This window comes from Mesorhizobium sp. M0590 (assembly GCF_040320905.1).
GTDB lineage: Bacteria > Pseudomonadota > Alphaproteobacteria > Rhizobiales > Rhizobiaceae > Mesorhizobium.
Window position 1 is genome coordinate 693,694 of sequence record NZ_JAMYQN010000001.1, and the last position, 57,671, is coordinate 751,364.

Here is a 57,671-nt window from a genome sequence, read left to right on the forward strand (position 1 = left end):
GGGGAGAAGGCAAGAACCTACTGCAAACTCGAACCGAAATCCTCATTGTCGCGCGCCAGCGCCATTTCGGTGATGGCGATCAGGGTCTCGGCGCGTGTCTTCAGATCGGCCGCTTCGAGCAGCGCCTGTTTCTCGGCCGGCCCGTAGGGCGCCATCATCGACAGTGCGTTGACCAGCATGGCGTTTTCGGCGCGGCTGACGCTTTCCCAGTCGGCCTCCAGATCGTTAGCCTGCAGATAGGCGCGAAACGCTTTGAGCAGCGCCGGCCGGTCGATCTCGGCGTCTGCCTGCTCCTCGTCGAGATCGGCGAGAAAGGGTGCCAACCGGCACTGCCGGAACGGTGTTTTGACCGTGAGCTCCTGGACAATACGGAACCGGCACACGCCCTGCAGCGAAATCAGGTAACGGCCGTCGCCGCTCTCGGACAGCGCAATGATGCGCCCGGCGCAGCCGACATTGCAGAGCTCCGGCTCGCCGTCGGGACGCAGCGCACCGTCAAGGCTGGGCTGGATCATGCCGATCAGCCGCGGCCCGGCGATCGCCTCGTCGACCATCTGCAGATAGCGCGGCTCGAAGATGTTGAGCGGCATGCGGCCTCCCGGCAGCAGCAATGCGCCCTCAAGCGGAAAGATCGGCATGGTCGACGGTAAGTCCGCAGCGAGCCGGTAATGCGCGTTTCCCGCCTGCACCTCAATCCTCCGATCGCTTTGTCAGGAAGCGCACCAAATCCGTCTCCTCCCGGCCGGCACAAGGCGCAACACCGGAAACCTGAAATCGAACGCCGTCCGAAAACCTAATCTGGCGCAGCCGCGGCCCACCGCAAGCCCGCGCGACAAAACAGTCTGCGCCGGCTCAGGAAAACAGCAGCGACGACAGTTTGCGCCGTGCCGACAGCGTTGCTTCGTCGGTCATGCCCCATGCCTCGAAGAGCTGCAGCAACTGGGTTCTGGCGCCGTCGTCGTTCCACGAGCGGTCGGCCTTGATGATCGCCAGCAGATTGTCGGCCGCCGCCATGCGATCACCCTTGGCGTTCTGGATCATGGCAAGCTCGAACCGTGCCTGGTGATCCCCGGGATTTTCGGCCAGCCGCCGTTCCAGTTCCGCCGGATTGCCGAGCACTGCTGCTTGCGCGGCGAGCGCCATCTTGGCCCGCAGCGCGGCGAGCTGGGGCGCATCCTTCTTTGCTTCCGGCGCCCGCGCCAGCACCGCCTCGGCACCTTCGGCATCGCCGGCCTCGAACAGCAGGTCGCCCAAGCCAGCGATCGCCTCGATCGTCTCCGGCGCCTGTTCCAGGATGGCATCGTAAATGTCGGCCGCCGTCTGCACGTCCCCGGTGTCGCGCGCTTCGGCGGCCGCGGCCAGCGCCTCGGCAACTTGCGGCGCACCGCCGTTCTTGCCGCCGACCTTCTGGATGAATTGCGTGATCTGGCTCTCGGGAATGGCGCCCATGAAGCCGTCGACCGGCTGGCCGTCCTTGAAGGCAATGACCGCCGGTATCGACTGGATGCCAAGCTGGCCGGCGATCGATGGATGGTCGTCGATATTCATCTTGACCAGCTTGACCTTGCCACCGGCGGCTTTCACCGCCTTCTCCAGCAGCGGCGTCAATTGCTTGCAAGGGCCGCACCACGGCGCCCAGAAATCGACCAGCACCGGCTGGTGACGCGATTCCTGGATCACGTCGGCGGCAAATCCAGCGGTCGTTGTGTCCTTGATTACGTCGGCCGGCGCCTCCGCAAGCGCGACCTTCTCACGCGCGGCATCGGTGCCGCCATATTGCACGGTGGTGGCATACCGGCCGCCATTGCTGCCAAATGGGCCGCCAAAGGGGTTGCTATCACTCATCTCGTCGCCTTTCGGTCGCGCCGCCGGCCAAGGGACGGGCGCAACATCCTTCTTTAGAACCCGGTTTCAGTCACCCATGTGGCGATCATGCCGAGACTTTCAAGATAACAGCATCATGTCCGGTTGCCTCGACGAATTTGACCAGGTCCGCGGCAGCGATGGAAGTCGTCGCTTCGTTGGTCAGCGGGTGGGCATTGACCACCGCATGGCTCATCAGCACCTCGTCCAACACGACCTTGATCCTTCGCTCGGTGTCGTTGATCAGCCCGAACACCGTGACCGCGCCCGGGACGACGCCGAGAAGCTCCATCAGCATCTCCGGCCGGCCGAAGGACACGCGCCCGGCAGCGCCGATCAGATGGTGTATATGCTTGAGATCGACCACCGCCTCCTCGCCGACGCTGACCAGGAAGAAATTGTCCTTCTTGTCCTTGAGGAACAGGTTCTTGGTATGGCCGCCGGCAATCTCGCCGCGCAGCGCCTGCGAATCGGCGACCGTGAACAGCGGCGGATGCCGCCGCGTCGATACTTCGATCCCGAGTCCGGCGAGAAAGGCGAAAAGTTCGGCTTCGGTCTTCGGCATCGGTCTTTCTTCTGATGGCCCGCTTTCAACTGCTTGTTCGACTAACGCCGTTTACGGCCAATGATGCTGCCAAGACAAGCCCGTCGCGCAACGCGGGGGCGATTGCCTTGCGACGTCTCGCAGGAGGCTTGTTCGCATTGCCGACGAAGCAAAAAGCCTGCGAATTCCCTGTTGCAATCGCCGCGCTCTTCAGCCATATAGGCGCGGCTTGCGGCCCAAAAGCCGCGCGAGCGGGTGTAGCTCAGGGGTAGAGCACAACCTTGCCAAGGTTGGGGTCGAGCGTTCGAATCGCTTCACCCGCTCCAGTTTCCTTGAGGGGAACCAAGCGATTAAGAGGCGCCTTTCGGGGCGCCTTTTGCTTACGTGGCGAAAAGAGTGTCCCTGCCATGGGCGATGCGCGGAAAGCCGCACTGTGACCAGCAGGTGTCGCAGCTTTTCTATTCCGTTGTGCTAGCTTTTTTTCTGCGCCGAATAGTGTGCGACTGCGCGACGGCCATTTTCAACTCGGGCGTGATCTCCAACGGTGCATTCTCTGCCCCATGTTGGTTCTGTAGCCCCTGGACCTGGACGGTCGGAAATGGGAGTTCGATTCCCTGCTCCTTGAAGACCTGGCGGAGGCGTACATAGAATTTGCGTTTCATACCGAAGGCGCCTCCCGGCTTGGTTGTGGCCTTGACCCTCAATACGATGCCGTATTCGCCGAACTCCTGTACGCCCTGCATCTTGATCGGGTCGAGCACCCAGTGTTTGAACTCGGGATCTTCCGCCAGTTCGAGGCCGATCCGCTTGATCAGCTTGCGAGCGAAGTCGATATCAGTGTCATAACCAACGGTGATGTTGAATTTGTCGATAACCCAGTCACGGCTCTGGTTCTGGACTGCCCCGAGTTCACCGAAAGGTATCGTGAACAGCGGACCACGATGGTGGCGCAGCTTCACCGAGCGCAGCGAAAAGCTTTCCACAGTACCCTTGTAATTGCCCGATGAAATGTATTCGCCAACACGGAACGCATCATCGAGCAGAAAAAACACGCCTGAAATGACGTCCTTGACAATGGTTTGTGCCCCAAAGCCCACGGCGACGCCGACGACGCCAGCGCCGGCGATCAATGGGCCGATCTGGATACCCAGCGAGGCGAGCATCATAAGCACCGCCATCACGATGATCGATGCGAGCAGAATATTCTGGAGGATCGGCAAGAGCGTGTGCAGCCGCGCCTGCTGCGGATCGAGGATCGGGACGTCCTCGTCGCTGATCACAGGGTGCGGTGTTTCGATGCCCAGCTTTCGTTCGATCAAAGCTTTGATGATCGACCAGCCGAAGTCGGCGGCGAGGGCAATGACCACGACATTGATCAAGCCGCGCAATATGAACGTCGTCGTCGTATCGCTGTCCCGCATGGATTGCATGTCCAGACCCCAGACACGTGCGAGAAGGTAAGCCGCCGCCAGGATGAAAATCATTCGGATTCCGCGATCGATGACAGCGATCGTCACCGCCGGGATCGTGGGCCGGCCGACATCTTCCGAACCTGGCCGCAGAACGAAATTAACCCCGCGCTGCGTCACCACGATTGCCAAAGGCAGGAAGAATGCGGCGAAGGTGAACCAGAAGTATGTATAAAGGCCGGCGATACGCTGCAGGAACAGGACGACGAAATAAGCAGTCAATAGCCATGTCGCTTCCGTGTGACCGATGTGGCGCGCACCGTCTCGCTGCGTTCTTGGCCGACGCCAAATGGCGAGCAGCAGGAGCAACAGCAGCACGAAATCGGCGCCCAGTGACAGGACCATCATTCCGTCCTGATCGATGCCGAGACCTGGCAAGAGGATAAACGCGGCGCCGAAGAAGGCGAAGACGCCGACGATCCGGGGTAGCCAATAGGACCAATGGTCAGCCGCTTCGTTGGTGATCGGCAAAGCACGAACCTCGACGGCGTTCTCGACGTTCATGAAGGAAGGGACGAGCATCGCCATGACGTACATGCGCACACCCCATGTAACGACTGCCGCCATCAGAAATGTCAGTACAATCTCGCGGATAAGCATCGGCCAGTCGAACAACATGAACGCGCCGGCGCTGCCCAGTGCGAAAGAGACTATCAGCATGCTGGAATAAAGCAGGCGGCCACCAATCTTCTTGGCTCGCCCAACGGGCGTATCCTTCGGTTGCGCGATAATCCAAAGACGAAATGGACGGGTGAGCTTGAACGTTGCCCAAGTGAGTGCCAGGCCGGCAGCGATGAACATTGCAATCAGCACAAATACGCCGGCAGGCCCCTTGCTGGACATATCCTCCATCGTCTCTGCCCGAACGCGCGCGAACTGGCCTGGCAGCAAGGGCAAAGTTCGCACGATTCTTTCGATATGATGCCTGATTCCATCGAGCGTCGAGGATGCCATCGTATTCATCTGGCCTGGTGCGGCCACGGCGCCGGACGATGCGTCGGTCGGCGAAGCCCCTCTCTCGGCGGGCGCTCCCGTTGACCCGGCGTCCTGATTTCGCTGTTCGGCCACCCAGGCCTTCACTGACGGATCGTCGAGAAGCTCGAACAACTGTTTGACCCTTTCAGGCGGGACGGTCGCCGGCGCCTGCGCCTGCGCCTGACCAGCCAACAAAAGGGCGATCCCAAAGACGAGCGGCCTGGCAATCAGGGCAAACATCGCAGTCAGGTCTCCGAGACGCCGTGCCGGGCGCGCCAGGTTCCTGGCTCCCAATCGTCGAGTCATGAGTGGCATCGTGCTGTTAACCTTCCGGTCAGATTGGCGAGCAACGACATCTATGTCCGTTGTTGCCCTACCTTGAAGAAACCGATGTTGCGGTGCAAGACGTCATCGTTCCGAGCCAGACCGTTGCGCCGGGTACTTGGCGGTGTTTATTTAGCCGCGGGGGCAGGGCATTCCGACCTCGGCCCAGGCCTCCGGCCAGTTCTATGAACTGGGCATCGACGTTAAATCTCAGGAACTGATTTCCTGAGTTGACCAGGACAGACCTTTGGCGGTCGCTCGGTGGTCAACTGCTTCGCGCACCGCTGCGGACATTCGAAACCATGATGTTGCTTGAGATGCAATGCGCTTCCGGGTCGGCACTGCCATGCGGCAAATCAGGCCGGGAGCCGCCACATTCGCACACGACCTGTACCACGCAATTCCGTTTCCTCGAGCGGGTCGCAAGCAAAATTTGGTCCAAGCAGTTGATGAGTTGCATCCGAAATACGGATTTCATCGGGCTCCGCGGACGTTTGGATACGTGCGGCGAGATTAACGGTGTCGCCCCATAGGTCATAGGCAAACCGCCTTTTGCCTATGACGCCCGCCACGATTGGTCCTGAGTGAATTCCAATTCTGAGTCTTATCGGTTCTCCTGCGAAGCGTTCGAGCTTAACCGCCTTCCGCAGTTCAAGCGCATAGTGCGCAAGGGCTTCCGCATGATCGGATCGCGCGGCGGGCAGGCCAGCGACCACCATCACACAATCGCCGATTGTCTTGATCTTTTCGCAGCCGTATCGCTCCGAGAGCAGATCCGCCGCTTTGAAGAAGTAATTTAAAATAGCGAGCGTCGTCACGGCTCCGACGTTCCGCGCTCTTTCCGTAAAACCGACGATGTCGGCAAAAAGCACACTCACCTCTGCGTAGTTGTCTGCAATTTCTTCGTGCGCTTTTAGCCGCTCCGCGATAGACGCCGGAAGAATGTTGAGGAGCAGGGCTTCGGCGCGCTGGTATTCACGCGACAATCCCTCTTGGCTCGCCCTCAACGCCTCGTTCATCGATTGTAATTTCTCGTTGAGTTGACGCTCCCTCTCTTGCAGGAGCGTCATTTCATAAGCCTTCTGTTGAAGCCGCTGCCTATTGTCGCGTTCGGCATTGGCGTCAAGAAAGAGCAGCCACACGCAGGCATTGTCAGCAAAAAGATGGAGGTCCGCGACACGCCCGCTGGGAAGTTCGACCATGGCCATATCATATGGAAGCTCCGGGCAGGGCAACAAACCTTCCATGAATTCAAGCTGCTCGGCAACAGGCTTACCTATGCGAACTGACGAGAGTCCGTAATGTTTAACGTTACCGCCCTTCGCAGCTATGCAAAGCTGGGCGTCGATTTTCAGATATGCGACCGAGCGCTCGTTGTAGAAGAAATCGTAAATCCAGCTTCTAACTTCTCTTGGCAAGACATGCATGGTTTATTTGCTGACCATCGAAGCAAGTTGACGAAACGCATCATCAACATGTTCACCCGAAAGCGCACTTGTTAGATAGATTTGCCATCCAAGTTGCCTCAGTTCGTCAATTTCACTATCCGATATTGCCCACCGATCGGCCAGATCGGATTTGTTGAACAGCAATACAAACGGCATAGCGCCGAATTCAGCCTCGGCCCGCTCGCGCAACGTGAGCGCCACGGCAAGAGTAGCAGCGCGTGTTCCATCGACGACAAGCACGAGCCCACTCGCACCTCGCACATAGCTGACGCGGAATGAGCCGATATCGTCTTCGCCGGCCAAATCCCACAAAATCAGATCCACGGTTTTGTCCGGGAATGCGACACTCTTCTTGTCGATTTTCACTCCCACCGTGGTCAAGTAGGTTTCTGAAAAGATGCTTTGCACAAACCTGCGAACCAGACTCGTCTTTCCGACAGCGAACCCGCCCAACATGCAGATCTTCTTTTGCAATATCCTGGGCTCCGCCTAGTGGAAGTTTACCGTAACCGAAACTCTGCGGTTGGCGGAGTTCCCGGTTCGGCTATTTTCAATCTCCGCTGGCTCAAAGGTGCCCGCGCCGCGAACCAAGAGCAACTCCGGATCGACGCCGCGCTTCTTGAGAAGCGCACGAACTGTTTCCGCGCGCGCGGCGCTGATTGACAACTTGGCCGTTTCACGGCCCGTCTCGTCCGAATGGCCGGTCAACATGAACTGTGCTGTTACGCCTGCCTTGCGGGCGTCCTTGGCCAATTCCTTCAACTGATTCGCCAATTTGTCGAGAACCGGCAGTTGCTCCGGTCCCGGTACAGCCTTGCCAGAATCGAACAAAATGTCGACCGCTTGAATAGCCTCCCTCAAATGCGTGAGTTGCGGAGGGGTCAACTCACGCAGCTCGGAGATTTCTAGAGAGAGTCCGTCCGCGGACAGCTGTTGGGCGGCGACCCGCGCCCGATCTATCCAGGCGGCAGGAGCCTCACCCTGGGCAACGATGCGATCCTTGATGATCGAAAGCCGTACTGAATCCGGCGGAGTCAGCGACGCCATCAGCCGCTTCACCACGAACTTCGGATCAAGGCTTTGATAGAATTGCCACTGTGAATGAACGCGAGCAGGATCGACCCCTGTTCCGGACAGCAGAGCCTTCGGGTCGGCGGCCTGCGGGTCTCTCAGGCCGGAAATATAGAAATGTCCGCCCCTCGCCGTTTGTTGGCCGATGATGATTCCCGCTTGGGCCTCCAGTCGCGACACATAAGTCTGCCAGTGCTCCGCCGCGCGTGCTTCGGGGCTCACATCACGAACCTTGGAGATGTCGAATTCCGGTCCGCCTGCCGAAAGCTGTCGGGCCGCTGCGCGTGCGCGATCTATCCAGGTGTCGGGAGCCTCACCCTCGGCAACGATGCGATCATTGACGATCGAAAGTCGTACTGAATCCGGCGGAACCAGCGACACCATCAGCCGCTTCAGGACGAACTTCGGATCAAGGCTCTGATAGAATTGCCACTGCGAATGAACGCGGGCGGGATCTACCTCCGTTCCGGACAGCAGAGCCTGCGGGTCGGCGGCAAGCGGGTCTCTCAGGCCGGAAATATAGAAATGTCCGCCCCTCACCGTTTGTTGGGCGACGATGATTCCCGCTTGGGCCTCCAGTCGCGACACATAGGCCTGCCAGCGCTCCGCCGCGCGTGCTTCGGGGCTCACGTCACGAACCTTGGAGATATCGAATTCCGGTCCGCCTGCCGAAAGTTGTTGGGCCGCTGCGCGCGCCCGATCTATCCAGGTGTCGGGAGCCTCCCCCTCGGCAACGATGCGATCATTGACGATCGAAAGTCGTACTGAATCCGGCGGAACCAGCGACGCCGTTAGCCGCTTCAACACGAACTCCGGATCAAGACTCTGATAGAATTGCCACTGCGAATGAACGCGAGCAGGATCGACCTGCGTTCCGGCCAACAGAGCCTGCGGGTCGGCGGCAAGCGGGTCTCTCAGGCCGGCAATATAGAATTGGCCATCGCGCACCTTTTGTTCGGCAACGATGATGCCCGGCTGGGTCCCCAGTCGCGACACATAGGCCTGCCAGCGCTGCCCGGATTGCCAGGAAAGAAAGAACCAACCGCCTGCCGGAATCAAAACCAGCAGGACTGCAGCGACTACCAGCCACGGAAATCCCTGGTTTGATTCCTCCTGCTTCAGTTCAACGCAGGTCTGCAACTGCGTCTCTACGCCGGCCAACTGCGAACTGTCGCCGTCAAACTGCTCTAGAGCCTGTGAGCATTCATCATGGATGCGAAGCAATACATCGCGAATTATTTCATGTAATTCCTCCGGCGGATTTCCCCGGATCACCGCAACCAAGGTCGCAAACGGTCCAACTTCCGACCAGAGACGAAGCTCTCCGAAACGAATAGTGTCCAGGCCACTCTGTTCTTTCTCGTTAAATGAGTCTTTTACAAAATCTTGAATTGCACTAAGCATAGACGAAATGAGTTGAGGATCTTCGCTAGTTGCATTATCGGCAGTTACATGCGCTATCAAAAGCCCGGAATTGCGATTGATGAGAAACACATGCTCCACACGATAGACAAGAGAATGCTTAAGAACAACTTCTGAGAAACTTGCACCTGTTCTCCAAGCTTCAAATCTCCACTTGAGTCCATGCCAGGTAAATATATGTCTTAAAGTTTCATTCAGCGATTGAAAGGTCTGGTCGATCTTTTCGCCGATCGACTTGCGAATAGCCGGCAGAAACACCGGGTACAATATATCCGTCAGCGTACGCGGGCTCTTCTGGATGGACCGTTGCACGGCCCTCTCGACAGCTGGCGCAAGGGCCTCTCCGAGTTGCGCATGAGGCGCACGTGTGGCTGCACTGGGGAGAACGCTCCCCACTGCAGCCGCAAGCTGCTCGGGTTCGTCGAGCAGGTGCGTAACTCGTGAAAGCTCCGAAATTTCGCGGCCGACCAGCAACTGGCGCAGCGTTTCCATGCGAGGGTCGGCGGTTGGGATTCCGTCGAGACGCGCACGATAGTCCGGATCAACGTTCCGGGCAATTTCGATCAAAAGGCGAGCCAGAGCCTCGCGATCAATCTCTGTATCGTTCGAAGCTGCTCTTTGAGGGAGGCTGATTGGGTCGACAGTCGACGTCAAGTTCCGATCAACTCACTTTCCAGGTACGCTCCGAGTTGTTCTTGCTGCCGACGGGATCCTGATTTAGACATTTTGCAACCTCGACAAACAGGCCAGCCAAAAGATTTCGGTCGGTCTTGACATTGCCGAGATCGGAAAACATCTTCTCCATCAGCATCTGAATGCTTTCATTCTTTTGCTTGATTTCCTCACGCAGCAAATGATCATTTCGATTTATCCGGTCCGCAACTTCCCGCTCAAGCTCGCTCAACTGATCCGACAACGCGCGCACCTGCTTTTCGAGCGCCTGATTTTGCTCGCGAAGATTCCGGTCAATCTCCTTGTCGGCGTCGGCTCGCGCGTCTTTTTCGTTCCGCAATTGCGCCGCAAGCGAGTCGACCTGCTTCTTTGCATTTGACTCGTACATTTCAAGATTGCGCTTGGCCTCGGATTCGACATCCTTGAAGCGCTGCAAGACCCGTTCTTCAAGCTTGGAAAAGCGGCGGTCATAGTCCTGCATCTGGTTGCCGAACAGCAGATCACGTATCTTGTCGACACCTACAGCGTCGCCGGGGGCCCCGCTCTCGCGAGCCTGGCCCGCCATGAAGGTCAGCCCGCTTCCGTCTGCATTACTTATCAGATTTGCGTCCGCTTTATTTGCTGAAGAAGCGGTATTCGAAGATTCCTTGGCCATCTTTATGCCCCCTTCTTTGAACAATTGCCACAGTGCACCACTCAGAAACCAGCAAGCATGCCAGCAAAATACCCGGCTAGCAAGCCGGAATCTTCTTGGCTTAAGCCAATTCGTGCCTCCCTTTTACATCTCTTGGACTAGCAGCAAATGCACGAGTTCCGATTGATGTCGCTCTCGCATCTCTTTGTGATAGCAGCCATAACCGGCTAATCTAATCGATCATTGGACGCAATCTACTATCGAAATGAGTAATACAATGTCAGGCTATAGCTACTGGAGCGCAATTAAGTAGCGCAGATTCATTAGACGTGTCTAAAGTAGCTGGTCTGGCGGTGCACGTACCATCTCGCACCCGACTGTATACTGCGACGATCAGCTTCCGATGCGGGCCCAACGGTAGAAGGAAGGTCTTCTTTCGCACGGAGAATGGCTGTTCGAGAATGCACCTCGGAATCGAGGCGTTTCGGTCGATAGGAGGGGGGCGACGGTCCCAATAACTGCAGTCATTCACACCAAAGCTTCAGTGGGCGGCATTTGTTGCGCCCCCAATTGCAAAAGACGTCAGGTTGCCATAGCTATTGCACTCATACGGTGCCCGGGACCGCCGCCTGTGGTCATGGCGCCGACTCCGGGGATCGACATGAGTATGCGGCATGCTTGGCTTTGACGTGCATCTGCGACAGCTGGCGCCCAAGCTCGGCGGCACGGATGCGAATGCTGTGCCAGGCTTCCAACTTCGGTAGCACGACAGGAGCAAGCTCGCTCTGCAGCCAAATGGCGGCGTCGCGGCGGCTCGGAAGAGGTCGCAGGAGACTGTTTGGACGCAGCGTCCCTGAGGACCGTTTCCTTTGGCAGGAAATCGCCGGCTATGTTTCGGGACTCTTGTTCTACCTTCGAACCAACGCGCGGGTTACACGGCGTGGCGCATAATCCCTTGGTTTCAATCGTGGTTCCTGCGCACAACGCGGAGGTAACGCTGGCGCGCGCACTCGATTGCCTTCTCGATCAGGAAATAGTGGATTGGGAGGCGATCATCGTCGACGACGCCTCCACGGACCGCACCCCCGCGATCATCGCCGGTTATGTGGAGCACGATGCCCGGTTTCGGACGTTGAGCTCTTGCGCGTATAGCGCCGCCGGCGCGCGCAATATCGGGATGTCGACAGCGCGCGGCCACTGGCTCATGTTTCTGGATGCGGACGATTGGGTGGATGCCAGCTTCCTTGCCAAAATGCTGGCCGCACTGAAATCCGCTCCCGATGCAGTGGCTGCCTATTGCGGTTCCCGACGCGTGATGCCCGATGGCGAACTCACGGCGTCGAGCATCGCGATGGAGGTTGCGATCCAGCCCTTCGAAACATTCGCCCGCCGGTGTGCCGTCCGCACTCACGCGCTGCTGGTCGATCGGGAGATAATTGTCGAGTTGGGCGGTTTCGACGTGTCGCTGCGCACCTGCGAGGACTGGGATCTGTGGCAGCGCCTCGCACGTCTAGGCAAAAATTGGGTGATGGTCGACGAGCCGCTCGCTTTTTATCGGGTCAGCCCCAACTCGCTCAGCCGCAATTCGACGCAGGTGCTGGCAGATGCGGAAATCGTGATCGCCCGCGGCTTTTCCGCCGATCCCAGGGTCAAACACCCGGCATCGGCTCACGCCAATGGAGCGACCGACGCGAACGGCCACACCGCTTCAGAAGCACTCGCGTGGTTCGCGTTGTGGAACGCCGCATCGGATTGCGGCTGCGGCTCGCGCTCGATCAACCCGCAGTCCCTGCGCACGCTCCCGGCAGGACGTAAGTGGGCGCGTGAGATCGCCAAGGTGGCCGTCGATGGCCTTATGGTAGGAAGCCTGTCGGTGCCAGCGCAATTGGCTGCCAGGTGGGACAGGTTCGGCGGCTCCCTCACCGAGTTGATCATCGAACTCGGCAAGGTCTGGAATAATCCCGACGCGGCTCGCCGCGTGCAGTATCACTTTGAGCAAATGCTGCTCGATGTCGACGATCTTGCCGCGCCGCGCAGGCTGGCGCGGACACTTGGAATTCGTGTCGACGCGCGAAATCCGGCCTCGATCGAAGTACCGGAAGGAATCGATCAAATCTATGCCCATCTGATAATGGATGGCCAGATCGAGGCTCTCGTGCAGTTCGGCGTACTCGGGAGAGTGACAAGGCGTCATTGGATTGAATTGATCCTGAATTTCGTGCCCCCTGAGCGGCCTATGCACAGTGCCGCGCGACTTGCGAGGCGATCGCCTGTAGATGCACCGCAAAAGGGCGCCGGTGCCGACAAGTCAAACATGTTTGCAGCCGAGGCATTGTTGTCCATGGCGGGACGCCGGTCTGATCGGGACAGCCATTTCGGCAAACTCGCGGGATTGGCCGCGGAAGCGCAGGCGCTGGTTCGGTCGAGCGCCGAAACTAAAGAGCCTTTTACAGCGCCGCGCCGTGCACGGGCCGCGGATGGGCGCGACAATGATCGCACATCTTTTTGGAATCGCCATTTCGCGACCGAGGATCCCTGGAACTACGGTTCGCCCTATGAGCAGGAAAAATATGAGCGGCAGCTCGAAATTCTGCCTGCCGGTCCCATCGGACGGGCGCTTGAGCTGGCCTGCGCGGAGGGCCACTTCACGCGGCAGCTGGCGCCGCGCGTGGGCCATTTGACCGCAACTGACATCTCCGCCGTAGCCGTCGGACGGGCGCGCGCGCGATGCAGCGATCAGCCGAATGTTGAGTTCGGCGTACTGGATTTCTCTGCGGACACGCTGCCGGGCGAAATGGATCTGATTGTGTGTTCGGAAGTGCTCTACTACCTGGATGATCTCGCCGATGTGCGGCGCATCGCCAAAAAACTCATTGAGGCGTTGGCGCCTGGCGGCAGTTTCATCAGCGCACACGCATTCGTGCTACGAGACAATGTTGGAAGGACGGGCTTCGACTGGAACACATTCGGTGCACAAGCGATCTCAGAGACGCTGGCAGCGACCGACGGCCTCGTCCTCGAGCAATCGATCCAGACCGAGCTCTATCGCATAGACCGCTTCCGCCGCCTGTCACCAGGCGACGTGGCGACGGAACCGATGGTAGATCATATGCCAATCCGCGCACCCGTTGAAATCGGGGTAGCGCGAAATATCGTCTGGGGCGGGGCGCGGGCCTTGCGCCGCGACGTGGCACGTAGCGAGCGGCGGCAGCGTATCCCCGTCCTCATGTATCACAGCGTCGCCGATGATGGTCCGGCCGCGCTCGCCCGTTTTCGGCTCGCGCCCGCCGCATTCGCCAGCCAAATGGCATGGCTGCGCGCCAATGGCTTTCACGCGATTAGGTCCGAGCAGCTGGAATGGTTCATCGTCAACCGTCAGCCTTTCGTTGGCCGCCCAGTGCTCATCACGTTCGATGACGGCTTCCAGAACTTTGCCGACCATGCCTGGCCGGCCTTGCGCACGAACGATCTGACCGCGGAAGTGTTCCTGGTGACGGACCTGGTGGGTGAAAGTGCACAATGGGACGCCTACAGCGGCCCGCCGACGCAGCTTATGGACGCCGGGACGGTGCGACGCCTCGCCGGCGAAGGTGCGTTCTTCGGAAGCCATCTGGCGACGCATCGCGCGATCGATGGTCTGTCGAGCTCTGACTTGGCCGCCGAGCTCCTGCGCTCTCGTATGTTCATCGAACGATGGACCGGTCGGCCAACCACGGCGTTCGCGGCACCCTTCTCTGTCACCGACCGACGGCTTGGCAGGCTGGCCAAGGAGTGCGGCTATCGAATCGGCTTCGGCGGCAGACACGGGCCGGCGGACCTCGATTGCAATCCCATCGACCTTCCGCGCATCGAGATTCGCGGAGATCACTCGCTCGATGACTTTGTTGGCAAAGTCGAGGCCGTGCTCGCATGAACGGTGAACTTGTCAGTATCTAGATTTGTAACAAATTGGTTCCGCTTTTTATTCGGTGTCCCGCCCGCTTACCTCGTTCGCAAGTCTATTGGGCGACTTGGGATACGGCTGACATCAGCTCCTGCGGGCTTGGCGCCCCAAACATGTATCGCCCACCCTCTGGAACCTCCGTGAAGCTCCAGCGGACGATCCCCTGCCGGTCCAGCAGGAACTGACCGACCAATTGTCCGTGTCCCGTTGCTAGCATCTGCTCGTCGGCTTCGGTCAGCTCGTAATGGTCCCTCTTGTTAAGGATTTCGCTGGCCGCAAGAGGATCCATAGGACCGGGCAACTCGCCTGGTATGTCGACCCGCATATCCTTTGCCGCTGCCATCGAGACCTTGTATGGCCAGTTCGTCTCGTTTTGGGTGAATTCGAGATTGGGCAGTCCAAAAGCACGATGTGAAGCGCGTTCAGGATCGGAGGCCGCAAGCAGATTCGGCATCGGATGGTAGCGGAAATAGAGACGCGCCCGTTCGATCGGCGTGTTGACCACCGTCAGGCTCTCCACGCCCTTTTCGCGCAGCTCCGGATCAAGCCGCGCCTGGGCGGCGATATGGCGCCGGCAAAACGCGCAATGCAGACCTCGAAACAGGCCGACCAGCACCGGTTTTTGGCCGCGAAAATCGTCAAGCGCGATCTTGCCTTCCTGGGTAATGGCGTCGAGTACCACGTTTGGCGCACGGTCGCCCGGTTGAAGCGGCACCAAGTCACTACGCGCGGACATTTCCAACCTCCAACCCCGGCTAGTCGAGAAAAGGCAGCACCACAAGCGCTTCCGGGTCGAGCCCGTGCTGGGCGCATATACCCTGCGCCAGGGAAAAGTAGCGTTCGGCCTCGGCCAGATTGTCGAGGTCGAGATTAAGCGTTGCAAGACCATCATAACACGGAAACAGCAGTTGGGGTTCGCCCGTTTCGCGAGCTACGTCCAGTGCTTCGTGGAACAACCCAACCGCCAGGTCCGGACGGCCGTTGCACTGATGGATCTGCCCAAGCACGATCAACGGCACCGGCAGGTGCTCGCGCTGGTCGAGCGCCCGGTCGATCTCGATGGCCTTCTCGGCAGCAGGCACGCCCTCCGTTGGACAGCGATCCGTGAAAGTACAACAAGCGACCGCCAGATTGGCGAGGAGGCGCGCCTGGAAACCCAAATCACCAATACGGCGCGCCACTTCAAGACCGCGCCGACAGACCTCCATCGCCTTTGCGGGATCGATGGTCGTGTAAAGCACGCCGAGATTGGTGTAGCCGCGGCAGGCCGCGCCCAGCAGACCGGCGGCTTCGGCCAATTCAATGCTACGCTCAACCTGACGCACGGCCTCACGGTTTCGCCCAAGGCGAGCCAGCGCGACAGCCTTGGTATTGAGTGCCTCGGCGGTCACAAGAGTGGCATCACACCTTACCTCGGAGACATGCTCCGTTGTCAGTGTGCCTACGCAATCCAGCGCCGCGTCTGCCCATTTTGCCGCGAGAGCGTGATCTCCGCTACGGAACGCCTGTCGGCCACGTTCTTGCCACAGATGCGCCTGCTCGATCGGGGCATCCGCTCCATCGAGGAGCGCTGCCGCCTCAGCATAGCGGGGTTCTGCCTTGTCCCGCTTGCCGACATCCCAGAGTAGCCGACCGATCTTACGCAAAACTCGCGCCGAGGCGACGCGATTGGCCGACTCGCGGTATGCCTGCAACACCGTCTCGTAGTGGTGGTGCGCGATCTCGCGGCGGCCTGCCGGGCCGCTCAAATCGGCAATGCGCTCTGCAATTGCCAGTTTGAGCGGTGTTTGCCCGATCGCGCCCAACGCAGTCAGTGCTCGCTCGTAGAAACGAAGGGCGTCGTCGTTGGCATATATCATGCGAGCGCGATCGCCTGCCGCCTGCAGGTAATGCGCGCCCTTCTCCCGCTCGGCGCTCTGTGCAAAATGATGACCGAGCACGGTCAAATCCTCGAGCCGTTCCGGCTCGTCGCCGCACAGTTGCTCCAAGGCAGCACCGATCCGCCCGTGGATTTCGGTCCGGCGTTGCAGGAGCAGATTCTGGTAGATCACGTCCTGCAGCAATGTTTGCGTAAAGCGGTAGCTTTGAGACGAGACCGAGCCTGATCCAGCAACTTCCTCGATGATTTCCGCATCGCAAAGCAGTTCGCAGCCGGCTTCGAGCCGGCCGGGGTCGGCTGTCACGGTTTTCAGAAGTGTGGCATCGAAGCGCGGGCCGATTACCGCGGCCTCCTGGGCCAACCGGCGCACCTCTTGGGGCAGCCGGTCGACGCGGGCAAGCAACATTGCCTGGATAGTGGCGGGGATGCCGGTTGCGACTTCGCCTGCCACAGTCCGCCATCGCTGGCCCTCTCGCATCAGTACACCGCGATCGATAAGCCCGCGAACGATTTCCTCTACAAAAAGGGGGTTGCCGCCCGCGCGCTCGAGGATCTGGTCGAGAAGCCCTCCCGCGGAGCTTACCCAGCTCTCGCCGAAAAGCGCTGCCAGCAGGCTGCGTCCGTCATCATTGTTGAGTGGCGGAAGCCTGAGCGCTGTGTGACTGACCCGACTTGAGTCGAGCTGGTCGTTGTCCGGCGCCGGACGATGCGTGACCAGCAACATCAACCGCGTGCGTTCCAACCTGTCCATCACGAAACGTAGTGCCTCGAGCGACACGGCGTCGGCCCAGTGTAGGTCTTCGACGACAATCAATAGCGGCGACAACGCAAGCCGCCGTTCGATGATTGTGCGGACTGCGTAGAGAATTTGCCGCCGCAGCTGCTCGGGCTCGACATGCTGCAAGGTGGCATCGGGGTCGCCAAGGCCAAGCACATGGTAGAGCAAAGGCATCAGCCGCTTCGCCTCCTCGCCCTGCAGGCCGAGATCGGCAAGCAAGCCTGCGAGCTTCCCCCGCATTTCGTCCCCATTGTCGTTTTGCATCATCCCGGCAGCGCTGCGCACCACTGCGCCCAAGGCGCCAAAAGATTGTTCACCCAGCGGTGAGCACGTGGCCTGCCGCACGGCGACGTTGCGAAAACGCTCCTCGTCGCCGACGCGGGCGACGAACTCACTCACCAGCCGCGATTTCCCGATGCCGGCTTCTCCGACGAGGCGGACAAGTTGGGCCGAGCCGCCACACGCCTGGTCAAGGCTCGCCATCATTCTATTGAGCTCCGCACCACGACCTATTAGCGGCGCACTGAGGCCGAGCGCCTCGAGCCCGCGCGCTGCACGCGGCACCGCTAGCGGTGCGTCCAGTCGATGAACGAGCACGCTGCCAGCCTTGCCGCGAAACACGACATCACCCAGCGACTCGTAAGAGAAGGCATGCCGGGTCAGCCTGTGAGTGAGCTCGCCTACCAGCACCTCACCCGGTGCGGCCAGCGATTGCAGGCGTTGCGCCGTATTCACTGTGTCGCCGGTCACGGAATAGGATCTGGCGGTGCCGATGCCCAATCCGCCAGTAACGACCGGACCAGTGTTTATGCCGATGTGGAGTAACAGAGGCGAGCCGGAGTGGGGGGTGCTTTCGCCGAGCCGCGCCGTCCGGGCGATCATGTCGAGAGCGGCGCGAAGCGCACGTTCCGGATCGTCCTCATGCGCGACCGGCGCACCGAACAAAGCGAGCAGTGCATCGCCGATGAATTTGTCGACGAAACCACCAAAGTTTCGCACGGCCGCCGTCAATTCCTTGAACAGTTTGTTCTGCAGCGCTTGCATGACCTCGGGGTCGAGCTGCTCGCTGAGTGTCGTAAAGCCGCAAAGGTCGGCGAACAGGACCGTTACCGTCCGGCGATCGGCGTCAGAGACGGGATGCAGCCCTTCTTCGCTTTCGATGTTCGGAAGCAGCGACGGAGTTCGAGAAGGCGGCACAATGGTCCGGCTTGGTGCCGGAGCAGGCCGTTCGACGGCTCTTGCGGGCGCACCGACGCTTGCCCCACATTTCGGACAGAACTCGAAATCAGGTGCGCAGGTGTAGCCGCAACTGGCGCATGGCACGGGCTGGCGCCTGCCACACCTCGGACAGAAGGCGTAACCGCCCTCAATCTCGAAACCGCAGCCCGAGCAGTCCATCGAACAAGACCTCACTAGTGGCCGTGACGGCGTGATCTCGCCCGCACTTCACGGCCAGACTATTCACAAGGATGCACCGATAGTCGTCGACGGGCAAGCGGCAGCGAGCGATCCGTGTGGGTCCGGTGGCAGAGCGCTGCCCTGCGTGGCCGTCGTCTGCGAAAGTTCCCTCTTACCCTCCGTCTTCCTGCTATCATGAAGATGAGGAGGCCGTTGACCTCTTGATGCAACGGGCTGACTCGCAACGCTGTCACCGACGTCTCGCGCGCTTCCGGCCCGCAGCTACGGCCATCTGGGCCGTTTCGCCGAAGCCAGCGCGGCATGGCAGGAGGCGCTTCGCGTCAATCCCGACTATTCGTTGGAATACCGTCGCAAAGTCTTGCCCTACAAGAACCGGTCGATTTCGAACACGTGGTGGATGGGCTCCGCAAGGGGCGGTGCGGTGCAATGACAGGTGAGGCCTATGCGGCCGGATCAGACGCCAGAGGCTCCCCGATAGATCGCCGTCGCTTGCGGTTGCGCACTAGTCTCAGGTCGGCTTGATCTCTGCCTGGCCGATCTTGCGCCATCTGGCGTTTTCGCGAACCAGTTTCAGGTCGTCGGTCGTCTCGGCAAATGTCCGCAATCGGTATTGCCGGAGCAGGTTTGGGAAGAGCGCCACTTCCGGCAGGCCGGCAAGCTGCTCGCGGACTGAGATCTTTTCATCGATGACCCGCATGCCCCAGGCATTTTCCCGAACCTGCAGCTCCGCGGCCAGATCGCGCTCTTCCGGCGCGTTTTCGTCCAGCACGGCCAGAAGGATCGAGTGGAAAAGCGCTACGTAGCCAATCTGTCTCAGGCCGCCCACGACCCGCACGCGCGGCAATATGGCAAGGACGAGGAACGTCAGGAACAAGTTCGGCAGCAGCACGCCTTCCAGCAGCGCCCGCCTGAGATGTGGCCGCTCGAACGGGATGGAAAGACCTTGCGGCCTGTCAGGCTCGATCAGGTGCCCGTTCTCGAGAACGAGCTTGCGCACGCGCTCCTCGCGGATGCCCCAAAAATAGTCCGTGGCATTGGGCAGGAATCTGCCAAATGGGCTCGATGCGGCCTCTTGCCAGGCATGTTCGAGACGCTGGCGTCTTGCGGGTTCAATGAGCAGCCTGGAAAGAAGGCTGCCGTCATATTCCAGATGCCGCGCCATGGCAGCCGCGGCGGCCCGATCATCGGTGAAAACCGGCAGGGCCATGCCGGCACGATCCCAATTGGCGACCAGATCCTGGTTCATGGCAGTCAGCGCATCGGCGGCGGTTTCAAACACCTTGTCCTGGCTGGCAAGCAGTGTGCCCAGCCAGCGGCTGCCATCCGTTTCGTCGCCCACCGCTTCGAGCGCGCGCTTGTTGAGTGAGACGGGACCGGCCACGCAGGCGCTTTTGCGGCACAGTTTGTGGCGCCCCATGCCAAAGAGGTTGATCTTGTCGTCGCCGACGTCGAGCCATCCCGGCCCCTCCCGGCCAACTGTCTCCATGGTCATCGTCGTTCCCATGAAGCCGACGAAGGCCGACAGCCCGTTTTCGACCGCGCCGAGCCAGGCAAGCAGGAGGGCATCGAAGGTGATCCGGTCCATCAGAAGCAGGCAGTGCAGGCCGGACTGAATCACCGGTCTGTGCTCGAACTCGTCGAGGGCTTTGCCGATCTTCTCAGGCTGCATGATCATACCGAGGCGCTGATGCAGGATTTCGCGCAGGATCGAGCGGGCAGCGATCGCCGGGCCCGATGCAGGCCTTGCCACCGGCCGCCAAAGATGGCGGGCGTAGTCGGAAACCGGTGCATTCCAGTTCTGCTCGATGTCGCGCACGACCTCCGGGCAGAGCAGCGACAGCACAGCCAGAATTTCCAGCGGAGGGGTAGGGGTTGGATCAAAGACGGCGGTCATTGGTCCCGTCTAGCCGCTTGCGGTGTAAACGCCAAGCGAGACCAGACTTGCTGGATGCGGCCGGCCCACACATAGATCGTCAACTCGATTAAGATGGCGTGAGACGAAATGGCCGTATCCTACGCAGCTCTCCATGAGCAATCACCTGTTCGCTCGGCACGAATTGTCAGACTGGCTAAACAGCTAACGCCAAACAGCGGATCTTAGAACCGCAGCCGGGCCATGCTCAGGAGGTCGTGGTACTGCCCGTCGGTAAAGCCGGCCTTCACATGCCGGCCTTCGACCTCAAAGCCGTGGCTCTTGTAGAGACGGAGGGCCGCTTCGTTGTCGGCATAGACGGTCAATTCGACCCGCTTCAGGGCGCGCCAGTTGTCGGCCACGTCAAGCAGCGCGCCAAGTATGGCAGAGCCGATACCTTTGCCGACAAAGGCATCGTCAAGGCCAATATTGATCTCGCCGATATGCGAACGGCGCGGTGAACCCTGCACGACCAGGCTGCCATGGCCGACGACCTTGCCGTCCAGTTCGGCAACGATCCAGGTGGTTTCCTGGCCGGACTTGGCGATGCGCCGCTCCACCTGCTCCACCATCTCGAAAGGCATCCTGAGCGTGCCCCAGCGGAAGCCCGGCATGTTGAAGATAGCGCAAAGCGCCTCCGCATCGCTTGGCCGGACGGACCGGAGCAGCGGCTGGATTTTCTCGGAGGGTGGCGAGGTCGTGCTGGTCATGGCGTTCCCCGGCGATGGCAATCGGGCCGGTACGATGCACCGGACGTGACCTGAAAATCCAGCGGTCTCTGCAACCTATGATACCGATTGCGAGCTAAAATACCGGGAGGCGGCGTAGAGTTTGAACACGCCGCTGATGCCTATCCAGCCGAAAAGGGCGAGCCAGCACAATGTCCCGGTCGCCGTCCAGTCGATCCGGTGCACCGCAGCGTCGGTGATGACGACGCCGAGGATGGCAAGCAGGCCAACCAGAAACTGCGCCAGCCCGAGCACCAGCAGTTCCTCGCGCGGCGCGCTTCTCCAGACGAGATATATGCCGCCCGCACCGGCGAGGAAGATGGCGCTGTAGACCTGAGCGTGGAAGGCATCGATCGGCCATGGCCAGATGCCACTGAATGTCAGGGGAAACAGCAACAGGCCGACGCCATAGAGTCCAAGGATCGCGGATTCCGCCGGCATGTAGCCGCGCCATGCGGTATTTAAGGTCACGCCTTTTGCAGAAGGACGGGCCCTGGCCCGCCACAGGAACAGCCCGGATACCGCGACCGAAGCAAGATAGACCAAAAACCACAGCCAGGGCGCTTTGCGCTCGAAGTTGAAATAGCCGAGATTGATGAACGAAGCCACCGACACGATGACGGTGAAGATGAAGGCCATGACGAGCACGAGCCTGCCGGGCGACCAGCGATTCCAGACCAGCAGTGCCGCCATCACGACCATTTCGGCGGTGTAGAAGCCACCGAGGAAGCGCGCATTGAACGGCGTGACGGCCCAAGGCCAGCCCGGTTTCACCAGCGCAGGCATGAAAAACAGGCCGGCGCCTACGATCAGGACGATGATGACCACCGCAGAAAAAAGGCGCAGGGCCGCGGGAAATGGCGGATTGTCGGATGTCGGCATGGGAGAAAATCCCAAAGATGAATGCTCCATGGACCATCATAGTGCTGCTTGCGGCCGGTTAAAATCCGCCGAATGGAAATTGAACGGTCACCAGGCTTATCCATTCGAATGGCCGTACGGTCCGTTTCGAAGTAAGATGGAGCACTCGGACCAAAGACCGGTCCGGTCAAAACGCCTCGGGGTGCATTTTCCGGAGCCTGCACGATGAACGAAGCTCAGGATCTGTTCTCACTTCTGCGACAATCGGCCGATGTCGATCCGCAGGCGATCGACGCGATCAAGCGAACCATCGCGGAGGGCGAGGACCACGAACTTTGCCGCATCAATGCGCCAGCCTTCGCCAGCAAGCATGGCCTCGACGAGGAGCGCGCAATAAGCGCCTTTCTCCATGCGGCGCGGGTGGGCATCTTCGACATTTCCTGGAATGTTCTGTGCCCCGGCTGCGGCGGCGTGCTCGACACCAACGCCACGCTGAAAACCCTGCAAAAGGACGAATACACCTGCGCGCTGTGCTCCGAGGGCTATTCACCGACCCTCGACGAGATGGTCGAGGTGACATTCACCGTCAGTCCCCGCGTGCGCAGGATTGCCGCCCACAATCCACACGAACTGCCGGTGGCGGAATATTTCCGCCAGATCTACTGGGCGTCCGGCGTCGATCTGCCGGAAGAGGATTTCGCGAAAAAGCTGGAAGCGTTCTCGCTGGAGGATATCGAGCTTGCGCCCGGTGAAAAGGCGGTTCTGCCCATACAGCTTCCGTCCGAATTCATCATCGTCTTCGAGCCGGTCACCCATTCAGCGCAGTTCATCGACGGGAAGGGCGAACCAACAAAGGAGCGCCGGAGCCTCTCTTTGGCCTTCGACCGCGACCATGTCCAGAACCAGACGCTGGAGATGCAACCCGGCCCGTTGCGCATTTCGCTGGAAAACCGGACCGACACCCGCGTGCTGCCGACGGTCTTCATCGCCGGCCAGGCATTGCATGATTTCCTGGGAAAACGCCGGCCCTTCCTGACCGCCAAGCGCCTGCTCACCAACCAGACGTTCCGCGATCTCTATCGCACGGATACACTCGACATCAACCAGCGCCTGAAGATCACCAGCCTGACGTTCCTGTTCACCGACCTGCGCGGATCGACCGAGCTTTACGAGCGGGTGGGCGACCTTTCAGCCTTCGATCTCGTGCGCGAGCATTTCCAGGTTCTGCACGAGATCGTCACGGCGGAGGCAGGCGCGGTGGTGAAGACGATCGGTGATGCGGTGATGGCGACCTTCGCGACGCCTGATCGTGCGATTGCTGCAGCCCTCAGGATGCGCGATGCCATGCGTACGCTCAACGACAAGAGCGGGCGCGAGGATCTGCTGCTCAAGATCGGAGTCCATGCCGGCCCCTGCATCGCCGTGTCTATGAATGAGCGACAGGACTATTTCGGCCAGACGGTCAACATTGCTTCGCGGGTCCAGAACCTTGCCAACGCACAGGCGATCTTCGCCACTCGGGCGGTGGTCGACGACAATCTCACCGCCGATCTCTTGCACAGGAACGCGCTGACGCCCGTGCCCCACGAGGTCTCGCTGCGCGGCATTGACCGGGAGATAGCAGTATATACGATCCCCTGAAGGCTTGGCCCCTGAAGATTTGGCTCATCCCGGCCCCTCACACGCGCCTACAGATAAAATAACGATCGGCGGGAACCGAAGGTGGCGGCGGGAGGCGTTGCAACTGCGGGTGATCGAGCGGCGTGCCGCTGACCGCGATGCCGCCGACGCGAAGCAGGCGCGCGGTCAGATCGGGAAGCCAGGTAGAGGTCACTGCATCGCGATCTTCATAGCCGGTGCCGATGTCGGCATGAACAAGAGCGGCGTCGATGCCAATGAACCTGCTCGCCGTCTCGCGTATTTCGCCGAGCACGAGGTTTTCAGCTTCGGGAATTGAGCTGGCGTGTGCGGCAAGTGCGCGGTCGAACGCTACGATCCGGCGTCCGGGCAGGCGCTCGCGCAGATGGTGGAACGTCCGGCCATTGCCGAGGCCGAGCTCGAGCACGGGCCCCTCCATCTTTGCCACCTCGGCGCAGACATGATCAAGTATGTCGCGCTGTGCGGTCATCCTCCGGATGAAACTGTCAAGGCGACTCATGTGCGATTGTATGTCCAGAACCAGTTCACGAAATCAACTGCCCCCGACCAGAGCGTTTCGCGGCTGAAACCCGAGGCCGACGTGTTAAACCCCGATCGAGTCTTGCCGCGTGTAGAGGCGGACGATGAACACTGCAACAAGCGAACAGTTGCCGACAAGGATCATACGGGTGGAGTCGGCGGCACTGCGCGCGGCGGAATAGCGCTGTCACTTGTAGGGGTCCGCGGCGTCCCGCAACCCGTCGCCGAGGAAGTTGAACGCCAAGATGACGAGAACGACGGGGAGCATCGGCAAAAGCAGCCATGGATAGAACGCGATCACGCTGACGCTGCGCGCCTCGGTGAGCAGGATGCCCCAGCTGGTTATCGGTGCCCTCAGCCCGAGCCCGAGGAAGCTCAGCGCCGTCTCGCCCAGGATCATGCCAGGTATGGAGATCGTCGCCGTCGCGATCAGATGCGACATGAAGCCGGGAATGAGATGCCGCCCGATGATGCGGCTGCTTCTGGCGCCCATCAATTGCGCGGCCAGAACGTAATCCTCCTCGCGCAAGGCCAGAAGCTTTGAACGCACGGCCCGCGCCAGTCCGGTCCAGTCGAGCAGCCCGAGGATGACGGTGATGCCGAAATAGATCAGGATCGGACTCCAGGTTATCGGCATAATCGCCGCCAGAGCCAGCCATAGCGGAATGCTGGGGATCGATTGCAGAACTTCGATTATCCGTTGGACGATCAGGTCGAAGATACCGCCGTGATAGCCGGCCAGTCCGCCGATGACAATGCCGAGCAGGAAGCTGAAACTGATGCCGACGAGGCCGATTGTCAGTGAAATGCGTGCGCCATAGATGATGCGCGAGAGCACATCGCGCCCCAGCCTGTCAGTGCCGGCCAGAAAGAGCTGGCCGTTTTCGGCGGGGCAGACAAAATGCCTGTCACCTTCGATAAGGCCCCAGAACCGGTAACTGTCGCCCTTGCAGAAGAAACGGATCCGCTGAACATCATCCTGTTTCTCGACGTAGTTCCGCTTGAGCGTGTCCATATCCAGCGTCATCTGGCGGCCATAGACGAACGGCCCGACGAACTGGCCGTTGTGGAACAGGTGCACTCGCTGCGGCGGCGAATAGATGTAGTCCATGTTGCGCGTGTGCAGATCGTAGGGCGCCAGGAACTCGCAGATCAGTATCCCGAAATAGAGCGCTGCCAGGAATATGCCGGATACAAGGGCAAGCCGGTGCCGACGGAATTTCCACCACATCAGCCGCAGCTGCGACGCCTGAAAGACCTTCGACTGCTCCGGCGTCATCGCCTCGACCGACTGCAGGTCAAAGGGCGCAATGGAAACGTAGTGTTGCAGCGGGGCGCCCGGAGCGGGCAGCGGCGATTGCGTGTTCATTTGGTGCTGCCGCCTTGCAAACGAATTCGCGGATCAAGTAGCGCCAGCGCCAAGTCGGAAATCAGGACGCCGATGACCGTCAGGAAGGCGAGGAACATCAGGAACGACCCTGCCAGATACATGTCCTGGCTTTGCAGCGCCTTGATCAGCATCGGCCCGGTCGTCTCCAAAGACAGCACGATTGCCGTGATTTCGGCGCCGGAGATGATGGCCGGCAGGATAGAGCCGATATCTGAAATGAAGAAATTGAGCGCCATGCGCAGCGGATATTTGACCAGCGCCCTGAAGGGATGAAGGCCTTTGGCGTGCGCGGTCACGACATATTGCTTATGTAGCTCATCGAGCAGATTGGCGCGCAGCCGCCGGATCATGCTTGCCGTGCCCCCGGTGCCGATGATCAAGACCGGAATCCAGAGATGGGCGAGGATCGATTTCGCCTTGGCCCAGCTCATCGGCTCGCCGAGATATTGCTGGTCCATGAGATGGCCGATAGACGTGCCGAACCAGATGTTGGCGAAATACATCAGGATCAGCGCCAGCATGAAGTTCGGAATCGCAAGGCCGAGAAGGCCGAAGAAAGTCAGGCCGTAGTCGCCCCAGCTGTATTGATGCGTGGCGGAGTACATGCCGATCGGAAAGGCGATGAGCCAGGTAAAGATGATCGTGACGAAGGAAACCAGCACCGTCAGCCACATTCGGTCCCCGACGACGTCGCGAACCGGCAGCTCATATTCGAAGGAATAGCCGAAATCGCCGTGCAGCATCCCGCCGACCCAGTAGAAGTAGCGAATGACCGGTGGCTTGTCGAAACCATATTCCTTGCGCATCATCTCGATGCGATCGGAATCCACCGCTTCGCCTTGAGCCCGAAGCTCGGCAACATAGCTGTCGAAATAGTCGCCTGGGGGAAGTTCGATGATCGTGAACACCAGTGCCGATATGACCAGCAGCGTTGGAACCATCACGGCGATACGCCAGACAAAATATCGAAGCACGCTCAGGACTCTCCAAGCCAGAATGTATCCGGCATATAGACACCGAAATAGGCGGTCGGGTCGTAGCCGTAGAGCGCCTTGTCAGGCAGATTGCGCAGCCGCGAGGATGCCAGAATCGGCTGATGCGTTCCGTTTACCGTGCCGATCGAAAACACCTGATCGGTATAGATCGACAGCATTGAATTCCAGATCTCGGCGCGCTCCGTGGCTTCGGTCGATGCGTTCCAGCGCTTGAGTAAAGCCATCAACTCGACCACGGGCGGAAGATCGGGCGCTTCGCCGACCTTGCCACGGGACAAGTAGTGAGCACCCCAGAGCGGCCATTGCAGCTGGTCATCGACGGTGGGGGCGAGTTGGTAGGGGTTCATGTCGGCGGTCGGCACGCCATTGTCGATGCCCGACCACATCGACATCATGATCTGGCCACCAAGCGCGCGGCTGCGGAAGATGTCGCGCTGCGAAGTCCGGATGAACAGGGCGATGCCGATCTTGCGCCAGTGATCGGTGATGAGCTCGAGCGCGTCGGTTTCCAGCGTGCTTTCGCCGGCCGTTTCCACTACGAGCTGCGCCGGGCGTCCGTCGGGGAGTATCCGCAGGCCGTCATCGTCACGCGCCTGAAGCCCGACCTCGTCGAGCAGGGCATTGGCCTGGTCGGGATCATGGGCGACCCAGGCTTTCGCGAATTCCGGCCGGTAGAGCGGGCTCTCCGGCAGGACCGTATCGGCACTTTCCTGCGCCAATCCGTAGAACACAGCCAAATTGATCTCGCGCCTGTCCACAGCGAGCGAAAGTGCGCGGCGCACGCGCACGTCACGAAAAAGGCCACGCCACACCTGGTCGGCACAATTCAGATTGGGCAGCAGCGCCAGCCGCGAACCTTGTGTGCGTTTCCAGAGATGCATCTTCACCGGGTAGCGCTTCTCCGCATCCTTCAGGAAGGAGTAATCGGTGAAGTCAATTCCCATGCCTTGCAGGTCGCTCTCGCCCGCACCGGTCTTGGCGGAAATGATCGCCGACGAGCTGACATTCATGACAATCCGGTCGACATAAGGCAGTTGCCGGCCATTCTCGTCTATTCGATGAAAGAACGGGTTCCGCTCGAAGACGAACTGCTCAGCCGGCGGCTTGGTCCGGTTCTGCCAGGGATCGAGCGTCGGCAGTTCCGGGTTCTCCGGGCGATACTGCCGCGACATGCGGATATGCAAGAGCGTCCATTTCTGGGCCCGGTTCTCCTTCATTAGGCCGGCGAGCCGGAATGGATCTTGGTATTTCTTGTGGAACTGCTTGAGATAGGCGGCCGGCAGAACAAGCGATAGGGGCGAAGCAGCGGCGAGCTTGGGCAGGAAGTCGGGATTGGGCGCATCCCAACTATAGCGGACCGTCAACGGATCGACGATCTCGAAGCGTGGCGGCTTGCCGTCCGCCAGCAGGGCCGGGGCGAGCCCGCCTTGCGAAAGCTCATCGTTCAGCCAGACATCTTCCCAGCAATAGCGAAAATCCTCCGACGTCAGCAGGCTACCGTCAGACCATTTATGTCCTTCTCGTATCTTGAAAGTGAAGACACGATCATCCGCTACATCGAAACTTTCGAGAATGTCGGCTTGCAGGTTAAGCTTTTCGTCATAGCCGACCAGGCGAGCGTACCCGTAGATTGTCATCATCCGGATGTCTTTCTGGCTGCCGATGATCGTGCGCAGCGTGCCGCCATATTGGCCGGGCTGCCGGCCCATCGCGGCGAGATTCAACGCGCGAGGGCGCTTGGGCAGGCGTTCGGCGAGTGCCGGCAGCGCTCTGGCCTTCAGCTGCGGCTCAAGAAATTCCGGCTCCAGGTCGCCGGCGCGCAACGTGCCCGGCAGAAATGCCGAAGCCATGAGTCCAAGGACGGTGCGCCGGCTGATCAATGGCGTAGCTCGCTGAAATCGGCCGAACGTCGGGCCAGCACGAGGTGGCCGCCGCCAAGATCGAGCGGCGACAGCATATCCTCGTCGCCCTCGTCGCGGAATTGCGGTCCCCATGCGCTGGTGTCGGAAGCGCCGCTGAGTTTCAGCGTCTTGAAATCCATCGGCCTGTCGAGATCGGGGAAAGGTACTGCGGCGACCAATGAGCGCGTGTAGGGGTGGACCGGTTTCCTAAGCAGAATTTCGCGCGGCGCGAGCTCGACGATACGCCCGCCGCACATCACCGCGATACGGTCTGCCATGTAGTCCACCACCGCGAGGTTGTGGGATATGAACAGGTAGGTCAGGCCCAGTTCCTTCTGCAGGTCCTTCAGAAGGTTCAGGATCTGCGCCTGGACAGAGACATCGAGTGCCGAAACCGGCTCGTCGCAGATCAGGAGTTCAGGCCCCAGCGCCAACGCGCGCGCGATGCCGATACGCTGACGCTGCCCGCCGGAGAAACTATGCGGATAACGCTTTATGAAGCGCGGGTCGAGCCCGATTGCCTGCATCAGGCTCTTGACCGTGGCGAGTCGGGACGCGGCATTGCCACGTCGATGGATTTCCAGCGGCTCGCTCAAAATGTTCTCCACCGTCATGCGGGGTGAAAGCGACGAAACCGGATCCTGGAATACCATCTGGATTTTCGCGCGCAGCATGCGCAGGGCGTCTCCCTCGGCTTCCAAGACGTCGATCGGACCATCGCGGCCATTGAAGATCACAGAGCCGCCGGTAGGGGTGACAGCCCGCATGAGGATCTTGCTGACGGTGGTTTTGCCGGAGCCGCTTTCGCCGACAAGACCCAGGCACTCACCCCGCCTGATATCAAAGCTCACGCCGTCCACGGCGCGAACAGAGGTTTGATGATCTCCGCCGAACCATCCGGACTTGCGGATCGTGAAGGTCTTTGTCAGATCCCTGACCGACAGCAGGATGTCGTCCGGCCCCTTCGATGCCGGCGCCGTCTGCTTGCCGAGCAGGTTCCCGACATTCACCGGCACCTCGCGGAGCGCCTTTAGCCTTTCGCCGGGCTTCAGGTCGAAATGCGGAACGGCTGCCATCAGGCCCTTCAGGTAAGGGTGGCCCGGCCGGCGGAATATCGCCTCCACAGGTCCCGCTTCCATGATCTCGCCATGGTACATGACCACCACCTCGTCGGCGACGTTGGCGACTACGCCAAGGTCGTGCGTGATCAGCAGCATCGCCATGTTCAGCTTCGTCTGAAGCTCGCGCAGCAATTGCAGGATTTGCGCCTGGATGGTGACGTCCAACGCCGTCGTCGGCTCGTCGGCGATCAACAGCGCGGGCCGGCAGATAAGCGCCATGGCGATCATGGCGCGTTGACGCAATCCTCCCGAAAGTTCAAAGGGATACATGTCATAGGCGCGCTTGGGGTTGGGAAAGCCGACAAGTCCGAGCATTTCCTTGGTCCGCGCCTTGCGCTCCACCCAAGCCATGGGCGTATGAATCTGCAGGGATTCGCTCACCTGATTGCCGATCGTATGCAGCGGCGACAGTGATGTCATCGGCTCCTGAAATATTTTGCCTATGCGGCTGCCTCTCAACGCCCGGATTTCGGGTCCGTCACGCGGCATCTGCAGGATATCCTGCGTCGTGCCGGGCTTTTCAGGATCGGAAAACAGGATACGCCCGCGAACATGGGCTGTGTTCGGCAAAATGCCCATCACTGCCTGGCTAAGAACCGATTTTCCGGAACCGGACTCGCCCACAAGCGCAGTAACCTTGCCGGGCAGGACGCGAAGATTTGCACGCCTGACGGCATGCAACGGTCCCCCTATAATGGCAAAAGAGATGCCAACATCCTCGATCCGCAGCAGATCAACGCCCAAATTCATTCTCACACCAGCCCCCACTCTGGCAGGTCCAGAAGGCGAGACTAGCGCATTGCCAGCCTAGAGCAACTTGGATTCGAACAGTCCCCAGTTCCCTGGCGGAACCGGCGACCGGACTGCATACCAAACGCGTTCGGATCAGATCGTGGCGGTTACTGGAGCTTCCTCGGGTCGCCCGCGGACGGCCGCGCGGCATTGCGATGAAGCAGCATGACCTGCTCGGCGTCCGATATTCGGTCGTAAATCGGCTCCAGCGCACCGTCTTCGTCGAGCGAGAGAGCACCCGACAAATCGGGTGAAAGCACCGTTAGCTTCTGCCTGATGCCCGCCAGTTCCTCCATGCCGAGCGCCAGCCAGTTGTTGGCGCCGCAATAGCCGGCGAAGTCTTTGCTGGCGAGAACGCTGTGCGGATATTTCTTGGTCAGGGTCTGGAGGCGCTGGACCTCGTTTACAGCCGAACCGAAGACAGAGAATGTGAGCCGGTCGGTAAGCCCGACATTGCCGAACATCACATTGCCGACATGCAGGCCGATACCATAGTTTATGTCGCTCAATCCCTGCTGCTTTCTGCGCAGATTGAGATCCATCATGCGCGCGGTGGCCTTGTGCGCTGCTGCAAGAGCAGCCTGGCAGGCGATCTCGGACTGTGAACGGTGCCTTGCGCAAGGGTAGACGGCAATGAAGCCATCACCTATGAAACTCATGATCTGCCCGCCCTTGCGATTGAAAGGTGCAGCAGCGGCGTCGAAAAACTGGTTCAGCGTATCGATATAGACTTCGCGGCCGGAGGTTTCGGCAAGTCTTGACGACCCGCGCATGTCGCCCATGACCAGTGCCGCCCGGATTGTATCACCCTCGCCGCGCTTGATCTGGCCGTCGAGCACGCGCCTGCCGGCGTCGCCGCCGAGATAAGTGGTCATCATGTTGTCGGCAAGCTTGGTGAGCACCGCCATCTTGGTTGCGATAGCGAGATGGTTCTGGATGCGCAGCAGCGCCGAAATCATGCTGTCGCTGAAGCCTGCAGCACTGTCGGTGGACCAAGACCCGATCATGCCCTGACTGGTGTTGCCGCTGAAGGGATGGACGAAAGCCATGTAATCGGTGACGCCCATCAGCTTGAGGTCATCGAAAACAGGAAATTCCGACGGCACCGACGGGTCGAGCCGGCGCCGCAGATGGTCGAGCTTGTGGCTGAGCAGATGGTAGTATGGGCTGGTCAGGAATCTGTCGGAATGAACGCCGTTCTCCTTGCGGAAGCCTTCCACTTCCAGGCCCTGGCCGCGGAGCCAGGTGAAGCCGAGCGCGTCATAAAGCGGATGAAGCATCGAAAAGCTCAAATGCACCCGCTTCAACGGCAGGCCGGCAGCAGCCAGCCGTTCACAAAAGCCCCTTACCAATGTTTCCAGGTCGTCGCCCGCCAACGCCGATTGGGTCAGCCAATCGGCAACCTTATCCATGAGAATGGCAGAAATTTCTGCTTGCGCTGTGCTCATGCTATCTCGAAATCTCCTTGCACAAATTCGCCGGCTCGGACGCCGTCAGGCCTTCACCACCGTCTCTCGGGCTAGCCCGAGGCGGCCAAAAATATTGCGTGTGTCGACGATCAGTAGAGCGTGATCCGCGATCGCCTGATAGTCGATCGCGTCGTGGTCGGTCGCAACGACGACAGCGTCGAAATCCTTCAAGGCCACCTCGGTCAATTCGACCGAGCGACGCCCCTTGATCGCCATATGCTCCCGTGTGCCCGGGATTTCGGCAACATGCGGATCGTGGAATTCCGCCTTGCCGCCCCATTCCTCGATGAGTTCAATGAGCCGCAATGAGGGGCTTTCGCGGATGTCGGGCACATTCTTCTTATAGGCGAGCCCGATGATGAGAATGCGCGAGCGGCTGAGCGCCTTGCCGCAGCGCCGGTCCAGCGCCTTCGCCAGTTCATCGACCACATGACGCGGCATGGCCGTGTTGATCTCTGCCGCCAGCTCGATGAAGCGGGTCGGCAGTTCGTATTCGCGAGCCTTCCACGTCAGGTAGAAGGGATCGATCGGAACGCAGTGCCCACCAAGTCCAGGGCCAGGATAGAAAGGCATGTAGCCGAAGGGCTTGGTCTTTGCCGCCTCGATCACCTCCCAGATGTCGATTCCCATCGCCCCGAGCACGACCTTCAACTCGTTGACGAGGGCTATGTTGACCGAGCGGAAGATGTTTTCCGTCAGCTTGACCGCCTCGGCGGTCGCCGTGGTGGAAACTGGAACGACGGTCTTGACCACGCCCTGGTAGAAAGCCTGCACGAGCGTTGCCGCTTCAATGCCGTCCCCTGCCACGACCTTGGGGATTGTCGCGACCTCAAAGCTGCGGTTGCCGGGATCCTCGCGTTCGGGCGAGAAGCCGAGGAAGAAGTCTGTCCTCGACTGCAAGCCGGTTTTTTCCAGGATGGGCTTGATCACGTCGTCGGTGGTGCCGGGATAGGTGGTCGATTCCAGCACGATCAGCTGGCCGAGACGCAGATGCTTCGCGATGTTGCCTGCCGTGTTCCTGACAAAGGAGAGATCCGGCTCGCGGTGTTTCGTCAGTGGCGTCGGAACGCAGATGATGATGACATCGCAGACGGCCAGTTCGGCAAAATCCGCAGTGGCGCGGAACCGTCCGCTTGCCACCTGGCCGGCAAGGGCTGTCGACGTCACCGCCTCGATGTAGGATTGGCCGTTGTTCAGGCTCTCGACCTTCTGGCCTTCGATGTCGAAGCCGGAAACCGGGAAGCCGGCGCGAGCGATCGCGACCGCCAGCGGCAACCCGACATAGCCCAGTCCGATCACGCCGACTTGCGCGGCGCGCGTCGAAATCCGGTTCAGAAGACGGTCATATGTCGATCGTGAGGCGTCCAAAAATCTGCTTCCCGTCAATTCGGACAGGCCGTCCGCTTCCATGGTGAGGCTCACCGCTCCCAAGAACCCCGAGGCATATTGCGGAAAATCGATGTCCGCAAGCCGTCAGATCGGCACCTTCGCCTTCAGGCTTGCGGCAGCCATCGCATAGCCGCCGGCGGCGCCATCGATGAAATGAACGTGATCGCGCTGCAGCGGCGATGCGACGAGGCATGTCATCAAGGCCGATTTCTGGCGGTGCAGGCCATAGTTGCAGATGCCCGCCTCTTCCGCCTGTTTCAGCCGGTTCTCGATCCGTTGCAACACATCCGCGTCAACGTCGATGGTCATCTTCAAGCCATCGTCGAACTTCCGGAAATCCGAATTGCTGGCCACTTCGCGTTTGTAGATCTTCGGATCGAATCTGCCGATCGTCCAGCCAAATCTATCCGCAACAGCCGTAAGCGTCATCAGGAACACTATCCACAGCTTCGACAGCCACCGCCGTCCTGCCGGCGCCGTGGCCCGCGCCTCGACATCGAGGCCGGCGGGCAGCAAACTATAGTCCGGCCCGTTCACCGGCACCGGGTGGCCATCGCGTTCCTGCCTGCCGGCAAGGGCGATGATGTCGGAAACCAGAAACTGAAAACCGCGCAAGTCGCGCGACGCCCCCGGTATGGCTATGATCGAGACGATTTCGCCATGCCGGGCTTCGATCGGGTTCCAGCGGCACGAGAGGCCAGTCAGATCCGGTCGCGTGCCGGCCGGCGCAGGATCGATGCGGTAGCGCCCCGCTTTCATCTCGGCTTCCGCCCAACTGCCGCCACCTCCGGCGAACATGGCATAGAAGACCGCATCAGAGGCCTGGAACCTCGCCACGCGAACATCGAGGCCTTGCGCTCTTATATCCTTTATCGGCACGATTGCGGCACGCAAGGTCAGATCCAGTTCGTCCGCCACCCATCTCTGGACAGCCGCCAGCGCGTTACGGGTGATCTCCAGCGCCGAGCCAGGAAACGCCACGAGCGCGCCGTCGCCGCCGAAGACAAAGGGAAGATCTTGCCTACCCAGCGCATTGAGCAGCGCCGAAATGACGCTGGCACCGGCCATATTGACGGTTTTATAGCGCCCCGCCTCGATCGCCTTGGTCGAGCCGACGATGTCTGCGGTGGCCAGCGCCCAGCCATCGGGGAGAGGCCGATAGTTATCGATATCGGCAACGCTTTCAAACTTTGCGAAGACCGGCAGAGAAGCAACAAACGGATCGGACGCGGCAGCTGTTTCCATGAGCATCAGATAGCACATTCCAGTGCTTGAGGGTGAAGTCGATCATGCTTCGAAATTGACTTGCGCAGGCTTTCCGATGATAGGGTCCGGGGATGCGAATTGCCTTCTATGCGCCGCTGAAGTCGCCCAATCATCCCGTTGCCTCCGGCGACCGCCAGATGGCACGGATGCTGGTCAAGGCGCTGGAGCATGGAGGACATAGCGTCGAACTGGCATCCGAATTGCGCTTCTATCTACGCGAACCGGATTCGAAAAGTTTCGATGCGCTCAAGATCGAGGCCCGGGAGGAAGCCGCGCGGCTGGCAAGGCTTTGGGATCGTGACGGCAAGCCCGATCTGTGGTTCACCTATCATCCCTATTACAAGGCGCCCGACCTGATCGGGCCCGAACTGGCGTTGGCCTTTGGTGTCCCCTATGTGACAACGGAAGCCTCCTATTCGAGGCGGCGCAACACCGGTTTGTGGGCCGATACGCAAGCGTTGGTGGCGCGAGCCGTCGAACAGGCGGCGCTGAACATCTGCTTCACGCAAAGGGATCGTCAGGGACTGGCAGATGCGGTACCCGACGCCGCTTTCGGCATGCTTTCGCCCTTCATCGACACATCGCTATTCCGGGAAACGCCGGCACGAGGTTGTCCGACGCGCCTCGTTACCGTCGCCATGATGCGCCCGGGCGACAAACTCGAAAGCTATCGCATGCTGGCGCAGGCGCTCGGTTCGATCGGTCACCTGCCCTGGACCATGTCGGTCGTCGGGGACGGACCTGCCCGCGAGGAGATCAAAGCGCAATTCGCCGGCTTGCCCGCCGAGCGTATCGAATGGCTTGGCGCGATTGAGCCAGCCGCCGTGCCGGATGTCCTCTACAGTGGGGGAATTTACGTCTGGCCGGGTTTCGGCGAGGCCTATGGCGTTGCCTATCTTGAAGCACAGGCCGCCGGCCTTCCGGTTGTGGCTCAGGACGTCGCCGGCGTGCCGGAGGTCGTCCGGAATGGCCAGGCCGGGTTTCTCACCCCGCCGGACGATGTGGCGGCGTTCGCTTCTGCCATTGAAAGGCTTCTGGCCCGTAACGACGAAAGATCCATCATGGCCGCAGAAGCCAGACGTTTCATCCTCGAAGAACGTTCTCTCGGTGCTGCAGCGGCGCGTCTGGCCGAACTTCTTGCGAAGATCCCGGTCTCATGACATCCGATCAAATCTGGCAACCCTTGGTGGAGGAACTGGCGAGCCGGCAACGGGCGGACCGTAAGGCAGAGTTCTGGCTGCGCGACGATGACGCCGTGGATCCGACGCCTGCGCTTGATCGGTTGCTCGACCTCACCGGTGAATTCGCGGTTCCGGTGACTCTGGCCGTCATTCCCGCCCTGACTGACGAGAAGCTTGTCGTTCGGCTTGACGAGGCGCCGCATGCCACGGTCGCCATCCATGGCTGGGCGCACCGAAATCATGCGCCCGAGGGCCAGAAGAAGCAGGAGCTCGGCGCGCATCGGCCACGCGAGGCGGTGCTCGATGATCTGGCTCGCGGGCTGGCGCACATAACCGGCCTGCACGGCGCACGTGCCGTTCCGATGCTGGTGCCACCCTGGAACAGGATCGACGCCGGCTTGGTATCCGACCTTGGATCGATAGGATTTTCGGCATTGTCGGTCTATGGGCCGCCAAGGCCGGCTTCACTTGCGGTCATCAACAGCAATGTCGACATCATGGATTGGCATGGCACGCGCGGCTGCCGCGATCATGGCCTATTGGTTCAGGCTATCATTGCGCAATTGCAGCATGCATTCGATGGGGGCGAACCGGTGGGCCTGCTCACCCACCATCTCGTACATGATGAATCGGCCTGGCTCTTCCTCGAACGGCTGTTCACAGTCGCCGCACAGACTGAAGCCTGCGCATGGCTTCCGATCAGGACATTGATCGGGCGCAGCGCCGGTAGAACAATTCCAGGAAGGTATGAACGGTTTCCGTCCGGAATTGCGTCAAAACAAAGAGATAGAGGAAAATAGCTCAGCGCTTTTTGCGCAATGAGACTGGAAGTTTGAGCGTCTGGCCATCCCGCGCGACAAAAGCGCCGGTAAACCTGTCCTTGGCCAGTTTCTGGATCTTGTCCAGTTCCTTGTCGGTGCGTGTCGGATCGTGGTGAAACAGTGCAAGCCTCCGCGCACCGGCCGCCTCACAGAGCTTGACGCCCTGTTGCCAAGTCGAGTGCCCGTAACCGCGGCGGCGTTCCATTTCCTCCTCGGTGTAGGTGCAATCGTAAATGACGAGGTCGGCATCTTCGATCAGGCCGAGCACCGCCTGATCGAGTTTGTCCGGCTCGTGCTCAGTGTCTGTGATCACCGCCACGACGCCGCCGCCCCATTCGACCCGGTAGCCTATGCAGCCGCCCGGATGCATAAGACTGCCGGTTCGGACCACCACCCCTTCGCGCGGGCGAAGCACGTCTCCAGATACGAAATCGCGATAGTCGAGGCTTGCCTTGCAGGCCTCCAGTTTCACCGGAAACCACGGCGGCCGCATGAACTCATCGACCATCTGCCGGGTCGTCATGTGTCCTGCAAGATGCCCGGACCAAAGCGTAACCTTGGCGCCCCGGTCATAGATCGGCGCAAAAGACGGCAGCCCGATGATGTGATCGTAATGGCAATGGGTGAAAAGCAGGTCGAAATCGGTCACGCCCAACGCCTGAAGCGCCGCGCCGGCAGGCCGTAGGCCAGAGCCTGCGTCGAACAGAAGCGTATGCTTACCGCATCGCATCTCGACACAGATTGAGTTGCCGCCATAGCGAGAGAATTCTGGCCCTGATACCGAAATGCTGCCGCGGACACCCCAAAACCTGACCAGGAAAACGTTGTCGTCCATGCTACCCCTTCGCCCATCATATCCAAACAACTGCTGCTAGGCGAGACAGGCTTTCTCCGGGTGATCTTCTCAGCGAGAGGACAGTGCCGTCACGACGGCGAGGATCGAGCGCACGTCCTTCGTTATTTGGCGCTTCGTGCGTCGATCAGATCCGCGGTCGTATGGCTTAGGCGATCGGCAAGAACCCGCAATATCTCGATGGTCATTTCCGGGAACTCCCTCATAAGCCTCAGGAAATGATCCTTGCGGATTCTCAGGGCTTCCAGCGGACTTGCCGCTCTGACGGTGGCAGTGCGGGAGCTGTTGCACAATATGGCGATCTCGCCAACGATCGAATTTGGCTCCAGTTCGGCAACTTTTATCGGTCCGCTGTCGGAATCGACAAGAATATCCGCCCTGCCTGAAAGGATGACATAGGCGGCGTCTCCCTCGTCGCCCTGCCGGAAAAGGATCTGGCCGGCGCTGTAGCTCACACGATCGGATGTGAACGCAAGCAGCTTGAGCTTTGTCGGCTCGATGGCAGAGAACAAGGGAACGCGTTGCAGCATTCCAACTTCATCCTTGAGCAGCATTGTCGCAAACCTTCCAAAATTCGCGTTTGCCAGACTAGAGCAACGGACGCCCAGATGGAATCAATTCTCTTTCCGGGATGGCGAGACAAACCACGCGAAAGGTGGCGAGCCCGATGTCCGGCACCGGCAGAATGATCCCATCTGAATGTCCGTTGCTCTATGACAACAGTTCCTTGAAGATACCGTTCCCTGCCAAAAGTGTCTCGTGTGTTCCGTCTTCCGCCAATTGACCCGAGTCGAAGACGATAACGCGATCGAACATCATCGCCATTGCCGGATTCGTCACGACCCACACAATTGCCGGCGAATGGCCGTCGCGCCTGGCTTCCTCGAGCACATTTCGCAGCACCTTATCCTGCATGCGCTGGTCGAGCGCCGACAGCGGCCGGTTGAGAATGAGAAAATCGGGACGCTTGAGCAAGGCCCGGGCAACATCGAGCTTCTGTCGCTGTCCACCGGTCAGCCGCCTGCCGCCGGAGCCGACGTTGAAGTCCAGGCCGACATCCAGAAGTTCGCCATAAAGCCCCAGTTCGTCAAGAATGTCATAGACGATGGAGCGTATGCGGTCGGGCGCGTCGGGATGATTGTTGCCCACACGCCCGAACAGGACATTATCCATGACGGTGGCCGCGGCAATGTATTTGGCAGGATCATACCGTTCGACCGCATTGTGCAGCTCGGGCGGCAGGTCTTCATAGAACCGGTTGCGTGCAGCGACGATCTTGCTCATCAGCTCGTCGCTCAGCAGGCCGAAGCGGTGCCGGGGCTCGATGTAGGCAAAGCTCAAGGTGACGATCATGGCGCGATCGTTCTCCGAAACCGCCTCGTAGGGACGGTTCTTGAGCCGTTGCAGCAAGGTTTCGTAGGCGGGTATCTCCTCCGCGCTCATGAAGGCGAGCTGCTGGAAGAACTGGTGATCGGGCGGCAGGTCGGCAAACAGCTCGATCGCCTGTTTGGCGATCTCCAAGCCCATTTCGTAGAGCGTGCGGTCGAGGCCGGCTTGCCTCAGCACGGAAGCAAAATAGGGATTGGCCGCCAGGGCCCTGTCGGCCAGTTCGGGGCCGGCGGCAGCGCCGAAGAGCAGGTTTTGGCCGATCGTTGCTTCCTTGTTGTAGGCGCCCGGTTCGAAAGGAACCACCAGTCCGCTCAGCCCCTCTTGTTCCAGCCGGGTCCGCAGCGCCGCACGCAGTTCGACGATCCGCCTGGCAAGCTCCGTGTGACGCGTGAGGTCGGCCGAAGAGCGCAAGCCGAGATCCAGAATGTCACGCGACAGAACAACCGCGTCGAGCACCCGGCGCACGGCTTCAAAGAGGTCGTGCGGGCCGGTAGCGCCAGCGGAAGCATAGTTGATCCAGTCGCTGTGGATATCAAGATCCGGATTGCCCGACCGGCGCGCCTCGTGAATGTTCCAGCGGTGCTGATCTGCCGCAGCACCGTCATAAGGCACCGATGTCAGCGGCGCATGCTTCAACCCGTAGAGCAGGTTGTCGCGGAGGCTTGCCTGGAACAGGAAAACATCCGACGAGGCATACGACATGCGCCGGCCGGTTACTGCTTCGGGGAGTTCAAGCAGGTCGTCGGTGCCCGAAGCGACCCTTCCGCTGTCCGGCCAGTTCAGCCGCGCGAAGGCTTCTGCAAGCGCCTCCGCTCCACCTGTTGCGGTACTGACCAGTGCCACCGTCTCACCCGGCTTGACCTGGAGGGAGATACGGTTAAGGAGCATTGCACCGCCATCGTCTGCTACGGACAGATTGATCGCCGACAGCGGCTTGGTCATCGGATCGGGATCGTCGATCGTCAATACCCCGATTTTCGGCGCGATGAGACCTTCGACGGTGAACTGTTCAACGACCTGTTGATATTTGACCTGGACATCCTGCCGATCCTGATCCCAGTCGATCAGTTCCTTCATCGGTCCGGGCAGGTCCTTGTAGGCGCCGATCACGGCCACGAGCTGGCCGACGTCCAGCCGCCCCTGGAGGACCAGATACCCGCCGATCATGTAGAACAGAAAGGGCGTGAGCTGCGCGAGAAAATTGTTGAGGAACTTCACCATGAATTTCCATTGGTAAAGATCGAAGCGGATCTTGAAGATGAGCCCGAGCCGGGCAGCTATGTCGGCGCGCTCGTAGTTTGATGTATCGTGGACGTGAACCGCGCCGATGCCGTCGACGATTTCGCCAACCCGGCCCGAAAGCGCGCGCGCCGTCAACTGCCGTTGGCGTCCGAGCACGATCAGCCGCCGCCGCATTCGCGGGATGAGCACGATCTGGATCGCCACGATCACGACCGCTATCATTCCGAGCCAGACGTTCTGGATCATGATGAACAGCATGGCCGTCAGCGCTTGGCCGCCGAGCAGTACCGGCTGCAGGAAGGCGTCGCCGATGAAGCCGCCCAGCGGCTCCACCTCGTCCTTCACCATGGTCGCCACTTCGGCGGATTTCACCCGCTTGAAGTAAACCGGCGGAAAACGCAGCACACGGTCGACCAGATCGAAGCGGATACGCCGCAGCATGCGTTCGCCGAGGCGGCCCTTGTAGGTGTTGATGTAGAATTTGAACAGGCCGTTGATGACGACTAGCAAGAGGAACACAAGGCTCAGGGCAAACAGGGTCTCCTCGCGGTCGAGCTGAAAACCGGAGAAGAACTGGACCTCTCCAATGAACGGCAGGTTATAATGTAGCCTCATGAATGGCTGGGTCGCGCCCGGTTGCTCGAAGCCGCGACCTTGGATCGGTCCGTTGACGATCAGCTTCGGCAGGTCGAAGGACATGAAATACGGGATCATCGAAAGCACGACGATCATCAATATCCAGAGCTGCTGCTTCTTGGTGTGCGTCCAGATATAGCGGGCTAGGCTGGCTTCCATATGCGACTGTGGACCCTTCAGTTGGAAGGATGCAGGATGTAAAAGCACCTGCTGGCGAATGGCGTATCGGCAATTTCTTCATCGCCAACGACAAGCTCGAAGCTGCTGTGCACGGACATTGTCCTGCGCTCAACGATGCAAGGAACCTGCGAGGCGGCGCGATCCAGTTCCGGCGCATGGTCGATGGCAACGACATGGGCATTGTTGATCGGCGAAGAAAGCAGCTGGCCAAACGGTCCGCGGCTTTCGTAGGGCTTTGGCGAACAGCCGAGCAGCACGAGGCCGCAGCTGCGCGGCTGGTGCTGGCGGATGGACGCCGATGATCCGGACAGATGCAACAGGCTCTCTCCGGCACCGGGCAATAGCCAAGCGGCTTGCAGCATGATCACGTCCGCGGAATCAAACAGTCTTGCGGGAGGCAAGATTGCGTTGTGTCGCCCAAAATCCCAACATACAAGACGAATTATGATGGATGTCACGCAACCACGCAATGCCATGGACTGGCACGAGCAAGCCTTGGACCTCACGCGGGGAATTGCTGCTTATGTCAACTGCCCTCTCGTGGCAGGGCTGGCGCGCGTCGTCGCCAAGCATCCGAAGGCCGATATCGCCAACGCCTTCAACCACAAGCAGGTCGCCTGCAAGATGTGGGCGCTCGACAGGCTGTTCGAAAGCGGCGGCGGCCGCTTCGGGCGCATATGGGTTCTGGGTGGATGGTACGGCGTATTGCCGGCAATGCTTTTCAACGACGCCCGCTTCGACATCGCGGCGGTCGATAGCATCGACATCGATCCCGAAGTCGCGCCGGTCGCCCGGACCCTCAACCGGGAAGCCGGCGACCGGTTCCGGGCGCTGACGGCAGATATGTACGCACTCGACTATGCGGCCGGGCGGCCCGATCTGATGATCAATACGAGCTGCGAACACATAGCCGATCTGCGCGCCTGGCTTGCTCTGCTTCCGCCGGGCACGAATGTACTGCTGCAATCGAACGATTATTTCAGCGAGCCGACGCACATCAACTGCGTGGCTTCGCTTGCAGCCTTCGAGGAAATGGCGGGGCTACGGGAGGTGCGGTTCTCCGGCGAACTGCCGACAAAAAATTATACGCGCTTCATGCTGATTGGAACTGTTTAATGCATTTCGCCCAAAAGCGCGTAGCGGTTTTGGGACAACGACACGCATAAAAACAGGACTTGAAGCGCGTCGCACGAATCTCACCAGACGCGACGCGCGTTAGAGCATTTGCAGGAAAGTGTGGAAACGGCTTTCCGTCCGGAATTGCGTCAAAACAAAGAGACAGAGCGGTTCTGCGTGAAACGATGAACCGCTCTAGGATCTATCGTCTGTTTAATCATGAACTTTTCCGAAACCGGGCCCCACATTTAGGGACCATGTTCGATGCCGCTCGCGCAGGATTTGCGCGGAGCGACGCGCGCCTTCCAGATCGAGACGATGCGCGGATGGCGTCGGTTCCACAAGCGCTTGTTCGATCGCTTGCGCCAAACCTTCAGGCGTCAGGTCCTTTTCCATCAGCACCGTTGCAAGACCGAGTTCTTCGAGCATCAGGGCGCGAACCGTCTGTTCGGTTTCCCCGCCGGCTGCAAATGGGACGAGCAGGGAGCGACAGCCCGCGCGCAGGACATCGCAGACCGTGTTGTAACCCGCCTGCGAGACTGACAGGCGGGCGCCGGTCAGCAGGCTGGCGAAATCCTCGCGGAACCGGAAGATGGACAGGCCCGGCGTGGCATCGCGTGCGATCGCGTCAAACTCGTCTTTCGGCAGGTTTGGGCCGGTGATCAAACACCATTTCCAAGCGTTGTTGGCATTCCGCGCCGCTGCGATGGTGGATCTGACGAGGCTCTTTCCGGCAGCCCCGCCGCCAACCGACACCAGAACGTCGAAGCGCTCGGAGGCCGCGGGCGATGGCGGCGCGGCAACGAGCCCCGTGTAGGTGACCTCGGCCCTGATCGCCCCAGCCAGTGGAAATGTCTTGTCGATGGTTGCGAAAGCCGGATCGCCGTGGACCATAACAAGATCGAAATGCCTGTTGATGAGATCGACCGTTTCCTCGTTTCGGCCCAGCTTGACGCGCTCCTGGAGGATATCACGGACGGACGTCGCCAGCAGCGGTCTGGGCGACGTCGCGTCGATGGCCTCGATCAGCGGCAAGAGTTCGAAACGCATCTGCCGGCGTCCAAATGGAAACGCCTCGACAATGACGATATCAGGCCTGCAATCCCGGAATGCCTGCAGCAGCATCTCTGAACGCCATTTCTTGAAATCATCGTCGATCGGGTTGCCTTGCAGGTCGACAAGTCCCGAAAATCCTTCATCACCGGAGGTGACAGGTGGCAGGGTTACAGATTGTACACCCAGTCCCGGAAACCCGGCGATCGGCGCTCCGCCGGTCACGACGGTAACGTCAAACCCGTCATCGACCAGAGCCGCCGCAATGCGGCTGGCGCGCGCGAGATGGCCGATGCCGAGCAGGTGCTGGACATAGAAGAAAGCGCGCAGCCGCTTCATTCGGCGGCCCGCCACTCCCGCTCGAACAGTTCCTTGAGCTGTCCAATGCTTGCCATATGATCGAAATTGCCGCGCACGCGCCGCTCTGCGGCGTCGCCGAGGCGGTCGCGGAGCACGGGATCACGGATCAGGCGCTCCAGCGCCTGTGCCAGGGCAATCGGGTTTTCCGTCGGAACCAGCAACCCGGTTTCATCCGGCGATAAAAGCTCCGGCACGCCGGAAATATCGGTCGACACGCAGGCAAGCCGCTGGCTAGCCGCCTCCACCAGAACGTTCGGCAGACCGTCGCGGTCGCCATTTGCGGTGATCCTGCAGGCCAGGGCGAAGATGTCGGCGCGGCGGTAGTGCTCAAGCACCTCCTCCTGCGCAAGCGCGCCTTTCCAAGAGACGCGACCATCCAGGCCGAGCTTTTGCGCCAGCGACTTGAACCGTTCCAGTTCTTCGCCGCCGCCGATATGCTCGAAACGCCACGCCAAATCGCCGGGCAACAGGGCAAGGGCCTCCAGCAACGTATCGTAACCTTTCTTTTCAACGGCGCGCCCGACACTCAGAACGACAACCGGTTCGTCCGGAGCCGAGCCGTCATGCTGCTTTCGCGCCTCGCCGAAACTGCCGAAGCGATCAAGGTCGAGCCCATGATAGCTCAGATGCACAGACGAGTTGCCGTTAGCGAGTTTTTTCAGACGGTCGAAGCCGGTTTTCGTGCAAGTGACCGTCCAGCGCGCCGAGGAAAGCTTGCCGGCCAGATCCCAGTCGGCCGAAGTCCAGATGTCCTTGGCATGGGCCGAGCAGGTCCAGGGCAGGCCACGAAGCTGGCTGGCATAGCGCGTCACCGATGCAGGCGTGTGCGCGAAATGTGCATGCAGCCAGCCCGCGTTTTCCGGCCATTCGGCCGACAGCACGAGCGCTTGCCCGAAGCGGCGCGCGCGATTGCGCGTAAAGTCGCGGGGCATATCGGCAGCCAGCGATCCGAGCGCGCGCCAGAAGCCCGGACGCAGCAGAGAGGCAAACAGCGAGCGAAGCACGCGCAGCGGCTCTTCATGCAGATATTCCGGCAGATAATGGACGGGCGCTTTGATCTCGTCATGCACGGGGTGGCGTTTTTCGTCGGTCGGCCGCCTGAGCGCGACGAGTATCAGGTCGAACCCCGCACGCTCAAGACCGAGCAGTTCCTGCGCGATGAAGGTTTCGGACAGCCGCGGGTAACCCTTCAGAACCACGACGATCTTGCGATGTTGCAACTCAGGTCATTCCTTCAATGACCGAAAGGTGATGGCCGGCCCGCCGGTCGAGCAGTTCCGCGACGATTTCGGAAATATGAGGCAGCCCTTCCAGCGTCAGATGCGGATTGCTCTGCGATGGGCGGGGCCGGTCCGGCAGCACCTTCAGTGCATCAGCAAACCGCCGGGAATCCTCGGCTTCTTCAGGCAAAAGCATCTCGATGAGGCCGAGTTCGGCTGCGCGCCGTGCGCGGATCAGTTGTTCCCGGCGGGGCTCGACGCGCGGCACGATCAGCGCCGGCTTGTCGAAAGACAGTATCTCGCAATAGGTGTTGTAGCCGCCCATCGCCACTACCGCCTTGGCGCCGGCAATCAGGTCTTCCATACGGTTGTCGAACTCGATGATCTTGATGTAGGGGATCTTGGACCCCTTCTTGAGCAGCTTGTTGCGCTTGCGCGCCGGCATGTAAGGCCCAAGCACGATCAGGGCTCTATGCTGCAATTGCGGATCCTGCTGATAGGCATCGATGACGTCGTGGATCAGATCGGCGCCGTCACCGCCGCCACCGGTAGTAACGAGGATATAGTCGCCCTCGGGTCGGTGGCCGGGCAACTCGTTCCGCTGCAGGCTCCGTTGCAGGAAACCGACGAACCTCATCTTTGCCCTGACAGCCGGGGGCACATCCAAGCCCGTCAGCGGATCGTAGAAATCCGGCGGACCATAGGCCCAGACCTTGTCGTAAAAGACGCCTATCTTGCGCATCACGTCTCTGCGTGCCCACTCTGCTTCGAGCAGATGCGGCGCATCCATCACCTCGCGCAGGCCAAGCACCAGCGTGGTGCCCCGCGTCTTGAGGTAGGACAGCGTGTCCTCAATCTCACCGCGCAGGCCGAGCGGTTCCTTGTCGACGATGAAGATATCCGGCCGGAAGGTCTCAGCTGTATGGCGGATGATCGACTGGCGCATCCTTAGCGTCTCATGCAGATCGATGTCCTTTTCCAGCGAGGTGTATTCGCCGTTGCGCAGCTTGATGACGCTGGGGATCTTCACGAAGTCGACACGGGCGCGGTAGTCGAAGGCGCCAGCGATAGTCGCACCCGAAATGATAAGCACCTGAAGTCCGCGGAAATCCTCGACCAGCGAATGCGCGATAGTCCGGCAGCGCTGCAAATGGCCGAGCCCGAACGTGTCGTGGCTGTACATGAGAATTCGAGCGTTTTCTGCGTGCTGGGTCATTGTTGAACGTCTCTTAGAATTCTCGCCTTGAGGACCGTGAGCGACCCGCAGGATTCGAAATCATCCTCGCGGGTCTACCGACCTGTTCTGAAACATGAGGGCGCAATTTTCAATTCGTATTACAAAGAGGGTCCATATGCTGAAACCAGGAAGCTACGTCTGCTCAGCGGCCTGCTTGCCACGTGGTCCAGAAGAACCTGCATCATTTCACTGGTATTGACCATCTCGGATTCTCGGCGGCCTTGACCGCTACGATCAACGTGGAGACTCCAGAATAGAATAGGTATGGGCTGGGTACTTCACTTCGAGCGTCTAAGCCAAGCCCCTAAACCATGATGTGCCTTGGCGGTGGGAAGCCGGAGCGTTGACGGAGTAGGGGACACGTTCGAACCGCCTATATCTTGACTTCTCAGACCAGAATCTAGGGGTCAGGAGTTCGACCCTTTTCGGGCGAGCCAATTGAACTCACTAGCTTTTTGGACGCCATGGGCGCATGAACTCGCCGATTGCAGGCGTGTCAAAGCTGACCTGTTTGCCGCCGACGACAGCGCCGGCCTTCGGGCCAGCATCCGAGTCTTCGATCCCTTTTCCGGTTGTACCGCGCAGGTAATATTCGGCTTCCATATATATTCGAGATTGAGGGCGAACCGGAAAAAAATGTCTTCGTCTTTGACCTCATCCTGCGCATAGGCCCGGGAAACCGGGGCAAGGCCGGTGGCCGAAGCGAGCGTTGCTCCCAGGCCAAACTGCAACGCGCGGCGGCGCGAAACACGAAATGCAGGCGTGACGCGGATCATGGCTTCCTCCCAAAAGCCCGCCGGCATCAAACATTTTGGCACCTCAAAAGCGCGCCTGCGCTCCCAACTTCACGAAATGTGGAATGTTCCTCAATCACCTTGAATGATCTCACCGATGGCCGAGCAGCTAGGTTTCCTCGACCCTAGCCTGATGTCAGCCGACGCACACTGCGCTGTAGCGGCGCCGGATCTGCCGGCAGCAAAAATCCCGCCGCTGCGGTCGTCCGAAGTACGCTGTCGATAAAATTCAGGACTTTTGCGTATCGATTTCGGACCAAGGTCCGTCTTGTAGAATACTGTATTTGAACAAAGCTAGGTAACAGCCGACTTTCGGATTCGAAAGTCCTGACGTTTTTCATCTGAAACCCATCCTGGCGGGAGGGCGACTCGAAGGAGGAACTATGAAAACGCGCACCTGTCTATTCGCGACTGTAGCCGCTCTCACCCTTGTCGCATCTCCGGTACTCGCTGCTCCCGGGGGCAATGGCAATGGCAACGGCAATGGCGGCAGCAACGGTAACGGCGGAAACTCGGCTGGGGCCGGCTCGCAGGGACACGGAGCCGCCACTTCCGCCGCGGCCAAGGACAAGTCGACGACCGGCGTTGCTCATGCAATGGCGGTCGTTGCCACGACACCGGCCTCACCGCAGGCTACGCTGGCCTTGCAGGCAGCGCTGGATAGGAAGGCCGCGAAAGACGCGGCAGACACTGCCGACGACACTTCCGACGAAACCGAGTAAGCATTCGAAACAGACCACTCGTCGCGTTGAAAGCCGTGGTTCGCCGCGGCTTTTTTCGTTTCCCGACGACGAACTCTCAAGGTGAACAGCGCTTCCAGAAAAAAGCTGCTCCACGGCGGCACTGAAGCTACGCTAAGGCCAAACGCCGCCGCATCGGCGTCGGATTCGAGTGCATTCGAGGAGATCCCATGACCGGCTTTGTCGACCGCGAGCGCGCAACTGACCTGATGCAGCGCGCCGGCATCGAGGCGCTGGTGCTTTGCGAGCCCGAGGCGTTCCAATATTCCACCGGTGCCTGGATCGGCCCGGCCGGCCTGTTCCGGCGGGCCGGCGCCGGTTTCGTCGTTATTCCCAAGCGAGGCGACCTGCCGATCGGCGTCGTGGTGGCGGATTTCCAGGCTGCCCGGCTCCGGGCGGCGATGGCCGGCGCCGTGCTGCGCACGCATGCGATCTGGATCGAATCGGCGTCGCTCGAGCCGGCGACGGCTGACCGGCCTGTTGCGCAGCGCATCGAGGCCGGCCTGGTTGGCCGCGCTCCCGGTTTTTCACGTCCGGCGACCTTTGAGCTTGCCCGCTCCGTCCGCGAGCTGAAAACGATCTTTACAGAATTCGGGCTGGAGCGTGCGACGCTCGGCATCGAGCTGGATTTCGTCTCGGCCAGCGATTTTTCCGCGCTGCAGGCGATGTTGCCGGGCACTGCCCTGGTCAACGGCTCACCGGTTCTCGACAGGCTGCGGGCAATCAAATCGCAGAGCGAGATCGACCTTCTGCAGCAGGGCATCGCCCTGTCGGAAGCCGGCCTGTCGCGGCTGCAGCAGCATGCGACGACCGGCATGCGTCAGTCTGAGCTGGTCGCGCTTTACCGGCAAGGCGTCGCGGATGCAGCCGCCGGGTCGTCGCAGCAAATCTCGACGGCGGAATACGTCACGCTGGGCGCTCGCCCAAAAGGCGCCGACGCCGTCGCCGCCGCCGGCGATCCGCTGAAGGCCGACATGGTGTGCAGCGTGAACGGCTATGCCTCGGATATGTCGCGGAATTTCACCTTCGGGCCGCCGTCGCCCGAACAGGCCGAATTGCATGCGATAGCCGAACGCGCCTTCGCCGACGGGCTTGTCACGCTTATGCCCGGAAAGCCGTTAGCCGCCGTGCATCGCGCCGCCAGCGAAAGCCTGGCGCGCCAGGGCCTGCGTTCCTATCGCCGCGGCCATTTCGGCCACGGCGTCGGCAATTCCGTGTTTTCCGAGCAATGGCCGTTCATCTCGGCCGACAGCACTGTCGTGATCGAGGCCGGCATGGTGCTGGCATTCGAGATCCCGCTCTACATCGACGGTCTCGCCAGCTTCAATCTCGAGGACCAGTTCCTGATCACCGCCAACGGGCCGTCGCCGATGAACCGCCTGCCGAGGCGCCTGGATATTATCGCTTGAATCCAGCCGTTATCTGGCGCCGGCCACGCCCCTGCGGAAATCCGACGGCGACATGCCGGAAAGCTTGCGGAACGACTTGTTGAAGGCACTGAGCGAGCCGAAGCCCGATTCCATGGCGACGCGCAGCACATTGGCATCCTGATGCATCAGCAGCGCCTGCGCGTAGCTGAGGCGCAGCAAATTCACATATTCATTGAGCGTCATGCCGGTCGATTTCTTGAAGATGCTCATGGCGTATTTGGGATGGATATCGGCCGCCGCGGCGATATCGACGCAATCGATCTCGTAGAGGAAATTCTCGGCGATGAAGTCGCACATGCGCCCGACATTGCGCAGCGATTGCTGATCGAAGGGACTGCCTATCTCCTGTTCGACCGGGGTTTCGGGCACCAGCCGGTAAGGCTCGAAGCGCACCCGCTCCAGCCGCAGCAAAAGCTCGTTGACGGCATGCTCGGCCTTGACCGGGTCGCCGGAGCGGGCATAGCGGTTCCAGCGCTCGAAATTGTGGTCGTCCGACCGGTCGGTGGCGTCGGTCACCAGCGTCGCCCCGGTCATCAGTCTGTTGCGGACCTCGACGGGCAAATGGAGCCGGAAGAAATGCACCAGCGGCAAATGCGCGCCGGCATAGATGGCATCGTCGGAGGCTTCGTCCATCTGGTGCGGCAGGCCGCCCCAGAACAGACACATGTCGCCAGCAGAGAGCGAAAGCTCGTGCCCGTCCATACGGTAATGCACGGCGCCGCGCACGATGAAATTCACCTCGACCTGGGCGTGCCAATGCGGCTTGAGCATCACCAGGGGCTGGGTGTGGAACATCTGCAGCAGCAGCGGCAGGCCCTCCACGCTGCTGGCGCCAGGCTGGTAAAACGGCCTTTCCGGCATCTTACTTTCCGCTCATTTCTTATTCCCTTTGTCGCGGACAAGGCTTTCCCGAGGCCTAGTCTAGCCACGCTCGCAAACAGAGAGCAACTGAAATGGGAGGATTTCAATGCGCATAAAATTGACCTGCGCCGCGCTCGCGCTTGCCTTGGGCTCCAGCCCGGCCTTTGCGCAGTCCGGTGAAATCACGATCTGGAGCTGGAATATCGCCGCTTCGTCGCTGAAGGCCACCATAGCGGGCTTCAACAAGCAGTATCCCGACATCAAGGTGACGGTCGAGGACCTTGGCAACCAGCCGACCTACGACAAATCGATCGCCGGCTGTGCCGCCGGCGGCGAGGGGCTGCCTGACATCGTTACGATCGAGAACGGCGAAGCCGAAAACTACTGGAGCCAGTTCCCGGATTGCTTCGTCGACCTGCATACGCTCGGCTACACCGCGGAAGACCAGGCAAAATTCCCCGACTTCAAGCGTACCGAGCTCGAGGTTGACGACAAGGCCTATGCGATGCCCTGGGATTCCGGTCCAGTGGCGATGTTCTACCGCCGCGACTTCTACGAGAAGGCTGGCGTCGATCCGTCCTCGATCAAGACCTGGGACGATTTCATCGCCGCCGCCAAGAAAATCCAGGCCGCCAATCCCGGCGTCACGATGACCAACGCCGATTTCAACGGCGATTCCGAATTCTTCCGCATGATCTCCAACGAGCAGGGTTGCGCCTACTTCTCCGCCGACGGGCAATCGATCACGGTCAACCAGCCCAAATGCGTCGATGCCATGACCAAGATCAAGGAGATGAAGGACGCCGGCATCATTTCCTCTGCCGACTGGAGCACCAAGATCACCAACAACACCGCCGGCAAGGTCGCCACGCAGATGTATGGCGGCTGGTATGAAGGCACCGTGCGCACCGAATCGCCCGATGGGGCAGGCAAATGGGGCGTCTATCTGATGCCGAGCCTGACCGCCGACGGTCCGCGCGCCGCCAATCTCGGCGGCTCCTCGCTCGCCATCACCTCGGTGTCGAAGAACAAGGAAGCCGCCTACGCCTATCTGAAATACACGCTTGCGACGAATGAGGGCCAGATCACCATGCTGAAAGGCTTCGGCCTGGTGCCGTCGCTGATCTCGGCGCTCAACGACCCTTATGTCTCCGAAGGCCTGCCCTATTGGGGTGGCCAAGCCGTGTGGAAGGACACCCTCGGCACCTTGCCCAAGGTCGTCCCCAGCCGCGGCACGCCGTTCCAGAGCGACGCCGAAATCATCATCCGCGCGGTGCAGACCAAATATCTGGCCGGCGGCTATCCCGACGCCAAGGCAGCGCTCGACGATGCCGCAAGCCAGATCGCCGCGGCGACCGGCCTGCCGGTCAAGTCGTGATCTAGACGAGGCGGCTCCGAGCGCGCGGCTCCCCTTCTCTCCTTGTGGGAGAAGGTATCGCCGAAGGCGACGGATGAGGGGTGGTCCAGCTTGGCGCCGGCGGCACTCCGGCCATCACCCCTCAACCGTCTCGGCGCTACGCGCCGATCCACCTTCTCCCACAAGGGGAGAAGGCAAGAACTTGAAAGCAGAAAGGAGGAAAACGATGCGCTACCAGAACGCCACGGCATATCGCTTCCTCGCGCCGTATCTGCTGATTTTTTCGATCTTCTGGCTGTGGCCGATCATCGATTCCTTCCTGATCTCGTTCCAGGCGACGCGCACCGTGCCGTGGCGCTTCGCGCCGACCTTCAACTGGGGCCGGCTGATCGGCGATCCGGCCTTCTTCAATGCCTTGAAGAACACATTGCTGATCCTTGTCATCCAGGTGCCGGTGATGATTTCGCTGGCGATTGTGATGGCGGTGCTTTTGAATTCGCCACTGCTCAAGGCCCGTGGCCTGTTCCGCTTTGCCTTCTTCGCGCCGGTCGTGGTCGGCGAGGTCGCCTATTCGGCGGTTTTCCGGCTGATGTTCAATCTCGACTACGGCATCATCAACAAATTGCTGAACAGCATCGGCCTGCCCAGTGTCGACTGGTTTACCAACGTCACCCCGGCGATGGCGGTGATCATGATGGCGGTGACGTGGCGCTGGGCCGGCTACAACGCCATCATCCTGCTCGCCGGCCTGCAGTCGATTCCCGAGGATGTCTACGAGGCGGCGACCCTGGACCGGGTCAGCAAGGTCAAACAGTTCTTCTACATCACGCTGCCGCTGCTCAAGCCGATCATCGTGTTCTGCGCCGTGCTGTCGATCATCGGCACCATGCAGCTGTTCACCGAGCCCTTCCTGATCACCGAGCGCGGCGGGCCGGGCGGCGGCACCGAAACGCTCGGGCTGCTGCTTTACCGCCAGGGCTTCCGGTCGCTCAATTTCGGCTACGCTTCGGCCGTCGCCTACACCATGGCCGGGCTGGCGATTGCCATTTCGCTGGTGCAGATATGGCTGACGAGGGAACCGAAATGACCTCGCACTCAAGAGTCAGCCGTTCCCAGGCCAGATTGGGACGCAGCATCGCGCTGCATCTGTTCCTGACGCCGCTGGCGCTGGTCTGGCTGTTTCCGCTGTGGATGATGGTGGTTTTTTCGACGATGCCCGACAACGGCATCTTCAGCCCCGACATCGAGCTTTTGCCGCATGGCAATTTCCTCGACAATGTCAGCAATCTGCAGCGCGGCACCAATTTCATCGGCGCCATCGGCATCTCCGTCTCGGTGGCGGTGACCTATACCTTCCTGTCGGTGATGCTGACCTCGATGGCCGGCTGGGCGCTGGCGCGTTACAACTTCTTCGGCAAGGGCATGGTCGTCGCCATCATCTTCGGCACCATCACGCTGCCCTATGCGGTCGTGCTGATCCCGCAATTCATCATGGTGGCGCGCGACTTCAAGCTCGCCAACACTTGGGTGGCGCTGATCGTGCCGCCGCTGTTCAATTCGCTGGGCGTGCTCTTCATGCGGCAGAGTTTTTCGATGATGCCGCACGAGCTGTTCGACGCCGCCAAGGTCGAGGGCGTCAAGGAATGGCGGATATTCCTGTTCGTCGCACTGCCTCTGGCGCGGCCGATGCTGGCGGCGCTCGCCATCATCCTCTTCCTTGCCTCCTGGAACAACTATCTCTGGCCGCTGCTGATCAATTCCAAGCCGGGCGCAATGACCGCGCCCGTGGCGCTCGGCACGCTGATCGGTCTCACCAAGGTGTCCTGGGGCGGCATCATGGCGGGCGCGGTGATGCTGACGGCGCCAATGCTCGTCGTGTTCGTGCTTCTGCAGCGCCATTTCGTTGCCGGCATCGCCGCCGGCGCCATCAAGTAAGGATCAGCATGGCGGCAGTCACACTCAAAAACGTCATCAAGCGCTTCGGCGTCTTCGAGATCGTCCACGGCGCCAATATCGACATCGATGACGGCGAATTCGTCGTCTTCGTCGGCCCTTCCGGCTGCGGCAAGTCCACGCTGCTTCGGATGATCGCCGGGCTCGAGGACATCAGCGACGGCGAGATCGCCATTGGCGGCAAGGTGGTGAACGACGTCGAGGCGGCCGATCGCGGCATCGCCATGGTGTTCCAGTCCTACGCGCTCTATCCGCACATGACGGTCGAGCAGAATCTGAGCTTCGGCCTGAGAATGACCGGCAACCCCAAGGCAGATACCGAGCGGCGGGTGAAGCGGGCTTCCGAAATCCTGCGCATCGCCGAGCTGATGAAGCGGCGGCCGCGGCAATTGTCGGGCGGCCAGCGCCAGCGCGTCGCCATCGGCCGCGCCATCGTGCGTGAGCCGCAAGTGTTCCTGTTCGACGAACCGCTCAGCAATCTCGATGCCGAGCTCCGGGTGCAGATGCGCGTCGAGATATCGCGCCTTCATAAGGAACTCGGCGTTACCATGGTCTATGTCACGCACGACCAGACCGAGGCGATGACACTGGCCGACAGGATCGTCGTGCTCAACGCCGGCAATATCGAGCAGATCGGCGCGCCGCTCGATCTCTACGACGACCCCGCCAACCGCTTCGTTGCCGGCTTCGTCGGCTCGCCGAAAATGAACTTCCTGGCGGCAAAAATGGTCGGGGCCGACAACGGTGCGGCGGTCGTCGAACTGGTCAATCATCGCGGCGCGCGACTGCGCAAGCCGCTTTCGGATGCCTTGCCTGCAACAGGCGGCGATGTTGTGCTTGGCGTGCGGCCGGAGCATTTCTTCGATGCCGGCCAGGGCGATTGCGACCTTACCCTCAAGGCCGACGTCGCCGAGCACTTGGGATCGGTGAGCTATGTCTATGCCAATTCCGGTACCGGGGGCGGACGCGAGGAACTGATCATCGAGCGCGAGGCCTCGCGGCATCGCGCGAACGGCGACGACCTGGTGGTGTCGATCAAAGCCGACCGCTCGCTTCTCTTCGACGCCACCGGCGCACGCATTCGCTAACCCATCTTTCTTTTGTCCGATCGCGATTGCTCGCGGCCACCCCACGGAGATTTGACATGACGTCCAAACCAGAAAAAGTTCGCTGGGGCATTCTCGGGCCCGGCAACATCGCCAAGGCTTTTGCCGGGGGCGTCGCCCATTCGCGCACCGGCACATTGGTCGCCTTAGGGGCGCGCAATCCCGGCAAGGCGGGGCTCACCGAGGCTTTCCCCGGCGCTCGCATCCTGGACGGCTACGAGGCTTTGGTTGGCGATCCGGATGTCGACGCGATCTATATTTCGACGCCGCATCCGAGCCATGCCGAATGGGCGATCAAGGCGGCCGAGGCCGGAAAGCACGTGCTTTGCGAAAAGCCGCTTGGCCTGACCGCATTCGAAGCCGACGCCATGATCCATGCCGCGCGCAAGGCCGGCACCTTTCTCGGCGAAGCCTTCATGTACCGGCTGCATCCGCAGACGGCCAAGCTGGTCGAGCTGATCAGGGCCGACGCGATCGGCGACATCAAGATGATCAAATCCAGCTTCGGCTTCGCCATGCCGGGCTTCATGCCGGAGCACCGTCTCTACGCCAAGGATCTCGCCGGCGGCGGCATTCTCGATGTCGGCGGTTATCCCGTCTCGATGGCGCGGCTGATTGCCGGCGCAGCAGTGGGAAAGCCCTTCGCCGAGCCGGACAAAGTCGTCGGCGCTGCGCATCTCGGCCAATCCGGCGTCGACGAATGGGCGTCGGCGCTGTTGCATTTTCCGGGCGGCATCGTCGCGGAAGTGTCCTGCAGCATCTCGCTCGCTCAGGACAATGTCTTGCGTATTCTCGGCAGCAAAGGCCGCATCGAGGTGGCGGATTTCTGGTATGCCGGCGGCCAGCAAGGCGGCACCGGCGAAATCCGCATCATCCGTCCGGGTGACACTGAGGTGGTCGAGGTCACGGAGGACGGCTGGCTGTACGCATTTGAGGTCGACGCCGCCGGCGAGGCCATTCTCGGCGGAAAGCAGGAGTTCGCCTGGCCCGGCATGGGCTGGGCCGACAGTCTCGGCAATCTGCGCGTGCTCGACAAATGGCGGGCCGCAATCGGGCTCGAATACGACATCGAGAAACCGGCAAAGCGCGTCAACACGATCTCCGGACGGAAGCTGCGCTCCGGCGGAACCGCCATCCCCAAGCGCAGCATTCCGGGCCTGCCGCGGCCGGCCTCGTGCCTGGCGCTCGGCTTCGAGGATTTCCGCACCTTTTCGTCGGGCGCCATCCTGCTCGATGCTTATTTCGAGGCCGGCGGCAATCTGTTCGACACCGCCTTCGTCTACGGTTCCGGCTATACCGAGACGCTGCTCGGCCAGTGGCTGAAGAACCGCGGCGTGCGCGAGCAGTCGGTGGTCATCGGCAAGGGCGCGCACTCGCCGCTCTGCTATCCCGACGTCATCGGCAAACAGCTCACCCAGTCGCTCGAACGGCTGCAGACCGACCATATCGACGTCTATTTCATGCACCGCGACAATCCGGATGTGCCGGTCGACGAGTTCGTCGATGCGATGGACCGCGAGGTCAAGGCCGGCCGCATTCGCGGTCCGTTCGGCGGCTCGAACTGGACGATGGAACGCATGGACAAGGCGATTGCCTATGCCGAGCGCACCGGGAAGCAGAAGCCCGGCGCGCTTTCCAACAATTTCTCGCTGGCCGAAATGCTGGAGCCGATCTGGGCAGGCTGCGTCACCTCCTCCAGCGACGAATGGAAGACCTGGCTCACCGCCCGGCAGATGCCGAACTTCGCCTGGTCGAGCCAGGGCCGCGGCTTCTTCACCGACCGCGCCGGCCGCGACCGGCGCGACAATGAGGAGCTGGTCCGGGTCTGGTACTCGGAGAAGAATTTCGGCCGTCGCGACCGCGCCATCGAGCTCGCCAGACGGCTGGGCAAGAGCCCGATCCACGTCGCGCTCGCCTATGTCCTGGCGCAGCCCTTTCCGTCCGTCCCGCTGATCGGGCCGCGCACGCTCGACGAATTGGAAGACAGCCTCCAGGCGCTCGACATTTCACTTTCGCCGGACGATCTTGCATGGCTGGATAGCGGTTCGGATCAGGCCCGCGCGCGGGCCTGACGGCAGCGGCAGTCGCTTCGGCCTACGCTGCGCCCTTAGCTTCCGGACTGTTTGCACGGCCCTTACCCTCTCCCGCAAAGAACCGGGAAAGGGTAAGAATGAGGGCAGCGCAAACGTCACTGGAAGTTAGGGAAGACAGATGCTCGACATCGCACCGACGAAACAGGCGGCCACCTGGCTTGGTTCTTTTGCGCGAGCACTCGAGGCCGGCGACGTCGAGGCCGCAATCAACCTGTTCGTCGAGGACTGCTACTGGCGCGATCTCTTGACCTTCACCTGGAACATCAAGACGATGGAAGGCCGCGCCGCGATCCGCGACATGCTGGCGGCGACGCTGGCAACGACAAAGCCTGCCCGATGGCAGCTCAGCGGCGAAGCGACTTCGGACGAGGGCATGATCGAAGCCTGGTTCAGCTTCGAGACGTCATCGGCGTGGGGTCAAGGCGTCATGCGCCTCAGGGACGGCAAATGCCGGACGCTGTTTACGGCGATGAGCGATCTCAAGGGGTTGGAGGAGCGCAAGGGCCCGGCGCGGCCGCTGGGTGTCCGCCACAAGGCAGACCCGGAACGCGAAACCTGGCTGGAGGCGAGGCGCCGCGAGGCGCGTGACCTCGGCGTTAGCCAACAGCCCTACTGCCTGGTTATCGGCGGCGGCCAGGGCGGCATCATGCTGGGGGCGCGGCTCAGGCAATTGGGCGTGCCGGCCATCGTCATCGAGAAGAACACCCAGGCCGGCGATTCCTGGCGCAATCGCTACCGCTCGCTCGTGCTGCACGACCCGGTCTGGTACGACCATCTGCCCTACATCCCGTTTCCCGAGAACTGGCCGGTGTTCACGCCCAAGGACAAGATGGGCGACTGGCTGGAGATGTATACGCGCGTCATGGAGCTCAACTACTGGACCTCCACGACATGCGTCAGCGCGTCCTATGACGAGACCGAAAAGGTCTGGACGGTCGAGCTCGACCGCGCCGGCGAGCGCATCACGCTAAAGCCGAAGCACATCGTCTTTGCAACCGGTGCTTATGGCCCGCCCAGGCGCATCGACCTGCCGGGCGCCGAGGTCTTCGACGGCGAAATCCTGCATTCCAGCCAGTATTCCAGCGGCGAAAAATTCCGCGGCAAGAAGGTCGCCGTCATCGGCGCGGCAAGTTCCGGCCATGACGTCAGCGTCGACCTCTGGGAGAGCGGCGCCGAGGTGACCATGGTCCAGCGCTCGCCGACGACGGTGGTCAAGTCGGACACGCTGATGGAGATCGGTTTCGAGATCTTTTCGGAAAAGGCGCTGGCCCGCGGCATCACCACCGAGAAAGCGGACATGATCGTCGCCTCGACGCCGTTCGCGCTGCTGCCGCAAGGCCAGCGGGCGCTTTACGACATCATCAAGGCGCGCGACGCGGCCTTCTACGATCGCTTGCGCGGCGCCGGCTTCGCCATCGATTTCGGCGACGACGAGACCGGGCTCCTGATGAAGGCCTACCGCACCGGCTCGGGCTTCTACATCGATGTCGGCGCTTGCGACCTGATCATCGACGGCGAGATCGGCATCCGCAGTGGCGTCGGGATCAAGTCGCTGACGCAGACAGGCATCCTCTTCGACGACGGCACCGAACTGGCGGCCGACGCA

Annotated in this window: 42 protein-coding genes, 1 tRNA gene and 3 pseudogenes (1 of these 46 running past the window's edge); 15 read left to right on the forward strand and 31 right to left on the reverse strand. The window is 60.7% G+C overall.

Going from position 1 to position 57,671, the window contains the following annotated elements; all coding sequences use genetic code 11:
• Positions 1 to 17: 17 nt before the first annotated feature.
• The 3 genes from NKI52_RS03510 to NKI52_RS03520 form a co-directional block, all read right to left on the reverse strand.
• Positions 18 to 689, reverse strand: a complete 672-nt coding sequence (locus tag NKI52_RS03510) for an LON peptidase substrate-binding domain-containing protein (RefSeq protein WP_023675985.1) — start codon at positions 687 to 689, stop codon at positions 18 to 20.
• Between the two features lie 163 nt (positions 690 to 852).
• A complete protein-coding gene (gene trxA / locus NKI52_RS03515; RefSeq protein WP_023675984.1) occupies positions 853 to 1,845 on the reverse strand; it encodes a thioredoxin in 993 nt (330 codons plus the stop codon).
• A gap of 85 nt (positions 1,846 to 1,930) precedes the next feature.
• Complete coding sequence (locus tag NKI52_RS03520; protein WP_023675983.1) at positions 1,931 to 2,428, reverse strand: prolyl-tRNA synthetase associated domain-containing protein; 498 nt, start codon at positions 2,426 to 2,428, stop codon at positions 1,931 to 1,933.
• A 230-nt stretch (positions 2,429 to 2,658) separates the two neighbouring features.
• On the opposite strand from NKI52_RS03520, the gene NKI52_RS03525 reads away from it, so the two are divergent.
• Positions 2,659 to 2,733 (forward strand) — tRNA-Gly (locus tag NKI52_RS03525).
• A gap of 132 nt (positions 2,734 to 2,865) precedes the next feature.
• Here the strand turns inward: NKI52_RS03525 and NKI52_RS03530 are convergent.
• From NKI52_RS03530 to NKI52_RS03555, 6 genes and pseudogenes are all read right to left on the reverse strand, one after another.
• Positions 2,866 to 5,091 (reverse strand): mechanosensitive ion channel family protein, encoded by a 2,226-nt coding sequence (locus NKI52_RS03530; RefSeq protein ID WP_023675982.1) that lies wholly within the window; start codon positions 5,089 to 5,091, stop codon positions 2,866 to 2,868.
• 440 nt (positions 5,092 to 5,531) lie between these two features.
• The gene (locus tag NKI52_RS03535; RefSeq protein WP_352697027.1) at positions 5,532 to 6,602 is read right to left on the reverse strand and encodes an adenylate/guanylate cyclase domain-containing protein; all 1,071 of its coding nucleotides are present in this window, start codon (positions 6,600 to 6,602) and stop codon (positions 5,532 to 5,534) included.
• Positions 6,603 to 6,605: 3 nt separating this feature from the next.
• Positions 6,606 to 7,097 carry a Rab family GTPase gene (locus NKI52_RS03540; RefSeq protein WP_254818889.1) on the reverse strand — a complete coding sequence of 164 codons (492 nt, stop codon included), beginning with the start codon at positions 7,095 to 7,097 and terminating at the stop codon, positions 6,606 to 6,608.
• Positions 7,098 to 7,112: 15 nt separating this feature from the next.
• A complete protein-coding gene (locus NKI52_RS03545; RefSeq protein ID WP_352697029.1) occupies positions 7,113 to 9,683 on the reverse strand; it encodes an OmpA family protein in 2,571 nt (856 codons plus the stop codon).
• A 94-nt stretch (positions 9,684 to 9,777) separates the two neighbouring features.
• Positions 9,778 to 10,443 (reverse strand): DUF3450 domain-containing protein, encoded by a 666-nt coding sequence (locus tag NKI52_RS03550; protein ID WP_031211579.1) that lies wholly within the window; start codon positions 10,441 to 10,443, stop codon positions 9,778 to 9,780.
• A gap of 612 nt (positions 10,444 to 11,055) precedes the next feature.
• Positions 11,056 to 11,201, reverse strand: a pseudogene (locus NKI52_RS03555) (IS110 family transposase); the annotation flags it as partial.
• Between the two features lie 161 nt (positions 11,202 to 11,362).
• On the opposite strand from NKI52_RS03555, the gene NKI52_RS03560 reads away from it, so the two are divergent.
• Complete coding sequence (locus NKI52_RS03560) at positions 11,363 to 14,335, forward strand: trifunctional glycosyltransferase/class I SAM-dependent methyltransferase/polysaccharide deacetylase (RefSeq protein WP_352697031.1); 2,973 nt, start codon at positions 11,363 to 11,365, stop codon at positions 14,333 to 14,335.
• Between the two features lie 85 nt (positions 14,336 to 14,420).
• Here NKI52_RS03560 and NKI52_RS03565 read toward each other — a convergent pair whose 3' ends face one another.
• Both NKI52_RS03565 and NKI52_RS03570 read right to left on the reverse strand, forming a co-directional pair.
• Positions 14,421 to 15,101, reverse strand: a complete 681-nt coding sequence (locus tag NKI52_RS03565; RefSeq protein ID WP_023675975.1) for a redoxin domain-containing protein — start codon at positions 15,099 to 15,101, stop codon at positions 14,421 to 14,423.
• A 19-nt stretch (positions 15,102 to 15,120) separates the two neighbouring features.
• Entirely contained in the window at positions 15,121 to 18,420 is a 3,300-nt protein-coding gene (locus tag NKI52_RS03570) for an adenylate/guanylate cyclase domain-containing protein (RefSeq protein ID WP_352697033.1), read from the reverse strand.
• A gap of 203 nt (positions 18,421 to 18,623) precedes the next feature.
• Here NKI52_RS03570 and NKI52_RS32715 point away from each other — a divergent pair.
• Positions 18,624 to 18,852, forward strand: a pseudogene (locus NKI52_RS32715) (adenylate/guanylate cyclase domain-containing protein); the annotation flags it as partial.
• 97 nt (positions 18,853 to 18,949) lie between these two features.
• On the opposite strand, the gene NKI52_RS03575 reads toward NKI52_RS32715, so the two are convergent.
• The 3 genes from NKI52_RS03575 to NKI52_RS03585 form a co-directional block, all read right to left on the reverse strand.
• Entirely contained in the window at positions 18,950 to 20,335 is a 1,386-nt protein-coding gene (locus tag NKI52_RS03575; RefSeq protein ID WP_352697035.1) for a hypothetical protein, read from the reverse strand.
• A gap of 203 nt (positions 20,336 to 20,538) precedes the next feature.
• Entirely contained in the window at positions 20,539 to 21,063 is a 525-nt protein-coding gene (locus NKI52_RS03580) for a GNAT family N-acetyltransferase (protein WP_352697037.1), read from the reverse strand.
• A gap of 75 nt (positions 21,064 to 21,138) precedes the next feature.
• Positions 21,139 to 21,963: a hypothetical protein gene (locus NKI52_RS03585; RefSeq protein ID WP_352697039.1), complete on the reverse strand. Its 825-nt coding sequence runs from the start codon at positions 21,961 to 21,963 to the stop codon at positions 21,139 to 21,141.
• A gap of 204 nt (positions 21,964 to 22,167) precedes the next feature.
• On the opposite strand from NKI52_RS03585, the gene NKI52_RS03590 reads away from it, so the two are divergent.
• Entirely contained in the window at positions 22,168 to 23,583 is a 1,416-nt protein-coding gene (locus NKI52_RS03590; RefSeq protein WP_352697040.1) for an adenylate/guanylate cyclase domain-containing protein, read from the forward strand.
• A 37-nt stretch (positions 23,584 to 23,620) separates the two neighbouring features.
• Here the strand turns inward: NKI52_RS03590 and NKI52_RS03595 are convergent, their stop codons facing one another.
• From NKI52_RS03595 to NKI52_RS03630, 8 genes are all read right to left on the reverse strand, one after another.
• A complete protein-coding gene (locus NKI52_RS03595) occupies positions 23,621 to 24,100 on the reverse strand; it encodes a class I SAM-dependent methyltransferase (RefSeq protein ID WP_352457162.1) in 480 nt (159 codons plus the stop codon).
• 207 nt (positions 24,101 to 24,307) lie between these two features.
• Positions 24,308 to 25,489, reverse strand: coding sequence for an ABC transporter permease (locus NKI52_RS03600; RefSeq protein WP_352697042.1), 1,182 nt, complete (start codon positions 25,487 to 25,489; stop codon positions 24,308 to 24,310).
• Positions 25,486 to 26,484: an ABC transporter permease gene (locus NKI52_RS03605; protein ID WP_023675966.1), complete on the reverse strand. Its 999-nt coding sequence runs from the start codon at positions 26,482 to 26,484 to the stop codon at positions 25,486 to 25,488. The genes NKI52_RS03600 and NKI52_RS03605 overlap by 4 nt, the downstream gene beginning before the upstream one ends.
• A gap of 2 nt (positions 26,485 to 26,486) precedes the next feature.
• Entirely contained in the window at positions 26,487 to 28,385 is a 1,899-nt protein-coding gene (locus tag NKI52_RS03610; RefSeq protein WP_023675965.1) for an ABC transporter substrate-binding protein, read from the reverse strand.
• On the reverse strand, positions 28,382 to 30,277 hold the full coding sequence (locus NKI52_RS03615; RefSeq protein WP_352457165.1) for an ABC transporter ATP-binding protein: 1,896 nt from the start codon (positions 30,275 to 30,277) through the stop codon (positions 28,382 to 28,384). Before NKI52_RS03615 ends, NKI52_RS03610 begins: the two co-directional genes overlap by 4 nt.
• Positions 30,278 to 30,426: 149 nt before the next feature.
• Positions 30,427 to 31,767, reverse strand: a complete 1,341-nt coding sequence (locus tag NKI52_RS03620; RefSeq protein WP_023675963.1) for an adenylate/guanylate cyclase domain-containing protein — start codon at positions 31,765 to 31,767, stop codon at positions 30,427 to 30,429.
• Between the two features lie 45 nt (positions 31,768 to 31,812).
• Entirely contained in the window at positions 31,813 to 33,156 is a 1,344-nt protein-coding gene (locus NKI52_RS03625; protein ID WP_352697044.1) for a nucleotide sugar dehydrogenase, read from the reverse strand.
• 105 nt (positions 33,157 to 33,261) lie between these two features.
• On the reverse strand, positions 33,262 to 34,422 hold the full coding sequence (locus NKI52_RS03630; RefSeq protein ID WP_023675961.1) for a DUF3095 domain-containing protein: 1,161 nt from the start codon (positions 34,420 to 34,422) through the stop codon (positions 33,262 to 33,264).
• A 92-nt stretch (positions 34,423 to 34,514) separates the two neighbouring features.
• Between NKI52_RS03630 and NKI52_RS03635 the strand changes: the two genes are divergently transcribed.
• Positions 34,515 to 35,603, forward strand: coding sequence for a glycosyltransferase family 4 protein (locus NKI52_RS03635; RefSeq protein WP_352577341.1), 1,089 nt, complete (start codon positions 34,515 to 34,517; stop codon positions 35,601 to 35,603).
• Complete coding sequence (locus tag NKI52_RS03640) at positions 35,600 to 36,424, forward strand: polysaccharide deacetylase family protein (protein WP_352697047.1); 825 nt, start codon at positions 35,600 to 35,602, stop codon at positions 36,422 to 36,424. The genes NKI52_RS03635 and NKI52_RS03640 overlap by 4 nt, the downstream gene beginning before the upstream one ends.
• A gap of 1 nt (position 36,425) precedes the next feature.
• On the opposite strand, the gene NKI52_RS03645 is transcribed toward NKI52_RS03640, so the two are convergent.
• From NKI52_RS03645 to NKI52_RS03660, 4 genes are all read right to left on the reverse strand, one after another.
• Positions 36,426 to 37,280 carry an MBL fold metallo-hydrolase gene (locus NKI52_RS03645; protein ID WP_352577345.1) on the reverse strand — a complete coding sequence of 285 codons (855 nt, stop codon included), beginning with the start codon at positions 37,278 to 37,280 and terminating at the stop codon, positions 36,426 to 36,428.
• 122 nt (positions 37,281 to 37,402) lie between these two features.
• Complete coding sequence (locus NKI52_RS03650; RefSeq protein ID WP_023675957.1) at positions 37,403 to 37,852, reverse strand: cyclic nucleotide-binding domain-containing protein; 450 nt, start codon at positions 37,850 to 37,852, stop codon at positions 37,403 to 37,405.
• A 157-nt stretch (positions 37,853 to 38,009) separates the two neighbouring features.
• Positions 38,010 to 40,724 (reverse strand): ABC transporter transmembrane domain-containing protein, encoded by a 2,715-nt coding sequence (locus tag NKI52_RS03655; protein ID WP_352570088.1) that lies wholly within the window; start codon positions 40,722 to 40,724, stop codon positions 38,010 to 38,012.
• Positions 40,725 to 40,741: 17 nt separating this feature from the next.
• The gene (locus NKI52_RS03660; protein WP_352457170.1) at positions 40,742 to 41,107 is read right to left on the reverse strand and encodes a hypothetical protein; all 366 of its coding nucleotides are present in this window, start codon (positions 41,105 to 41,107) and stop codon (positions 40,742 to 40,744) included.
• Between the two features lie 85 nt (positions 41,108 to 41,192).
• Here NKI52_RS03660 and NKI52_RS03665 point away from each other — a divergent pair, with 85 nt between their 5' ends.
• Positions 41,193 to 41,861, forward strand: a complete 669-nt coding sequence (locus tag NKI52_RS03665) for a class I SAM-dependent methyltransferase (protein ID WP_352697085.1) — start codon at positions 41,193 to 41,195, stop codon at positions 41,859 to 41,861.
• A gap of 213 nt (positions 41,862 to 42,074) precedes the next feature.
• Here the strand turns inward: NKI52_RS03665 and NKI52_RS03670 are convergent, their stop codons facing one another.
• The 4 genes and pseudogenes from NKI52_RS03670 to NKI52_RS03685 form a co-directional block, all read right to left on the reverse strand.
• Positions 42,075 to 43,253, reverse strand: coding sequence for a glycosyltransferase family protein (locus tag NKI52_RS03670; RefSeq protein ID WP_023675953.1), 1,179 nt, complete (start codon positions 43,251 to 43,253; stop codon positions 42,075 to 42,077).
• Entirely contained in the window at positions 43,250 to 44,494 is a 1,245-nt protein-coding gene (locus NKI52_RS03675) for a glycosyltransferase (protein ID WP_352570091.1), read from the reverse strand. The genes NKI52_RS03670 and NKI52_RS03675 overlap by 4 nt, the downstream gene beginning before the upstream one ends.
• A 1-nt stretch (position 44,495) precedes the next feature.
• Positions 44,496 to 45,710, reverse strand: a complete 1,215-nt coding sequence (locus NKI52_RS03680; RefSeq protein WP_352450264.1) for a glycosyltransferase family protein — start codon at positions 45,708 to 45,710, stop codon at positions 44,496 to 44,498.
• A 489-nt stretch (positions 45,711 to 46,199) separates the two neighbouring features.
• Positions 46,200 to 46,507 (reverse strand): annotated as a pseudogene (locus tag NKI52_RS03685) (ferritin-like domain-containing protein); the annotation flags it as partial.
• A gap of 401 nt (positions 46,508 to 46,908) precedes the next feature.
• Between NKI52_RS03685 and NKI52_RS03690 the strand changes: the two are divergent.
• Together NKI52_RS03690 and NKI52_RS03695 are read left to right on the forward strand one after the other, a co-directional pair.
• On the forward strand, positions 46,909 to 47,247 hold the full coding sequence (locus tag NKI52_RS03690) for a hypothetical protein (RefSeq protein ID WP_023675950.1): 339 nt from the start codon (positions 46,909 to 46,911) through the stop codon (positions 47,245 to 47,247).
• Between the two features lie 188 nt (positions 47,248 to 47,435).
• Positions 47,436 to 48,674 carry a M24 family metallopeptidase gene (locus NKI52_RS03695; protein WP_352570092.1) on the forward strand — a complete coding sequence of 413 codons (1,239 nt, stop codon included), beginning with the start codon at positions 47,436 to 47,438 and terminating at the stop codon, positions 48,672 to 48,674.
• A 9-nt stretch (positions 48,675 to 48,683) separates the two neighbouring features.
• Here the strand turns inward: NKI52_RS03695 and NKI52_RS03700 are convergent, their stop codons facing one another.
• The gene (locus tag NKI52_RS03700; RefSeq protein ID WP_352570094.1) at positions 48,684 to 49,556 is read right to left on the reverse strand and encodes a helix-turn-helix domain-containing protein; all 873 of its coding nucleotides are present in this window, start codon (positions 49,554 to 49,556) and stop codon (positions 48,684 to 48,686) included.
• A 106-nt stretch (positions 49,557 to 49,662) separates the two neighbouring features.
• Between NKI52_RS03700 and NKI52_RS03705 the strand changes: the two genes are divergently transcribed.
• The 6 genes from NKI52_RS03705 to NKI52_RS03730 all read left to right on the forward strand — a co-directional run.
• Positions 49,663 to 50,934 carry an extracellular solute-binding protein gene (locus NKI52_RS03705; protein WP_352697052.1) on the forward strand — a complete coding sequence of 424 codons (1,272 nt, stop codon included), beginning with the start codon at positions 49,663 to 49,665 and terminating at the stop codon, positions 50,932 to 50,934.
• Positions 50,935 to 51,139: 205 nt separating this feature from the next.
• Positions 51,140 to 52,000 carry a carbohydrate ABC transporter permease gene (locus NKI52_RS03710; RefSeq protein WP_254817930.1) on the forward strand — a complete coding sequence of 287 codons (861 nt, stop codon included), beginning with the start codon at positions 51,140 to 51,142 and terminating at the stop codon, positions 51,998 to 52,000.
• Positions 51,997 to 52,848: a carbohydrate ABC transporter permease gene (locus NKI52_RS03715; RefSeq protein ID WP_023675945.1), complete on the forward strand. Its 852-nt coding sequence runs from the start codon at positions 51,997 to 51,999 to the stop codon at positions 52,846 to 52,848. Before NKI52_RS03710 ends, NKI52_RS03715 begins: the two co-directional genes overlap by 4 nt.
• Positions 52,849 to 52,856: 8 nt before the next feature.
• Positions 52,857 to 53,954 (forward strand): ABC transporter ATP-binding protein, encoded by a 1,098-nt coding sequence (locus tag NKI52_RS03720; RefSeq protein WP_023675944.1) that lies wholly within the window; start codon positions 52,857 to 52,859, stop codon positions 53,952 to 53,954.
• 56 nt (positions 53,955 to 54,010) lie between these two features.
• Entirely contained in the window at positions 54,011 to 56,044 is a 2,034-nt protein-coding gene (locus tag NKI52_RS03725) for an aldo/keto reductase (protein ID WP_352570096.1), read from the forward strand.
• Positions 56,045 to 56,183: 139 nt separating this feature from the next.
• On the forward strand, positions 56,184 to 57,671 hold the 5' portion of the coding sequence (locus NKI52_RS03730) for an NAD(P)/FAD-dependent oxidoreductase (RefSeq protein ID WP_023675942.1). It continues 294 nt past the right edge of the window; the window shows 1,488 of its 1,782 coding nt (coding positions 1-1,488); the start codon lies at positions 56,184 to 56,186; the stop codon falls past the right edge of the window.

Coding starts and splice junctions, on each gene's coding strand:
- NKI52_RS03660 (WP_352457170.1), bottom strand. CDS start 41,107: ATGCTGCAAGCCGCTTGGCTATTGCCCGGTGCCGGAGAGAGCCTGTTG.
- NKI52_RS03650 (WP_023675957.1), bottom strand. CDS start 37,852: ATGCTGCTCAAGGATGAAGTTGGAATGCTGCAACGCGTTCCCTTGTTC.
- NKI52_RS03575 (WP_352697035.1), bottom strand. CDS start 20,335: ATGACCGCCGTCTTTGATCCAACCCCTACCCCTCCGCTGGAAATTCTG.
- NKI52_RS03530 (WP_023675982.1), bottom strand. CDS start 5,091: ATGTTTGCCCTGATTGCCAGGCCGCTCGTCTTTGGGATCGCCCTTTTG.
- NKI52_RS03665 (WP_352697085.1), top strand. CDS start 41,193: ATGGATGTCACGCAACCACGCAATGCCATGGACTGGCACGAGCAAGCC.
- NKI52_RS03535 (WP_352697027.1), bottom strand. CDS start 6,602: ATGCATGTCTTGCCAAGAGAAGTTAGAAGCTGGATTTACGATTTCTTC.
- NKI52_RS03655 (WP_352570088.1), bottom strand. CDS start 40,724: ATGGAAGCCAGCCTAGCCCGCTATATCTGGACGCACACCAAGAAGCAG.
- NKI52_RS03705 (WP_352697052.1), top strand. CDS start 49,663: ATGCGCATAAAATTGACCTGCGCCGCGCTCGCGCTTGCCTTGGGCTCC.
- NKI52_RS03695 (WP_352570092.1), top strand. CDS start 47,436: ATGACCGGCTTTGTCGACCGCGAGCGCGCAACTGACCTGATGCAGCGC.
- NKI52_RS03645 (WP_352577345.1), bottom strand. CDS start 37,280: ATGGACGACAACGTTTTCCTGGTCAGGTTTTGGGGTGTCCGCGGCAGC.
- NKI52_RS03550 (WP_031211579.1), bottom strand. CDS start 10,443: ATGGCCAAGGAATCTTCGAATACCGCTTCTTCAGCAAATAAAGCGGAC.
- NKI52_RS03615 (WP_352457165.1), bottom strand. CDS start 30,277: ATGAATTTGGGCGTTGATCTGCTGCGGATCGAGGATGTTGGCATCTCT.
- NKI52_RS03670 (WP_023675953.1), bottom strand. CDS start 43,253: ATGAAGCGGCTGCGCGCTTTCTTCTATGTCCAGCACCTGCTCGGCATC.
- NKI52_RS03710 (WP_254817930.1), top strand. CDS start 51,140: ATGCGCTACCAGAACGCCACGGCATATCGCTTCCTCGCGCCGTATCTG.
- NKI52_RS03565 (WP_023675975.1), bottom strand. CDS start 15,101: ATGTCCGCGCGTAGTGACTTGGTGCCGCTTCAACCGGGCGACCGTGCG.
- NKI52_RS03640 (WP_352697047.1), top strand. CDS start 35,600: ATGACATCCGATCAAATCTGGCAACCCTTGGTGGAGGAACTGGCGAGC.
- NKI52_RS03585 (WP_352697039.1), bottom strand. CDS start 21,963: ATGCCGACATCCGACAATCCGCCATTTCCCGCGGCCCTGCGCCTTTTT.
- NKI52_RS03720 (WP_023675944.1), top strand. CDS start 52,857: ATGGCGGCAGTCACACTCAAAAACGTCATCAAGCGCTTCGGCGTCTTC.
- NKI52_RS03690 (WP_023675950.1), top strand. CDS start 46,909: ATGAAAACGCGCACCTGTCTATTCGCGACTGTAGCCGCTCTCACCCTT.
- NKI52_RS03700 (WP_352570094.1), bottom strand. CDS start 49,556: ATGCCGGAAAGGCCGTTTTACCAGCCTGGCGCCAGCAGCGTGGAGGGC.
- NKI52_RS03725 (WP_352570096.1), top strand. CDS start 54,011: ATGACGTCCAAACCAGAAAAAGTTCGCTGGGGCATTCTCGGGCCCGGC.
- NKI52_RS03590 (WP_352697040.1), top strand. CDS start 22,168: ATGAACGAAGCTCAGGATCTGTTCTCACTTCTGCGACAATCGGCCGAT.
- NKI52_RS03600 (WP_352697042.1), bottom strand. CDS start 25,489: ATGAACACGCAATCGCCGCTGCCCGCTCCGGGCGCCCCGCTGCAACAC.
- NKI52_RS03680 (WP_352450264.1), bottom strand. CDS start 45,710: ATGACCCAGCACGCAGAAAACGCTCGAATTCTCATGTACAGCCACGAC.
- NKI52_RS03635 (WP_352577341.1), top strand. CDS start 34,515: ATGCGAATTGCCTTCTATGCGCCGCTGAAGTCGCCCAATCATCCCGTT.
- NKI52_RS03630 (WP_023675961.1), bottom strand. CDS start 34,422: ATGGAAACAGCTGCCGCGTCCGATCCGTTTGTTGCTTCTCTGCCGGTC.
- NKI52_RS03715 (WP_023675945.1), top strand. CDS start 51,997: ATGACCTCGCACTCAAGAGTCAGCCGTTCCCAGGCCAGATTGGGACGC.
- NKI52_RS03620 (WP_023675963.1), bottom strand. CDS start 31,767: ATGAGCACAGCGCAAGCAGAAATTTCTGCCATTCTCATGGATAAGGTT.
- NKI52_RS03570 (WP_352697033.1), bottom strand. CDS start 18,420: ATGGACTGCTCGGGCTGCGGTTTCGAGATTGAGGGCGGTTACGCCTTC.
- NKI52_RS03520 (WP_023675983.1), bottom strand. CDS start 2,428: ATGCCGAAGACCGAAGCCGAACTTTTCGCCTTTCTCGCCGGACTCGGG.
- NKI52_RS03595 (WP_352457162.1), bottom strand. CDS start 24,100: ATGAGTCGCCTTGACAGTTTCATCCGGAGGATGACCGCACAGCGCGAC.
- NKI52_RS03580 (WP_352697037.1), bottom strand. CDS start 21,063: ATGACCAGCACGACCTCGCCACCCTCCGAGAAAATCCAGCCGCTGCTC.
- trxA (WP_023675984.1), bottom strand. CDS start 1,845: ATGAGTGATAGCAACCCCTTTGGCGGCCCATTTGGCAGCAATGGCGGC.